Here is a 57,671-nt window from a genome sequence, read left to right as displayed (position 1 = left end):
ATGCCCTATTACTGTTACGAAATGTATCAGCGACTAAATTGCTAAATTCACGTAAATAATATAAATAATTATCACCGCCGTAGTTGTATCTTTTATTGTACATTTTCGCAACAACTACATTATATTCGGGTATGACTAAAAGAGTCGGTCCAGTAATTCCTAATATTTGATAAGATCCTTTTGGAACTCGTTCACCAAGTTCACTTAAAAGTGCAGGTTCATTTTGGACGAACCAAAACAACCCATTTTGTGGTAGTTCTTTGTTTACAAATATTGGACTTTGCAAATTCGTAGCAATTTTTATAACTTCTTTTGGAACAATTTGTTTTCCGTTTATCATACCTTGATTTAAATGCAAATTGCCCCACTGCGCAAATTCTCTAGCTGAGACAAAGAGATTTTTTTCAGTACCGTCATCTACTGTACCAATTTCACTAATCGCGTCTTCACTTGGATTATTAACAACTTTAACTAAATTTTCATCTTGCTGAATTCTCCAACCTGTTTCTTTGAAGTTAGCTAGATCAAATACACGCTTCTTTAACAATTCAGGGAAACTTTTGTTATATAGCTGATAAATAAGACGTGTCATCATTCTTACATTAATATCTCTATAAGCCCAAGCTTGTCCAGGTTCAAATTCACGAAAAATTGTCCCGTCATCAGTTTCTGTTAAACCATGCGAATGAGTTACTAAATGTCTTATCGTTGTTTTACCAAGTAATACAGGGTCAAAGTCTTTAAAATATTTTATCGCTTCATCATCAATAGAATTTATTTTCCCCTCGTAAAGCGCATATGCTACCATTAAACCTAAATAGCTTTTTCTCGCAGAAGCAACGTTGAATTGTGAGGATGCTGTTACTTTGTTACTTGTAGATGTATTTGAATGATAACCACTATAATGCTCTAGTACGATTTTGTTATCTTTCATTATGCACATTGCTGTTGCAGAACTATGATTTTCTTCCTTTATATTCTCTACCCAAGAAATCAGTTTATCGTATGTATACAAATAAATCCCCCTTAACACGAATAAAAAATTACAACATGAAAGAAAAGTATAAAATAATATCTACACCTTTCTTTCATGTAAAATATTATTGGTTTATTATACTTAAATGATCCACCAGTTCCAGCAGTTAAAACAACCGAAACATCCAGCGCAGCCTACACAACGTCCACCACAACCTCCACATCTTCCGCCGCCACATCCACCACAGCGTCCACCACAACCTCCGCACCCGCCACAACGACGCGCATCGTCTTGAATGTAATAGTATGGATATTGATTTTGTTGCAGTTGATCCCAATACACAACATTACCAGATTGATAATCATTAAGATTTAATGATTGTAGTTCATGTTGAAACTCATTCATTACGAAACCCTCCATTTATAAAAATAAATTCCGTCCAAATGTTACAGTTTATATATTTTTGCAAACAAAGTAGAAATAAGACTATAGACTAAATGCGTACATCAACAAAATATGAACTTACACTAGGTGATGTACCTTGTTTTTTAGCCTATTTTCTTCCTTTCCTTTCGGTGGACGTATTTACAATTGATAGAGGCGTTTAAAAATTGCTAATCCAACAGTTTACTAGTTCTTCACTTAATTTTCTTTCTAGTAATTCTTTAACTGAAGGCACTGGCATAATTTTATACGTATTTAAAACTTCTTGATTGTAATCTATCCAATGAAACGCTAAATGAGATTCTTTAGATTTTGGTATGAAATCAATATGTAACTCCTGCGAATCTACTTCAAAAATGTGATTGATTTCATAATGAAGAACTTCTCGGTCTTGCCACTGATTTTCTATAACTCCTAAAAATTGTTGTATACTACAATTTACTCCAAGTTCTTCTCTTAACTCTCTTATTAATGCATTCTCTGCTGATTCCCCAATTTCAACATGGCCACCAGGTAAAAAATAATGATGCCCAATGTACTCAGCAATTAATAATTTTTCATCTTTTATCACGACGGCTCGTACAATATGATGGAATTTACTTTTCAATTGATATTCCTCCCAGGTATTCAATTTATATTTGCTCAAAATAGCCATTTAATATCGGTATAATATAAATCATAGGTGTTTCATACGGGTGAATTTTATTAATAACTTCCAGAGCATTTTTTACAAGTACTCGTTCACACTTTATTTCTACTTTACATTCTTGACCTTTGCATATTTGACCAATTTTCCCGTTAAAAGGTGATGCACCGTTTAATGGTCTCCAGTATCCTTTCACAGAACTATAAGATAGACAATGATCATATTCTCCCGTTTTACAAGCGCCAATTTTATTTAGCGCATCCCTTAATATTTCAATGTATTCTTCAGGGATAAATACTTCAATTTTCACTTCAGTAAATTGCATAATTCATTTCACACCTTTACTACATGATAGTTAAACGAATAAACGATATACTTCCTCACTATCATAATCGTGTCCCAATGATTGAAAACCGTAACGTTCATATAGTTTCTTTGCAGAGATATTATCTTTATGTACGGTTAATCTAATTTCTTTACACTCCTTAAACGTATTTTTTATTAAATATATACTTTCTTGTAATGCTGCTTTTCCATAACCGTTTCCTTGCTGCTTTTGATCGATAATAAATCCATTTATCCAATACATATCACTTGTTTCTCTTACAACAGCATGCATAATAAAACCAACCATTAGATTGCCGTCGTATATCGCAAATGGTATGTACTCCACATTGTCACCATCTGGTTTTATATACACCTTAGCAAGTGAAATCGCGACAGCTGGAACAAATTTCCTTTGATTTTCTTTAACTTGTAACTTTAATGCATCTTCCCAATTCTCTCTCGAAACAACCTTTAACTGGACATTCAATATTGTAAGCTCCTTTATAAATAGGATATATTTTCATATTCAACGTAGTGAAATAATTCCCTGTTTCGACAGCAACTTATAGCATAGTTTTAATAAAATCTTGAGTAAATTTTTCTTCATCTATTTCTAAAGCAATACAAGCTCCTTCTGATATAGAACTAGGTCGAAAATCAGCAAATGTTTGTCCTTTCGTATCTCCGAATGTATCTACATTCACTGTACGATGCACAAATTTAAAAAAACTTGGATTTACTAATCCACTTATAGCAACCACATCATGAAGCAAAGGTCCTTCGATTGATGGATTAAGTTTTTGGTATGCAGAAAAATAGTAATCATACATTGGTTTCATTATCGTATGGAATGGATTCTTTGAATTAGTTTGGATATAGTTAAAGACATTTGGTGTTAACACTGCTTTGTTTGTTACATTTAAAGGAAATATCAATAAATTTTTTGCTTGCTGAAAAACAATTTTACTTGCTATAGGATCTCCATATACATTTGCCTCCGCTAATGGCGTAACGTTTCCTACTTCTAAAAAGACACCACCCATAAAATATATTCCTTTTACATTTAGCATTAAATCTTTCCATAAATTAAAAGCAATCGCTAACGAGGTCGATCTTCCTACATCGACAATTGTCAAATCCTTTCCGTACTTTACAAGAATCGAAGCAATACTACCAAAATTGTATATCGGGATAGACAATACACTTTCGGGCACATGAATAGGCCCTAATCCTTCTGGTCCATGAATTTCAGGATAGTATGTTGTAATTTTTTCTGTAAGTGGTTTTGTTGCACCGCTAATCACAGGAATATCTTGTCTATTTGCTAACTGTAAAATATACGCTGCATTATGCGCAGCATGTATATGTTCAACATTTCCATATCCAGTTACAATACCGACAATTTCAATTTCAGGATGTAGTAAACCATACATAATGGCAAACGAGTCATCAATACCTGGGTCTCCGAAAAATAGTACTTTTTCCAAAGAATTTCTCCTTCCATATAGAAAATAGCAGATGATAATTATGTATATGTAAAAAAATAATTAAACTATACAATTTTATATGAACATTACTAGTAAACATTGTATAAATAAAAAGAACTAACATTATGTGAGTTCTTCCTCTAATAAGCAATCTAATTAACAGTGCAATTAAATCTTTTGCAAATACTAACCAAACTACCTTGCTGTATTACAGTATTTTTCACTTTCAATTTCTTTTTTAAAAGTGAAATGCGCGATTAAAACACCAAGTATAGTAATTCCCCCTCCAATTATCGAAACAAAAGTTGGCACTTCACCTAACCATATCCAAGCAATAAAGCATGCAGTTACTGGTGTTAAATATAAGGAACTTGTCGCCTCCGCAGCACCAGCATGAGATATGATATAAGCTAATGCGATATATGGGAGTACTGTTGGAAATAAACCTAAATATATAACACTCATATTCACTTCAAGAGGGGCTGCAAGTATTTCTGTATACATTCCCGGTAAGAAAACAAGCATACATACAGTACTAGATAAAATTGTATATATGGTAAATGGCAAGAAGCCGTACTTTTTTAAGTAAGAAGTTTGAAAAACGAAAAATAGACTTTCTGAAACGGCTGCTACTAATATAAATAATCCTCCACTATTCAATTGAATAGCATCTCCTTGACTGAATGATATGAAAGAAATTCCTATAAAACTAATTACACCACCGATCCAACCATTTAATTTCATTTTTTCATTCAAAAAAACAGATGCAAAAATAGCCGTTACTATAGGTGTGACTGAAACAATTAAACTGGCAGATCCAGCATTGACTGTTTTTTCGCCATAGTTTAATGCAATATGATAAAAAGTAAATCCTAAAGCACCAAATATAAAAATTACTGGGATATCCTTTAAATCCGGTAGCCGTAACTTGTAAATAAAAGAAAACAACAGAAGTATAAATGAAGCAAGTAATAAACGTAGTAAAGTAAGATGCTCAGGTGTATACGATTCGAGCCCCATACGAATTGCCGGAAAAGCGGTTCCCCATATTAGAATCGTAAAAGCGTGAGCACATATGATGCGTAAATCCCATTTTTTATTATGCATGTTATCTCTCCCTCCCTAATAAACCAACCACTTTCAAATTACCAATTATTTCTTTTCATCATATTTAATAGTTGATACAATGTCTTCAACCAGTTATTTATCGTAAAAACCAACCACTTGGCATTTTTAAAGTGAACGAGGGAGTTTTTTTATGACAACGAATAAAAAACTGCCCAAATATCGGCAGATAGTAGACTATATGAAAGAAAAAATTGAAAATGGAGAATGGCCTATTGGAAGTAAGATTCCTAGTCAACGGCAGCTAGCCAAATTATTTCATGTAAATCGAAGTACTGTAATAACTGCGCTAGATGAACTTATGGCAGATGGATTGATTCAAGGGAAAATTGGAGCAGGAACAATTGTAACGAATAATACATGGTCATTATTAGCGACGAATCCCCCGCCTGATTGGAGTGAGTATGTAAAGGCTGGTATTCATAAACCAAGCAAATTAATGGTACGAGAAATCAATGAAGCAGAAGCAAATAAAAAACTTATCCATCTTAGTAAAGGTGAACTTGCGCCTCAACTTTTCCCACTAGAAACTATGCAGTCCATTATGAAAAACGTATGTGAGGATTTAGAGTATTTTGGATACGAAGAACAAAAAGGTTTTTTACCGTTACGTGAAGCAATAAGTAACTACGTAAAATCATTTGGAATACATACATCAGCCAGTTCTATATTAATCGTCTCTGGTGCATTACAAGCACTCCAATTAATATCAATTGGTCTATTGCATAGAGAATCAACCGTTTTACTTGAACAGCCTTCTTATTTATATTCACTTCATGTATTTCAATCAGCAAATATAAATCTATCTGGTATATCCATGGATCATCACGGGATTTTACCTAACGAATTATTAAAACGCATTAAATACAGTCAAAAGAAAAATATTTTATATTCTATCCCTTGTTTTCAAAATCCAACAGGGATATTACTGTCTCAAGAACGAAGAAAAGAAATATTAAAAATATGTGAAAAGGAACAGTTACCTATTATTGAAGATGATATTTACCGCGAGTTATGGATTGATAAACAACCTCCAGCTCCTTTAAAGTCGATAGATAAACATGGACATGTATTATATGTTGGTAGTCTCTCTAAAACACTTACTCCTGGACTTAGAATTGGATGGATTATTGGACCAGAACCTGTAATTGATAGATTGTCAGATATAAAAATGCAAACAGACTATGGATCGAGTTCGTTATCCCAGAGAGTTGCTGCTGAATGGATAAATAAAGGTTTTTATGAAGAGCATGTTGCAAACGTAAGAATTCAATTAAAAGAACGAAGACAAATCATGATACAAGCTTTAAATCAGTATTGCGCAGATATTGCCACTTGGGATATTCCTAACGGCGGATTCTTTATATGGCTAAAGCTTGTACCTAGCATTCCGATGAAGAAATTATTTTCAGAGGCACTTTCAAAAGGAATTCTTTTAAACCCAGGACGTATTTATGAAGAAGAATCAGATCGACACATTCGATTATCATATGGATATGCTTCTCCAGAACAAATCACTACTGGGGTTAAATTGTTGAGTGAATTAATCCGTAAGTTAATGACATAACAAAAACTCCTCATTTTTTATAGAGGAGTTTTTGTGTATCGCATTTACCACAATCTCATTTCCTGCCCTAACAAAATAAGTTCGTCATAAGGATCTCCGTCCATATTTAATACTTGAGCAAAAGCAGGTTCTGTTTTTAAACCGTTCTCTTTTAAGCGAAGAATTTCTTCCCTTATATGGGGGTGCTGCATTAATAACATGTGCTCTACGATCATATGTCTATATGCATTTTGGTTACGTACTGGCTTAGGCTGAGCAAATAATTCAAATTCAAAACCTTCAAATTCAAATTTTACTTTTATCGTTTCGGTATTTTTAATTTTTTTCTTTTTTATATTGAATCCTTCATAAGAGCCATATAAAGATCTCATTTCCTGTTCAAAAACATTAAAGTTATGTACTTCCATTACTATATCTAAGTCAGATTGAAGAGTATCAATTCTAATAGGAATTGTCCCGCAAAGAACCGGACTATACAAAGCTAAATCCTCCATAATGTTTAGTTTATTCAAAACATCATATACTTTTTGTTGCTTCTCATTCCCAGATTGTAAATATGTAATAGATGTAAACATGGTAGTCTCTCCTTCATTTCACGTAATACGTGACTCACAAAATTCAAGAAAAATTTGTCCGTTTAAATTTGTTCTAGAAATACCTTTAATTCAATATATTAAGGCGAATAAACAATATGTTTCAACTTTTCTCCTATACTGCAATACTATAAAAATAAAAAAGGAGGAATTATTATGAGCATTTTCAACGTTCTTTTAACCATCCACATATTATTTGGAACAATATGCTTAATCACCGGTATTGTAGCAATGATTGCTCAAAAAAAGAAAGGAAAACATACGGAATGGGGCGAAATATATCATGCATCCTATGTTGTGATCACCCTTACTGCAATTATATTATCCATTATTAACTGGGATAAAATCGCATATTTATTTTATGTAGCAATTTTATCTTATGCATTTGCGATTTATGGCTACCTGGCACGAAAAAAACGTTGGAAAAATTGGCTCCATCATCATATTAGAGGTATGTTAGGTTCTTATATAGGTGCGGTAACCGCACTTTTAGTAAACGTCGGTATTCATATCCCCTTAATTAATTTACTGCCACCTATATGGTTTTGGTTTTTGCCTACATTAATCGGTATTCCTCTCGTAGCCAGTGTATCAAAAAAATATAAAAAGCGTAGTTAAAATTCATTACAATTTGGTTACTTTCTGATGATTATTACGAAAAATCATACTCAATGTAATATTTTATTAATAAATTCAAAATCGAATTGCTTTAAGTTAGTCACTTAGAGCTAAATAAAAAGAATCCAATAAAAATATTGGATTCTTTTTCGGATTTCATTTCAATATCGGCTCTATGTATTCAATGATGTTACCATTTGGATCACGAACTATCTTTGTATTCTTATGGGTACTTGTTTTATTGGTTCAGTGATAATTATACCATTATAGTTTAAGATTGTAATAACGAATGTAAACGATCCGGATAATTCGTAAACATCCCGTCAACGCCCCATAAAAGTAACTTTTTCATATCTTTTTCATTATCTACAGTAAATGGATGAACTTCTAATCCGTGTTTCTTTATTCTCTTTACATAAGCTGAATCAATATATTTATAGTTCATCCCAAGACCGATGCAGTATGTTTTATACTTTTTTATCTCTAATTCAGTTAATTGAACTGCCTTTTTGTAAGGTAGTAATTGTACTAGAGGTATATTAACATCTAAACTATGAATTTTTTGCAGACTTTCTTCACTAAATGATTGAATAATAACGTTATCACTTATTTCGTAGTGCTTTATAATTTCTAATAGCTTTTCTTCCATACCGGGATATTCATCTGGCGATTTTGTTTCAATGTAATAATTAGCATTATGCCCGAACGTTTCAATAATTTCTTCTAGTGTTGGAACGTTAACATCTTCAAATTCTTTCTTTGCTAAATTTGGATGCTTTTCATTGAAAAAAGAACCTGCATTTAGTTGCTTTATTTCTTCTAATGTATGTTCCTTAACTAGCCCCGTACCATTTGTAGTGCGATTTACTGTTTCATCATGCATAGCTACTAAATGTCCGTCTTTTGTCATTTGAAGATCAATTTCTATATAATCTCCTTTTAATTGTTGTCCTAATGTATAAGCTGGTAATGTATGTTCTGGCGCATACGCAGAAGCGCCTCTATGTGCAATGTTTTTTATATGATTGGATTGATTAATAGCTTTCGTGTACTTAAGTTCATTTACTTTATGAAAAACGAAAGTACCTATTACGATAAAAGTGCAAATGATTGTAACGATATATATCTTTTTCATAATGATGTATTAACTCCTACATGAAAGTAGTTTAATTTGGATGATTCATTCAATTAAATGTCGATTTTCATAAACAGACATTTGTCCAACAGATTGGAAACCAGCCTTTTTATAAATATTAATCCCATCAGGTGAAGCCTGTAATACGCATTGAGCAACTTTCAATTCTTTTGCTTCTTGCAGCAAGTAATTAAACATAGTCGAGCCAAATCCTTTTCCTCTCATTTCTTCTTTAGTTGCTATATCATAAATACCAATACTTTCTTTTGTACATACTAGTGAACCAACCGATACAACTTCACCTTTATAAAGTCCTATGTACAATTTCATATTTTCACTATTCCATAAGTCGAAAGAAGCAGTTTGATAGTAGAATGCTTGTACATGTCTACCTTCCTCTGATGTACCAAATAGATTAGCTAATGTTTCCCCAAACTTTTTAATTTGTCCTGACGAAGATGCTTTTTGTATCGTAAAACCTTCTGGCATGTTTATTGTTGGATGAATTGTTTTTAAGTCTGCTACCATCGCGATATTTTGTTCTGCTTCTTTTAAGCCAAGTTTTATTAATTCGCTTTTTATAGTCTGCTCATGCCTATCATTCCAAAACCAAACACTCATTGGAAGTTTCTTTTGATTATAGTTGTTTACCACTTTATATAGTTTCTCAATGCCTTCCGTTAAATCATTGTTTAGTAAAGTAGTGATATTAAATGTATCTGCAGGTAAACCACAGTCGATAGCAATATAGTCCTTCGTTTCTTTTACATGCATTCCATGTAACTGCCGCGCAATATATGACGTTTTATATGTAAAATTATCTATTAGTAACTGTTTATAACTCATTCATTTTGCTCCTTTCATAAAAATTCGTATTCGATTCCTTCAATATTAAATATAACATATAAGAAATGTACCTATTTCTATAAAAATAGCTCTATACATCACTCTTTTTGCCCTAATAGAATTAAAAATGATATAACGTTGTCGGAATGAAAAAAGTGGTATATAATAAATATTAACATTACTAGTAATTATTTTAGGTATTCCTAGAATAAAGGAGCGATACATATGAAAATTACTATTTATTTCGGAAGTCATGAAGATCAAGATGTTCGTACTATGGACTGTCATTTAGATGTAGAAGATACAGAAGAGATTGTTTCTGTATCATAATATAAATTGTACGGATGAATCCTCTTCCCTACAGCGTTTAAGACACCTTTTACAGGTGTCTTTTTTGTTGTTTTTTCGTCAAAAACCCTTTACTTTAGAGCGTTTTAATAGTAAAATATAAATACACGAACAAACGTTCTTTTTTTATTTTAATTGTACATGAAGGGATGATTTTTACAATGGCTCAAGCAAAGCGCAGAGGAAGAAAAAAGCAAACACCTATCATTTCAAATACAGGCTTTATCGGCTCTGTCTTTATTGATACATTGGAGTTACAAAAGAAATCCTATTATTTCGCTCGTAAAAAACTTCAAATTGTTCATCATGTACTTGATGGCCTCTCTGGAGCAACAAGTTCTCTATTTAAAGAACATAACATTTCAGCATACATGTCATGTGTGTATTTACCTAAACAAAAGAAAATCGGCTTTGTTCTTTCAACGAAACCATTTGAACAAAGTGACGGTGTTGCTTACTTTATAAATTATTTAATCGAAAAGAATTTTTACGGTAACGAAGAAGTAGAATATCAAGAAGTATTTAATACAGGTTTTATCGGTGTAGTATTCGCTGATTTATGTAGCATAGATCGCTTTAATTTCGAGTTTGAAATGGGTATGTTAACGAAATTAATGAAAGATATGATTATTCCGGTTAAAGAACTCTTTTTACGCCACAATGTACCGGCCTACATCTCCACTTCTCATTTAGAGGAACAAAATAAATTAGGTTTCGTTCTATCTGTAAAACCATATGATGAACGTGCAGAAGCAGATTTATATTTTGAGGCGTATTTAAAAGAACGCGGTTTATTTATCGGTGATGAAGAAGATGATATTGATAAGATTGTTATTAGAAAAACAGCTGAAATACGATAAAAAAGCGCAGGATGTGGATCCTGCGCTTTTTATAATTTATGAAACTGATTTACCAAATAAACGGTATTAGTTTTTTTGTTTTCCGTTTATACAATGTAAATTGTTCTCCGTACTTGTTTTGTAAGTAATCATCAGATTTTGGAATATAATTAAAAACAAATACTAAAAATAGGCCTAGCGGGATAAATAAACTATACATATTACTAGAGATTAACGCTAAACCTAACACCCAAACACAATCCCCGAGGTAATTAATATGAATCGCATATTTAAATAACCCCCCTGTGTACAGCTTACCTTGATTTATAGGGTCGTCTTTAAAAGGTTTTCTAAGTAATTCCGAAACTGTGTTTAACATACTTCCTCCTAAAAACAATATCCAGCCTATGATAAGTAATGTTAAGTTTGGATCCTGATTACTAGTAATCATTAAGATTGGAAAACCTAAATAATATATTCCAAAAGCAATACTGTTCATAATGGCTTCTTGCCATGCAATACCTCTAGGCAACCATATAAACATCATAGCTGTTAATCGTAAAGCGGTAATAATTAAAGCGATAAAAAGCCCTATTGAAATACCTGGTTTGAAATAAATAATGAAAAGTAAATAATATGCAATGAATAAGTATATAATCTCAGCAACTACAATTAAAATCTTTTCTTTTATCGTTGGCCGGTTTATACCATACATTGTTATACGCCCCTTCCTTTACTCATTTTATAGGAAAATATACTTCTATGAGATTATTCTCCTCTGATGTGCTATAAGGATTCGTTTTATAAACTTCAAACGGAGCGCCATTCAGTTTATAGTTATTTTCTTTAACCCAAACATGTAGCTTTGTATGAATAGAAGGCAATTCATTGTAAGATCCATTAAGCATAGCCATTGCGCAAAGGCCGGGATGAAACACTTTTGTTTTATTTGTGGCCTCGGCAAGAGGAATCGCAATTTCTACATCATAATTTTCAGGTGTATATTCCGAACTATGGAATATAGCAAGTGGTTTTGCAATAGGCGATAAATTTTCAAATAAAATTTTACTAAACAACCCATTAAAGTGTGTTAGGAAATCCGCGATATTTATTCGTTTTCGCTGAGATACTATATGATAGGTTAAGTGATTTACAAGATTAATCTCAATATGATTTAAGTAATCCATAATACTTTCCTCTTCATCTAATTGTTGAATATCAAACTTTAAATTTTTTAATAAAGAAGAATAAAATGTAATCTGTTGTGTTAGTATTTCTTGTTTGGCTTTCATTTTAGAATTAAGCAACTCAGTATTCTCCCAATTTGCTAAAATATCCTTAATTTCTTCCAGCGAAAATAAATAAGTTTTCAAGCGTGTAATCAATAAAGCTTTTTCTAATTGGGAAATATTATAGTAGCGATAGCCATTCTTAGCATCTATGAAATCAGGTTTTAAAAGCTCAATTTCATCATAGTAGCGCAGCGTCTTCATTGTAAGATGCGATATTTTTGAGAACTCCCCAATTGAAAGCATACCACTCACCTCCTCTTATTAATTATTTTAAATATACTGCTTCCTGTAAGTGGAAGGTCAATCCATAAAGCTAAATTTTCTTATTATATTTAGCCCCCTAAAGCGAATATGTAATCTCTTCAACATTGTCCATAGGAAATCAGTCCATTTTTTCATTTTATAGTATTTGCTTTTCTTAGCTTGCAAGATGTAGCAGTATCTATTCTATAAATAATCTAAGAATCTACTAAGCACTATAATCTTTCGAATGGACTTCTAATATGAAACGATTTGATGAAACTTTAATTACTATTAAATATAAGATTCCACCTACAATTGGAATGATGTAAGCTGGGATATAATTTAATAATAGACCTGATATTGCGAGTGCTATTGGTTGCATCATTTTCCCTAAGCTTAATCCAATACTAAGCACTCTTCCCCTATATTCATCAGGAATCTCTTTTTGCATAAAATAAATTAAAGGAATATCAATCAGCGCTATAATAAGCCCTAAAAAGATCATAACAACACAATACGTAATAACGAATACAAAATCATTCACTTCAATACTTTTGAATAACACTGGAATCCCTGAAAGAATCATAATAACTGACAACATAGTACTTAGCTTTTTCAAAAGATAGGAGTAAGAAAAACAATCAGTTATCTTTTTTACTACAATTGCACCAAGTATCATCCCTACTGGAAAAGTCCCTTGAATGATACCAAATTGCTTAGAACTTAGATTGAGTACTGTGTTAATAATGTATGGCAATGGAACCGTTACAGCAAATCCTAAGAAGAAATTAAACGAAATTAAAATATGAAACGTATTCTTTAAGCTTTCCTTTTCAAGTAAGTAAGAAAACCCCTCTTTTATATCTTTAATAAAATTAACTCCTCTTTTTGAAATTTCCTCATTTATAGTGTATTCGAACAGTTTAAATTGAATAAATAGTAATGCTATCCCTGAAAGAATAAATGAAATACCGTTTATAATTATAAAAGTTTTAATATCAAATACTGAAAAAACGATACCACCTAACATGGGGCCAAGAATTAGAGATACAGAATCGATAATTTTACTTAAAGAATTAATACTCATAAGCCTCTCTTTAGAGACGATATTTGGTTTTGCGGCTTCTAATCCAATTCCAAAAAAGGTTGTAAATACCGTTATAAGAAATGTTGTAGTATAAATAATGAATAAGTTTAATCCATAATAGTTGCTTAATATATAAACAGTTATTAATAAGCATCCACTTAGTAAATCCATACAAACAACCAGTTTCTTTTTATCAACCTTATCAGCAATGACACCAGCAAATGGATTCATAACAATCATTGGAATCGTTCCTAATATGAGCGTAATCGCGAAATTCAACGCAGACCCAGTTATTTGTAAAACATATAATCCTAATGCGAAACTATACATAGAGCTACCGAATATTGATACTGTTTTTGCAATTGAATATAAACAAATATTTCTTAGTTCTTGGTTTCTTTTTTTATTTTCTATATGTAATCGTAAACTTTCCATCACTTTTCCCCCTGCCTAATTTTGTGTTACGTACATTGTAAGTTCTTGGGTCAACCCAATAGCAATATGTACTATTTGAAAAGTTTTAAGGGAAAATAAATAAAAGATGGGGTTAACCCCATCTTTTTCCGAAAAATGAATATGTATAAATTTCTTCTCCTTGAACAAAGAAATCCTCGTACTTTCCTCCTCGTTTCAAATAAATTGAAGTACTTTCATCAATGGATTGAAACTGTAGATTTTGGATTTCTTTCGTTACTTTTGAAAGTGTAAAATTTGCTCGAAAGTTATTTGTAATTTGGCTATTTGAGCTGAAATTTTTAAATAAAATAAATAAACTTAATAAATAACAATCCGTTTTAAAAAGCGGATTTAATTCTTGAAGTAAAAAATTCTCATGCTCAAAACTATAATTGCTCGTACCAGAATGATCAATTACAATATCAACTGATTGATTCTGAATAGGGATATTCAAAAAATCAGCACAGATAAAGAGAATGTTTCTTTTCGGATTTCTTCTCGCTAATACATCTTTTAAAAATAAAAGTTTATTTAAATCTCGATCCACTGCAATATATAGGCAATCTTCGGGTAGTTCTTCATAAATGTTTCTCAAAAAGAACCCAAGTCCCGATCCTATATCCAGTATTAATTTATTATTTAAATTTAAATGTATTAGTTTTTTTTTCGCCCATTGTCCTTCTCTATGCATATTTTCCAAATACGCATTATCAGTTTCATGAATATAATCCGAAATAGTATCTTCAAGTGACGTTCGCTCATTTGCTTTAAATGATTTACCCGCAGTTATAATTCCCGAAGTAATAATATATTCTTCACCGCAATTACAAATTAGCTTCCCTTCAGTAATTTGATTGTTAGTAATAATTCCATCTTGAAGTATTAGTTTTTTGCTACACTTAGAACATGTAAGTAACTGAAGTACGCTTAAATCTATCCCTATAATTGAATTTGAAGTTTCATTTGTTAATAATAAATCTTGTAACACTTCCTTTAATTTATCACGTCTCTTCTCCAAAAGCTCTATTTCCTGTTCCATCTTGTCATATTTCAATTTAAATAAAGATTGGTAAAAATTCTCATTTTCGTAATTCATAGATTTCGCTAAATTTTTATAAAAAAATAGTTCTTTAATTTCATTCAAGCTAAATCCTAGATCTTTGTAATGTAATATAAGTTCTAAATCTGTTTGACAATACTCATCAAAAAAATAATGCCCTCCCTTTCTTTCAGGAATAAGGAGGCCGAGATCCATATAATGTCTAATTGTATCAATACTTATGTTATTTACTTCTCCAAACTTACCAATTTTCATAATATCCCTACCATTTGTATATATTTTTATATAGATTTCTATTTTCATCTTAAAAAATCCTTTTATCTCTCTATACAACAGAATTTAAGGCATGTATAAGATATTTCAATGCCACATATTTTATAAGTGTATAATCTTTTATTTAATAAAATATACATGTAAACGGATATTATCACCTCTCCTCTATTTAACCAGTGGAGCAGGACTACTGTTCTGATGACGCTTTTATTTCTATTTCTGTATGTGATGAATTACACCAACTTGCTTGAGAAAGTTAAAGAGTCTCATTTCCAAATACCTTACGAGTTATTGCTAAAAATGTGGATTCTGTAGAACGAATCGGTAGAAACCAAGCAGGAAATTTAATTGATTTATATGTTTGGGTGAGTTAAAAAATTGCTAACAACTCTTTTAAATGCATGGAATATACAGGGATTTATAACTTAATATAGAACATAAAACAGGAGAAGTTCATCTTGTAAATAAGGGGACTTACTTATGGAATTAGAATCAAATGTTAAAGCAATCGTTTTATTAGAAAAGTTAATTGGCACTGGTAACAACAGTAAGGGGGTGGATTAGAAAATGAGAATTGCAATAGTCTGTTTTGATAACTTTACTGATATAGATGTTTTTCTACCATGGGATTTATTAAATCGTGTTCGTTTAGTTGGCGGTATTTCTGATTGGAATGTTCAACTATTAGGAACGAAAAAAACACATATATCCATGTCTGGCTTACGTATTCCCATGACGGGATGTATATCTGATATTCCGTCTGCTAACGCTGTAATATTTGCAAGTGGTAAGGGAGTCCAAGATTTATATAAAAATCAAGAGTATCTTAATAGCATTCATGTAGATCCTCAAAGACAATTAATAGGATCTATGTGTTCTGGTTCATTACTACTAGGAGCTAAAAAGTTGTTAACTGGTAAAAAAGCAACTACATATCCATCCGTTGTAGAACAGCTTAAAGAATTTGATGTAGACGTTATTGAACAAAGTTTCGTAAACGAAGGAAATATTTCGACTGCTGCGGGTTGTTTTGCTGCTCAAGATCTCTCAGCTTGGATTATAAGAACCCTAATTAATGAAGCAATGGTTGATACTGTGCTAGAAACTGTCCAGCCAGTAGGTAAAGGTTTATATTTTTAATTTTAAATCAAGTCGAGGGATTGATTGCTCCTCAAAACGATAAAATGAGCTTTTTGCTTGATGGCGACGTGATATGCCTCCAATTTCAATTTAATTACATAAAAAACCCGCGAATCATTCACGGGTTTTCCTCTTAATAACTAATTGCTATTGTACCTTCACCTGCATGAACCGCAAATGAAATTGGTAATGGATATAATTTGAAATCCATTTCAGGGAATGCTTGTCTAATATCTGAAATCCATTCTTCAGCTCCATCTTTATCGTTAGCATGGAACATATGAAGTACTTTTGGTAATTCTTTTTCAAGCTCATTTTTAATGTATTCTCGACATTTTTGGATTTTGCGAACTTTCTTTTCAAGTAAAAGCTCTCCAGCTTTTACTTCTAATATTAAGTTGACACTTAATAAACTTCCAAGTAAAAATTGAACTCCTTTTACACGCCCACTTGCATATAGACCTTTTAAACTTTTTGGGAATACATAATAAGGTCTTCTTTTTTCATCTACTAATGTTTTGTGTATATCTTGTAAAGTCATACCATCATTGTATAACGATTTCGCTTTTCTAATTAATTCATCCATTGGATAACTTGTTGTTTCACTATCCAATACCGTTAATGGGAAACCTGCCATTTCTGCAGCTAACTTCATGTTTTGATAAGTTCCACTTACTTTTCCGCTAATAGCAACTGCAAATCCCTCTTCATATTCTTCTTTGCATTTCGAAAATAACTCTACCATTTCCCCTATGTTAGGCTGTGATGTAGTGACAGTTTTACCTTCGTTCAACGCATTATAGACGCGCTCACGCACACCTTCTTCACAATCTTTGTACGACACACCATCAATAATAACTTCAATCGGGATAACAAAGTTATCTCCTTCTGTTGTAAAACTCGCAGTTGTACTATCAGTAATCCAAGCAACACGCTTCATGTTGTTCCTCCCTTAATTCAATTCCTCTTTTCTGACTTTTCTATATATTTATGTTACGAAAAGAGAATATCCCTGTAATAGTAACAGGACTTTATAGTTTTGGCTATAGTAGATAGATAATAAATGTGACTATTTCTTGTCTTTTTCACAAATTAAAAAGAAAATCAAGGAATTTGCTCGATTTTCTTTTATCATACAATTATTTAAAAGTTTCATTATCTAAAATTACAACATAATCATTCGTCAATCGCCCGGCTTCTTTCGTATAACTAACAAGTCTTTGTATGTTATCACAGCTAAGTTTTGCTCCCCATACGAGTAATGGTACACCGATAAAGTCGATGTGGAACCTTCTAGAAAACAGTCCACCAAAAGTCATAGGTAAAGGGACTGTTGGTGATGTATTAGAAAAAATAATCTTTTCATTACTGTGATAATGTTTTTGCAAAATCTCTCCTAAATGCTTCATCGCAGGTACAACGACTTTGGATGCCCCACATCCAATTGTGTATACAGGATTCTCATATTCATCTTGACCATGGAAAATAATCTTTCCCATATCCTCTGTTTTCAATTTATTAAAGTAATCTACATTTAATATTTCTTCTTTCGTTAACTTACGATCCGTTGGCAATTTATTTAAATGATAAGCTGCAGCGAGCGAAGTTGAATGTGTTCCGCCGAAATCTGTGTAAATGAATATCATATTATCATCCCTTGTTGTAAAAGTTCAATGTTATTTAGTATTACCGTTCACTGTATTGATAAACAAGGGATGTATATTTTATCCTTTTTGAGTTAATTCATTATATTTTTTCCAAATGTAATAACGTCTACTAATCACGGTACCTAATGTGATACATAAAAAGGCATTCGTTACAAACATTAATGTCTGGTGCGTACTACCTGAAAACATACTTTGCTTAATTACGATTTTCGCAACTAAAACAACAAGAAGAATCAATGTACTTAACCAGTTTCCTCTTCGTAATACATGACCTGTTTCACTATCTAATCGAAATTCCAGAGCTTTTCCCCGTATAATTCCAAGACATAAGCCGATTCCAAGCATTATAACTAACAATAGTCCTTGCAGCAAAGTTATTTGCCCCATATGAATAAGGGACTGACCTGTTACAAAACACAATAAAGCTGGAACAAGCCAAATGCGATTTACTTTTACTTTTCGTTCTTTACTTTGCATTAAAACAATAATAAGAATAACAAGTACAATGTCCATTTAAAGTCCTCCTATATAGTTGTTTACCTTTTAAAATTATATTTGCTTCTTTTCATTTCATAATTGAAATACGATAGCTACTTTCAATTGTATGATGTGGAATGTGATTTCCCATCAGTCTTAAGAATTATTTTTAAAAATAAAAAGACGTACTTTTTACTCGTACGTCTTTAGTACCTTTATTTTATAAATAAAGGTACTTTAGTTAGCTAAAATACTTTTCAAAACAAAAACAATCATGAACTCGTTTAAATTGATTTCTTATCTCTTCTTTATTTTCACCTGTATAATGAGCAAATGTTTGAACTGGAAATAGCTGATTTATATTACTTTTCATTACACCTTTGATCTCGTCTGTATGATCGGAGTATACGTGTAAATATGAATCTTCGTTTACAAATCCGTTCTTTTCATACCATCCATGTACCCATAGGTTGTCCCTAGTCCATGCTTCAAATCGATTTAGGTTAAGTTCTTTCGCTAACTGCTCTGCCTCATTTAATAGTTGATTAGCAATCTTCATTCTACGGAAATCCGGATGAACTGCAATATGCCAAATCATACCGCCAAGACCAGTTCCTCTTGAACAAACTGTACGTTCTTCTAATTCATATTCGATATCTATTAAACCCACAATTTGATTTTCATATACAGCTACTAATTCAATAGCAGGATGTTCATATTTTTCCTTTTCTCTAAATACGTTATCGTAATATGCTGTATCTAAAAAAGATAACACACGACAACGAAGCCATCCTGTTTCATCCGATTTTTTATACGCTCTAATTTCTATATCCATATAATTAAAAAGCTCCTTCTATTTCTGTCATTAATTTTTCAGGTCCTGCTCCTTTATTTGATGGAATAACTAATGTAATTCCTAAGTCTGGATATACGGCCGAACGAAAACTGACGCCAGGATCATATCCCATTACATGAAATTTAAATATCTTGTTTTCTCTTGTTTCAATCCATATTCCATAGCCGTAAGATTGATTATTATTTACTTGGATATGAGGAGTTAAAAGTATTTTTGTATATTCTCGGCTTATGATTTCATAGTTAAATAACGCTTCCCAAAACTTCAGCATGTCTGGCGCAGTAATAAAAGCTCCACCATCAGAACCACCTTTTATCGGAATAGAGTAAGCATTTGTTCTCCAAGTCTGGCTAATTTCATCTTGTATATATCCGAGAGCTGTGTGTCTTGGTAATCTATCTAAAGAGAAATAGCCAGAATCATTCATATCGATTGGTTTAAATATGTTTTTTTCTATATACTCCGTAAATTTAAGCCCTGTCTGTTCTTCGATTATTAATCCAATTATGATAAACCCTGCATTGTTGTAGTGAAACTTACTTCCTGGTGCAAACTTCATATCTCTGTCTTGAAATAGTGGTAAAAAGTCTTTTAAACTTTTTAAAAGATACATAGGAGTTTCTTTCCAAAGCTCCTCAAAGTTATCCATAATACTTTCATCAAAATAATCCGGAATACCCGAACTATGTGTCAGAAGATGATGTATTGTAATATCTTCATTAAAATTTGGAAATTTAATACTTAAACAATCTTTTAACTTTGTATGAAAAGTAATTACACCTTTTTCAACAAGTTGACAGATACCGATGGCAGTGAATATTTTACAACCGGAGGCAATTCCGAACTTTGTTTGTAGCATATTGTTTATACATTCATTTCGATTTGCGTAACCAAACGCCTCTTCATAGGCTATGCCTTTTTCTTCTTTCACTAAAATTACCCCAGAGAAATCTATATGCCGCTGCATTTCTTTTACAATACTGTCTATTCGATCTTTTGTTTTCATTACAAAAACCACCCTCGTTTATCAATATTGTTCACCCTTCGTATATTTCCATATATAGGAGGGTGAACCCTCCTATTGAATACCGTAAATCAAAACCAAGAGAACTATTTTGAATTAATTGACTCAGAGGAATGCACCTTAAAATATGAGGGCAATAAAGTAAATACACACAATATGATAGTTACAAGTAGCATTACCAATGACCCTACGATAACGACAAGTTGTATAGAAATAAATTGAGTGGCAACTCCGAATAGAATCGTAATTAAAATGGTGATGCCCGCAATCACAAGCCCATATATACTCCCAATCCGTCCCATGATATGGACAGGGACATTATTTTGATAAAAGGTGTTAAATCCTGTATTTGCATACGCCATAGAGAAAGATAAAATAAAGAATCCGATAGCAGCCATTAAAAACTCATTTGAAAAAGCATAAATTAAATAACCGATTGCAATAAATAATGATCCTATTCCAATTAAAAGTGAAGGTGCTAATTTTTTTGATAAAATTGTATTTGTTATGGCTCCTAAAATAAACCCAGCTCCAGCGATACTAACTAAAAAGCCATATTCACTATCTGTTAACAATAAAACTTCTTTCGCAAATGACAATTCAAGTGAATCATTTGCGGCAACTAACACCATCATCCCTTGGAATAAGAAGTACACAAAAACGATATACAAAGATTTTTTACTGAAATTTAAAACTATGGTCCAATCTTTTTTTAGTACAGCTAAAGATAACTTGTCATTGGCTGTATGAATATCGGATTTTTTATCAAGATTAGGTAACAATAATGTAATTACTCCTGATAAGAGAAATGCTATAGCGTTCATATATATAGCAAACTCTGGTGTACTTGCTATTAACAATACTCCCGCTATCGCTGGACCAATTAAAAATGCACCAGATCCTATTAAACTACGTAATGAGTTAAAACGTTGTCTTTGCTCTACTGGTACTAATTTCGTCATATACGTCATAGTAGTTGGCTCATAAATCGCACTGGCCATACTTATAAAGAATACGAATACATAAACAATCCAAAGTGATGGAAGTAAAGGTAAAATAGCGATAAATACCGCACGATATATATCAAGGTGAATCATTAACTTCCGTTTATTTAAACGATCAATCATACTTCCTGACCAAGCGTTTGTAAATAAGGTGGCTAATGGTTTAATTACATATAAAGTAGCAACAGCTAAGGCTGAGCCCCCCATATTATAGACGAGTACATTCAATGCTATTAAGTAAATCCACGCCCCTAAATTCGCAATACCAACGCCAGACAGTAGTAATAAAGGATATTTCCAATCTTTAAGTAAGTTTTTCATTTTAGGCCCCGCTTTCCAAATTGTTTTAAAACAATAAAAAAATCCCACCCCCAAGACTTTTAGTCTTAGGGACGAGATTTATCATCGCGGTGCCACCCTAGTTTGTTAATATGTCGCCATATTAACCTTATCAGGTACTGCATTCTAATTCATGCTTATACCATAGCTCTATAACGGGAGCTCCCGTCACACCATCCCCTAATAATAGGTTCCGATGCGCTGCTCAGAGGCTTGGTTCAATAAAGAATTTTTACTCCTTTTCAGCTAAATGGAGCTCTCTGTGAAAAATTCATTTTATTTACTCTTCTCTTCACTGCATTTGGTTTTTTCCATATTATCACAATTATTTTTAACTGTAAATAAAAAATAATCAGATATTTAATGGCCTGTTTCTGTTAATTCACTTATTTATTATTTTTTCTAAAAATTACGGTGCGTGAAATTACTTATAACTCTAAAAAGAACCTATTGGATCTAGGCTCTTCAAAGTGTTGAAATTAATTTGTATTCGCTTCTGCTAACGGTTGTAATGGTGGTTCTAAGTCTAGTTGTAATGCATCTCCTTCTTGTATAGCTTGTCCTTTTTCAATGCTTTGATTTGTTACATAGCCCGTACCTGTAGTTTTTAAATCTAATTTTAATAATTTAGAGAAATACATAACATCACGCATGGACCAACCTTGTAAATTTGGCATTTTTGCGTTACTTCCTAATAAAAATATACGATCTCCTTCACTCATTACTTCGCCAGACTGGGGATATTGTTTTATTATTTTTCCTTCTCCTAAAATTACCGGTTGGAGCTTCTCTTTTTTTACATTATTCTCTACGGTATCCATTGATTGATTGACATGATTTTGTACTTTTAATTGGGATTTTTTCGTTGCATCGGCCATTTGTTTTTCTGTATATGGTTTCACTTTTAAATATTCAAGGCTATTTTTCACAACAGGTTTAAATATTTCAGCAAGTGGCTTAGCTCCATACTCGTCTCCCTTTAACTTCGGCTGCTTAATAGCTAAGTATACAATTAACTCTGGGTCATCAATCGGAGCCATTCCTAAAAATGAAAAAATATAATTTTCTTTTCCCTCCATATAACGTCCATTTTCAGGGTTCGGAATTTGCGCTGTTCCTGTCTTACCTCCTATTGGATAACCATCCACTTTATACATTGTACCGGTACCTTTTGAAGATGTAATAACACGTTCCATTAAGTTCCTTACCTTGTCCGCTGTCTCTTTTTTTATCGGATTCCCAGTTTCTTTCGGTTGATTTTCCATAATAACTTGTTTGTTTGTTGGATTTACAACTTTGTCAACGATATATGGTTGCATCATTTTCCCGTCATTAGCTATAGCAGTAGCTGCTTGGATTAATTGAATCGGAGTTACTGTAGAACCTTGCCCGAAAGAAGTTGTAACTTGTTGAATTTGTGTATTTAATAATAAAGTATTTTTACTTTCACCAGGTAAATCTATTCCAGTTTTTTGGTTGAATCCGAATTTATTCATATATTGCTTAAATTTATCTGGTTTCAATAACTGATCTTCTAAAATAGAAAAAGCTACGTTTGATGATCTTTCAAAGCCTTCATCAAATGTAATAGATCCCCATCCAAATCCACCATTATGATCTTTAATATCAGATGAACCAACGGAATATTTTCCAGATTGGAAATATTCTTTCCCGTTATATACTCCTTCATTAATTGCAGCAGCTAGCGTAAATATTTTCATTGTTGAACCTGGTTCGTATGCATTTGCGATTGGATCATTTAAAAAATATTCGATATCGCCTTTATTAGGATTAAAACTAGGTTTACTAGACATTGCTAAAACTTTCCCTGTCTTTGGATCCGCTATGATTCCTATTAACATAGAAGGATCATAGTGCTCTTGTGCCTTATTCATCGCTTCTTCTAAAAAACTATTAATTTGTTTATCAAGAGTAAGGTACACGTTATTTCCATTTTTAGCGGGTTCTATTTTTCCTATATCATTTGTAAGGGGGATGCCTCTTCGTGCTCCCACATATTCTATTTTCCCATTTGTCGAGCGCAAATATTTATCCAGACTCTTTTCAAGTCCGAATTTCCCTTCTGTATTTCCTTTATCGTCAGGTCTAGCAAAACCAAGAATATAAGATGCAAAATCTTCATTTGGATACACTCTTGCTTTCTCTGGCATAAAAGAAACACCCGGAATTTTCATTTTTCCGATTTGTTCTTTCAATTCTCTAGATAAATTCCGACCAACTTTTCCGATTTCAACTTGCGTACGTCCATCATGAAAATTTTTTAATACATCCTCTTTATCAATTTCAAGCGCATCAGCTAATTGCCCTGCGGTTTCATTTTTATTTTTCACTTTATCTTCACCTTTTAAATTTACAACAACACGATATGTTGTGGAATCTTGTACTAACACCTTTCCAGTTTGATCATATATTGTGCCACGATTTGCTTCCAAAACACCCTTTTTATTATGTTGTTCAGTTGCAAGATCCTTGACGTTCACATTATGCACGACCCCTACTGCTTGAATATAAAATATACGCAAAATCATAGTAAGAAACAAAATAATAAAAGCAACCATAAAATACCGCGCGCCTTTATTCGTTTGAAGTTTATGCATATTTATCTCCTTTCTTTCACAATTAATTACGGCAAAAGTGTGCTAGAAATTATGTAGTTTTTGCTTTCAATACTATATGTTTCGAACTTTTCCTTTTAATTCCTTTAAATCGTTCTGAAAGTAGTTATTGTTATTGTTTCTGTTTTTATTTTTTATTTACAGTACGGTGCGTGAAATTTACGAATATTCCGTCATATGATGATTAACTTATAATAAACTTACAAATTTAATAGGTGCTAACTCAGTTGTTCTTTCACCACTCATTTAATGCATATGCCCTCTTCTTGTACACAATTAAAAAGTTCCTCTCTGAATTTCCAAAGAGGAACTTTTTAACAAACCTATAAATAGTTATTTATAAAAATTAGGCTATATGATTATATTTCGCTAAAAAAGGAATTCGTTTCGCTACCAATGCGTACATTTTAAATACAAGTTTCGCTATCGGTTCAAATATACGTGTACTTTGCACTACTAAACCGCTCGTAATAAATGTTAAGAAAGCTGCACCAAGTATATCTAGAGGATAATGAACTCCTACGTACATACGTGATACACCAACTAATACTGCCCAAATAAGAGCGACATATTTAAGTTTTTCTCCTCTAAGTAAAAATACAAATGCAATGGAAAATACAAGTACAGAATGATCACTAACAAATGATGAGTCTGCTGCATGTGGCACTAATTGATGTACATCATGTGATACAAACGGACGTGGATGGTAATATACTGCATGTATCACAACATTTACTAGTAATGCGATAATGACTGAAAGTGTCGTATATAACACTGTGTATTGTTTTTTAATGGCATTGACTTTCTTTCCATTATTAAACCATAAGATAAACATAAACAAAATTGCTACATAGACAGCACTATTTGTAATTGCAATCATTAGCGTATCTAATAGTTTGGACGATCCAGCAAAATTATTAAACCATTGAAATACTGTGTAATTCATAATACTCTCTCCTTAAATAAAAGCGTTCTTGATTTACACAGTATACAACATCAATATGAAAATGGGCTTAAACTTTTCTCATCAAATTCTCATTTTACTAGTACTCATTTGACAATAGTAAGACTAATTATATCGGCTAATTATGTATAAAGCTGAAAAACCTTTAAAACAATACGAATCATACGCTTTTTATGTGTAGAATACATAACATAGCTATTTAAATATACTAGTTGCGAAATCATATTTTTATTACATACGAAGTGCGATATTACCAAATTGTTCTCCTTGTTCCATACGGTTTAACGCCTGAATGGCTTCTTCTAACGAATATACTTTATCAATAATTGGTTTAATTTTATGTTTCTCTATAAACTTAACCATTTCATGAAATTCCTCACGGCTACCCATAGATGTTCCCATTATATCGATTTGATTATAAAATAATGCTCGTAATGGTAATTCAATTTTATCTCCTGAGCTTGCACCAAAATTAACAATTCTCCCATTTGGTTTTAATACATCAAAGTATTTTAAGAATGTTGCTGGACCTATACTATCGATTATTAAATCTACTTTCTCTCCGCGTAAACTCTCTTCCCAATTTCCAGAACTATTAAAAGAAAAGTCTGCGCCATATGTTTCGGCTAACCTTCTTTTGCTCTCGACCCTTGAAGTAACACTTACTTTTGCGCCAATTGCTTTTGCAAATAACATGGCAAATGTCGCTACACCGCCGCCTATTCCCGGAATTAAAACATGTTCTCCACACTTTAATCTACCCTTTGTAAAAAGCGCTCTATATGCAGTTAGTGCCGATAAAGATAAAACCCCAGATTCTTCCCAAGTAAGATATGACGGTTTTGCCACTACATTTTCAGCTGGCACAATAACATATTCAGCAAACGTTCCATCTTTCGGTCCACCTAACACCTCTGGTAACTCAGGTATTTCAGCAATATTATCCCATCCAATACTAGGATTAATAATAACTTCGGTTTGTAATAAAGTACCTGGAACATGTTCTCCAATTTCTGTAACAATACCTGCACCATCTGATCCTAGAACTAATGGTAATTGCATTTCTGTTCTATTATTCATTATAAATAAATCGCGATGATTTAAGCCGGCTGATTTTAATTTCACTTTCACTTCTCCAGCTTTAGTTGTTATCTCTGGTAATACTTTATATTCTACCCCTTCAAATCCAGTTTTATATTGTTGTACGATAGCTTTCATTTTTATTCCCCCTTTATAATTCTAATGTACTAGAAAGTTCGAAATAAACAAAATAATTTGTTCGCAAAAAAGAAGGAATGTACAAAACATCCCTTCTTTTTTATGTATTACAGTGAAACGATAGGCAGTGTAATCGTAACAATCGTTCCTTCATTTTCTTTACTCTCTATTTGAATCGTTCCATTGTATTTCTCTACAAGTCGTTTTGCAATAGACAATCCTAGACCGTTTCCACCCTGTTTTCGACTTCTTGCTTTGTCCACACGATAAAAACGGTTAAGAACAAAAGGTAAATCAGCATCGGGTATTCCCGCTCCACGATCTATGATACGAATTTTAACTTTCCCTGATTGTACACTAGATTCAATACAAATATATTTATTAACTTCTTTTGTATATTTCACTGCGTTATCCATTACGATAATAATAATTTGTTCTAAGTAAGATGACGGTATTGAGACATATGCCGCATCTCCATCCAGTTTCATATCAAATTGAAATTCAGTTTGAAGTACAGCAAAATTTTGTGTAACTTGTTTTAATATGTTATTTACATGGACTGGCTCAGCTGCGATTGGATGCATCTGTTCTGATTCAGCTCTTGACAGTTCTAGTAATTCTAAAACTAACTTATTTAAACGATTAACTTCCTTTAAACTGGATTGAAGCGATTTATCTAAAACTGCTGGATCATTTTTCCCCCACCGATTTAACATCGATAAGTGTCCTTGAATAATTGTTAATGGAGTTCTCAGTTCATGGGATGCATCTTCTACAAACTGTTTCTGTTGTGTAAAAGAAGTTTCTACCTCATCCATCAGTTCATTAAAAAGAAACGATAATTTTGCAAGTTCATCATTATTTTCACGTACTGGAACCCGTTCATTTAGTCCATTTTTCTTAATACGTTTCATCGTATCCGTTATATTTTGAACACTTGATAATAGTTTTTTTGTGATTAATAGTCCACCTAAAAAACTAAAGATTAATCCACATATTCCGGCACTAACCATTACCACTAGAATAATTTTTAATAAATGATCGAAAGCCTCTAAGTTTTTCGTAAGTTCAATAGTACCCGTGAAGTCTTTTGTTTGAATTGGTATACGCTTAACTAATATGCGATCTTCTAGATGCCTTTTTATAAATAATTCCTCTTGTGTAACTTGTTTCGGTTTTATCCATGTTTCATTAAAATCTCGTGAAACAGTAACAATCGTTTTCCCGTCCATACCGATAATACGAATCATTTGATGTTTATCAATCATATTGTTTAAGAAACCTTTACTGTTTTCAAACGTTTTACTCGACAAGGTATCATTTTTATCTTGGAAATAGGCCGCTATTTCTGTCACTTGTCTATTTATTTGTTTCTGTTCATAGTCTATAGTCCACTTATTAATTACTATAAACTGCAGAGCGCTATATAAAATGAATAAAATAAATACTAGAGTAGTGGACCAAAGTGTTAATTTCCATTTTATAGGTAGATTTCGAATTCGATGCACAATATTTTTAATCATTTCATTATATATCCAGCACCGCGGACCGTTTGGATATATTCCTCCTTATCCACACTATGTAACTTGTTACGTAAATAACGAACATATACATCTACAATATTTGTCTCAACCAATGCATCATATCCCCATACTTGATCCAATAAAACATCACGGGTAAGTACTCTATTAATATTTTTCATAAACATAAGCAAGAGTTCAAATTCTTTATTTGTAAGCTCGATTTCTTCATTTCCTTTTGTAATCGTTCGCGATTCAATCTGGAGCTGTAAATCTTTGAACGTAAGAGATGAAACATGTTTGTTTTCTATATGTTCTTCTCGTCTAAATATAACTCTCATACGTGCTAACAACTCTTCAATTGCAAATGGTTTCGGAAGATAATCATCAGCTCCGCTATCTAATCCTGTCACGCGGTCCATAATACTATCGCGTGCAGTCAGCATAATAATAGGTGTATTTTTAGTTGCCCTTAATCTACGACACACTTCTAGTCCATTTAATCCAGGTAGCATTAAATCAAGTAAAATAAGATCATAATTTGTTTCAAGTGCGGCCTCTAATCCCTTTCTTCCATCAAACTGTATGTCTACTTTATATCCTTCATACTTTAATTCTAATTCTAAAAAATCAGCTAAACTTTCCTCATCCTCAATAATTAATATGTGTTGCAACAGTAATTCCTCCTATACAGTTAAATGAATGAGTAATCCTATCCCAAATATAATTGCAATGATTTGATGTGCTTTTCTATACAATATCAAGTTTGTTTTTTTATTATGTTTCTGTAAGAAAAACCCGACCACTCCTAGTATGATTAAAATGAAAAGAGAGAATACGCCACTATAAAATATAAGTATATGCCGACTTCCTTTTAATAAAAAATAAATGCCGTGAGTAATTGATACAGCTAATACAGTATATCCAATTAATACGTGAAACTTTTTAATGAAAAGATATACATCCTTTATCAATTTAAACCCAATTATATTTTTCTTTTTTAAAAATAGCCATACATGACGTAAAATCCATAACGATGCAGCTAACATTGCCCCGTATTCACCTAAAGAACCTAATTTCTTATTTAACCATTTTACATTTAATGCGTTGCCGTATATTACATTAATAAATAACAATACTATACTACAAAAAATAATAGTAACGCCTATAATTTTAACATGCAAATGAAAATATTTATTTCTTAGTAGCTTCTCCAATTCATTTAAGCTCCTTCCTTATAAACCTTCTGTAACAAGCAGAATATCAAATTAAAAAGAAAGGAACATGAGAGAAAGATTAAAATAAAATGAGAATTTCGAGGTCACTTAAATTTTCTAGTAATCATTTCTAGCTAATTTTATTATATTTTGAATAAACGGCGCTTTTGCATTTGTATATGAAACTCGATCAAAAGGATATGTAGCTGCGAGTTTCTCTTTTAATTCTCTATATTCATTACGTGCCCATTCATGTTTTGTTAGAAAGTCTCGAAATAAAAGATTGTTTTTCCATTCGGAACTATTATAAATATAAACATGCAAATGATGGGTACCCGCTCTCCATTTTCCCTTTCTAAAAAAACGCCAATTAGGTGTTTCTTTTGGAACATATTCATATCCTATTTTTATTAGCGCTTCAATCCACTTTTCGATAATTTGCAAATCCGTTACGCCAATCATCATATCAATTAAAGGTTTCGCTCCTAATCCCTCTACAGATGTACTTCCTATATGTTCAATGGCAATACAATCTCCTCCGAATAAAGAAATAAATTTCTCTTTTTCTATTACATACTCTTCGTGCCAATTATTTTGATATGGTTTAATTACGATTTGTTGTTCCACTTTTTCCACCTTCTTATAATTATTTATTATTATATTTATAAAATTTCATGTGATTAACATAGGATTTTTACAAAATATGTCGAATACTGAAATATACAATATAATTATAATAAATGTGAGGTATATTATGAAAGCTAATCCAGTTGAAATTCAGTTGAATCAAATAACATTCCAATTAAAAGAACATCATAATTTTGATTGGCTTACGAAATTAGGAACCGTATTTGCGGTTTTTGACCAGCAAGATTCAGGTAATCTATCTTTCGGTGTAGAAAATAATGGACATAAGAAATTTATTAAATATGCAGGAGCAAATACAATTGCATATAACGGCAAGATCAGTGATGCAATTGATAGTTTAAAAAATTCAGTTTCCCTATACGAGGCATTAAAGCATGATGTGCTTATAAAACTAATTGAACATTTTCCAGTTCAATCTGGATATGTATTAATTTTCGATTGGTTTGATGGTGAATGTCTTCATTCGCATTGGAGTTTCCCGACTCCTGAAAAATATACTAATCCAAGCTCTCCATTTTATAAATTTAAGCATTTATCAGTTATGGAACGAATTCAATCATTACATTCTATTTTTTCTTTCCATACATTTGTCGAAAAGAAAAACTATGTAGCAATAGATTTTTATGACGGTAGTATTTTATATAATTTTCATACAAATGAGATGAAGATTTGTGATATTGATTTATATTCCCAAAAACCATACGTAAATAAAATGGGAAGATTATGGGGTTCCTCGCGTTTTATGTCTCCTGAAGAATTCGAGCTAAATGCTATAATTGATGCAAGAACAAATGTATTTAATATGGGGGCAATGGCATTTACTCTCTTGGGTGGTGGAAAAGATCGCGCCTTTACAAAATGGGAAGCAAGTAAAGATTTATATGAAATAGCGTATCGTGCTGTAAATGAAAACCGAATTGAACGATATGCATCAATTGAAGAATTTTATGAAGAGTGGCTAAACGTGGCAAATGCTGAAAAGATATAAACCTATATTATTTAAACAAATATATAGTTTATACTAATATCATGTATAATATATATGAAAAGGAAATTCAAAATAATGGGGCAAATATTATGGACTTTGTTTATATTAATCAAAACGTATTAAATAATCTTCTTTACATTTTAAGTAGTATATTTATTTTTTATTTTATATATGATAGCGGTCGTTATTTGAAGAAATATAAAAAACTACTTATTATACTTTGTACGAGTGTCCCTCTTATTTTATGTATGCGCTATCCTATTTATATGGATGAAAGTTGTATTCATGATTTAAGACAAATACCGGTTATAATAGGTACACTTTATGGTGGCTTCCCTGTCGGTATAACATTGTTTGCTATTTTATTAATTACAAGGTTTTCATTTTATGGATTTAGTATGTTAACAATACTAGTTTATGGCACAATGTTTATCATTACAGCGGTCGCATCCACAAAATTTAATAAGTATAATAGAAAAATTAAAGTAGCTTATGGAATGTTTTTAACATTTTTTCTAGCGATATTTACAACTGTAATTGTATTAACTTTATCAGATTTTGAAGTGAATAATTTATACATTATTTATTTCATCATACTACCAACTTTTTTGATGTTATTTGTCATTTATTTTAATGAAGTTTTAAAAGACGCCGTATGTATGCGATCGAAGTTAATAAAAATGGAAAAAATGGAGATAGTTAGCCAACTCGCTGCTAGTATATCGCACGAGGTAAGAAATCCCTTAACTGTCGTAAAAGGATTTACTCAACTTTTAAAAACACCAAATTTAACTCCAGAATCAAGAGACGAGTATATTGAACATATACTTGAAGAGTTACATCGCGCCCAAGGAATTATTGATGATTATTTAACGTTTGCCAAACCTGCTTCAGAAAAATTAGATCATATTTCAGTAGAACAAGAGTTAAATCGAGTTTTAAATATGATCTTACCATTATGTAATATGAATACAATACATATTACAAAAGATTTCTCTAAGGCAACAATAGTTGGTAATAAACAGCACTTTCAACAATGTTTTTTAAACTTAATAAAAAATGGTATTGAAGCAATGCCTAATGGTGGTACTTTAAATATCTCCTCCTCTATTAGTAATAATAAAGTTATTATACGAATTGAGGATAGCGGAATTGGTATGTCACAAGAGCAAATAAATCGATTTGGCGAACCATATTTTAGTACAAAAACGAAGGGTACAGGTTTAGGTACAATGGTTGCTGTTAAGATCATCGAAACGATGCAAGGTAGTTTAAAAATCCGAAGCGTTATTAATAAAGGTACAACTTTGGCAATTACATTCCCAAAATGGAATACGAACCCATCTGAAAACAAATAAAAAAGGAGCATAAATGCTCCTTTTTTATTTGTTTCGATACATAAGTATCTTCTATGTTTTTTAAGTTTACATGTGTGGAGACTAATTAGAAATTAGTACCCTCCGCCCCAGCAGCTGCATCCAACGATAATTAATAAAATAAATAACACAACTAATAAAGCGAAACCTCCACCAAAACCACAAGAACCACCGTAACTCATACTTTCTCCTCCTTTTGGTTTGAAAACTAATAGGTCGTTGATCATTTTAACTGGTTCGTATTATACATTATGTAAATACCCTTTTTTTGAGCATGTCTACATAAAAATAAGTAAAAGCACTCATTTGAGAGTGCTTTAAAATGGATACCAAAAGTTTTGAAATACATGTAACTTTAAATATACTGCGGCGATTAAAATAAAAACACCTACAAATAAAGCAATGAAATCCCCACTTTTTGCTTTATTTGTATAAAACCACGTACGTTTATCCTTCTTTCCAAACCCTCTTAAATCCATTGCATTTGAAACTGTATCAATTCTCTCTAAAGAATGAATAATTAAAGGCCAGAAAATTAAGACACGGTTTTTCATACGAATCCATAAACTTGCTTCTCCTTTTTCAAAAGCTACTCCTCTCGCCTCTTGGGCATGTTTAATAACTTTATATTCGGACTGAATATCAGGTATATAACGTAACGCAATATTTATTGCATAGGTTATCTTATAATGAATTCGAAATTTACTTAAGCTACTCACAAATTCACTTGGATCAGTCGTATAAATAAAAATAAGTGTAAATGGTAATAACGTAAAATATTTTAATGAAAGTGTAGCTGCATAAAATAATGTTTCATAAGTAATTGTCGCATATCCGATATGTAAAAAAGAAGTATATGATTCAGTTAATTCAGATCCATGGGTTGGTGTAATAAATAAAATCATGAGAGAATTTAATAAACTAAATGTAAATATAACACTAAAAACAATGAAAATTTTACGAAATGGAATTTTTGCAATTAAAATTCCGATACAGCCAATCATAAATACAATAAACAATATGCGAAAATCAAAAAACAAAAAAGTAAACGTCATACAAAAAATAAATAATAACAATTTCACTGCTCCATCCATACGATGAAAGTATGTACTATACATGTTCCTCCCTCCTAGTAACCTCAAAATAAAGTTCTATAAACCTTTCAGGGTATGCAATCCCACTAAATTTAACTAGCTTGAATAAAGAACTTTCCCTAAGTTTCGCTCTTTGTAACGTTTCTGAATGTCCTAATACGATAGACGAGGTATTATTCGCAATAATTTCCCCTTCATGTAAAACAATTGCTCTGTCTGCATATTCTAATGCAAGATTCATATCGTGTGTGATAAAAATAAAAGATATTCCGTTTGCAGCTAGTTTTTTAATAAACGACATAAACTGTTTATAATGATAATAATCTTGTCCCGCTGTCGGTTCATCTAAAATGATCAGTTTCGGATTTGTTGTTAGTACAGATGCAATCGTTACTCTCTTTTTTTGTCCATAACTTAATGCCTGGATTGGCCAGTTTCGAAATGGATACAAACCACAAATTTTTAACGTTTCTTCCGCTCTAAGCTTAATTTCTTCCTTTGAAACCTTTTTTAATTTTAATGTGAATGAAACCTCTTCTATAACAGTAGGTTGCGTAATCATATGATTTGGATTTTGCATCACATAAGATATGACTTCACCACGTTTACGAATAGACCAAGAATTAATATTTACCCCGTCAAATATAATCCTATCATTTTTTGTTTTGTTTATACCTATAAGACTATGAGCTAATGTTGATTTTCCAGCTCCATTATGACCTAAAAGTGCTACAATTTCCCCTTCTTTTATCGAGAAATTTACATTGTCTAATACTTTTTGTTTATTAGGATAGGAGAACGACAAATTGTCTACTTTCAATAATTCTTTGTTTGTAGGAGTGCTTTTACAAAAAATTTGCTTCTCCATCCACTCATTTATTGCGCTACTTACACTTTCTCTTTGAAGATTCTCAAGTGGATATATTACGGCATTATTACTATCAAAAGGTAATCTCTTTAATCCTTCTATGTACATAGGTTCTCTTAAGCCGATAGATGGTAATATATTAGACGTTAAAATCTCTTCTGGAGTGCCTATCGCAACAATTTCCCCTTCATCCATTAAAATGATTTTATCTAAATCCAGATTTAACATTTCTTCTATTCGGTGTTCAATAATTACAATTGTTTTATTATATTGTTTGTGTATATCTTTAATAAGTTCTACTGTATGTAAGCTACTTACAGGATCTAAATTCGCTAAAGGTTCATCAAATAATAATATATCGGCATTCGTTGTTAACACCCCTGCTAAAGAAACAGTTTGTTTTTGTCCCCCTGATAATACATGTGGACTTTGTTTATGAAAAGAATGCATCTTTACCTTTTTTAATGAGTCTGAAACAATTTTTTTCATAGTGTTTTGATTTACACATTCATTTTCTAAATAAAAAGCTACATCTTCTTCTACTGTAAGACCAATAAATTGAGCATCTTGATCTTGCAAAATTGTTCCTATCTGTTTGCTCTGTTCGAAAATACTCCCTTTCCTCGGGTCTTTTCCGGCAATTAAAATATTACCAGTACTAATCCCCCCATAAGAAAACGGGATTAGCCCATTGATACAATGAGCTAACGTTGACTTCCCTGAACCACTACGTCCAGCAAGTAATACTTTTTCCCCAGGATATATATGAAAAGTAATGTCTTTTACAGTAGGCTGCGCCGCATGCTCATATTGAAAGCTGAATTGTTCAAAAGAAATAATTGGTTGCATGTTAACATCCCTACTTTTCAATTTTTAAATTTGTATGTTTCTTATTAGACTTAGCTAGACCTATTGTAATCGGCAATCCAAGAACTAAAAATACAATAACATCCGCAATTGTTGCTCCTAATACTTGTATAACAATTTTGTCAAACGGTTCTCCCATCACAATAATATCGAATGCGCCAGCAAATATAATAGCAAAGACAATACCAAGTAACCCAGCGATAGCTAAATAAGAAATATCTCCCTTATTATACGTCCCGTTTTTTACACTAAAGCCAACTCTTTTTTGTATGAGTCCCATTGCAAATCCGATAATGCCTGAACTAATAACCCACCCCCACCAAATACCCCAACCAGCGATTGTATCCGTTACGGTATGACCGATAAGTCCTATTAACAATCCTGCTACCGGACCAAATAACGCTCCAAAAACAGTTAAAATAGCTAATGCAGGTTTAATAAATGTATTTGGTGCAATAGAAAATCCCCAAAGACCTAATATGCCGTATAATGCTGCTCCAATTCCGATTGCTACTACTAACTTTGTTGATAATTTGTTCATTACAATTCCCCTCTCGTATTAGTCAACTTTTATTACTCTATATTTATTTTGAAAATGAATTATGCATTGACACTCCCTTTCTATACAACAAAAAATGACCTCTTATATAAGAGGTCATTTTCTTTCACGTTCAAGAATCCTCTTATCTTCCAAAAAACACATTGTGTCCTTTGCGGAATTAGCACCTTCCTATAAATTTACATAGGGGTTGCTGAGGTTTCGTAGGGCCGTACCCTCCACCTCTCTGGATAAGTATTAATTTGTAATTCGTATTATGGCACTTATAAGTGTAAATTTCAACACTTTTCTAATTATTTTTATTTTTCGTTTAACGGTACATTTAAATCATTGTATTCTTATCGGAATTATGAAATAATAAATTCAAAATAGTTACGGGAGGAATGTACGATGAAAGTAATCGGTTTAATTGGTGGACTAAGTTGGGAATCTACATCGTTATACTATAAACATATTAATACACTTACACTCTCTCAATACGATCAAAATGCGAAGCTTGTTTTATATAGTATGGACTTTGGTGAAGTAACTACTTTATTACAAAACCATCAATATGAAGAAGTGAAAAACGAGTTAGTCACAGTTGCCAAAAAGGTTGAAAAATCGGGAGCTGAATGTTTATTAATGTGTTCCAATACGGTCCATTTATTTGCTGAAGACGTAGAACAGGCAATATCAATACCGCTCCTTCACATCGGTGATGTAAGTGCAAAGAAAATGGTAGAACAGAATATAAAACGTATTGGACTATTAGGAACGAAACAAACGATGGAACAAGACTTCTATAAATCACGTCTAGCGAATTATAACATTGAGACAATCATTCCAAATAAAGAGGAAAGAAATTTTATTCATCATGTTATTTTAAATGAATTAAGTAAAGGAATTATTTCAGAAACATCTAAAGAAAAGCTATTACAAATTACAAAATCATTAATTCAAAATGGTGCAGAAGGCATATTACTAGGATGTACTGAAATTCCTTTGCTTATTTCTCAAAACGACCTTACTGTACCTGTTTTTGATACTGCTTTTTTACATGCAAATACTGCTGTGCAATTTGCAGGATAATAATATAAAAGCATAAAGGTAGAGCCTCTATGCTTTTATATTATCCACACTATTTATTTAAAAGAGATTTAATAACTGCGATCGCTTCTTTTGAACCACCACATTCTGAAAAACTATCTTTCAGTTTTCGTATACCATGCTTATACTTTTCATTTGAAAGAACGTCTGTTACTGCTTCTTTTAAAGTTTGCACATTAACATACTCTTTCAATAACCTATGTGCTGCTTCTAGTTCGGTTAATCTTTGTGCTATCATTGGCTGGTCTTTATCATGTGGAATTATAACAAATGGGACATTAAAATAAATAGCATCGTGTACGCTATTCATGCCGCCATGTGTAATAAAAACATCTGCTTCACTTAATACTTCTGATTGAGGTACGTATGAAGCAATTATAAAATTGTCTGGCGCTTTCTTAATTTTAGAACGATCATTTCTATCACCAATTGCGATTACAACTATCCCATCAAAATCCGAGAAAGTATCAATGCAAGTATTAAAGAATGGTTCGATTCCTTCAAGCAGTGTTCCCATTGAAATATAAATAACTTTCTTATCTTTAAGCGATTTAAGTGGAAATTCAACATTTGTTTTACGCGTTGAAATACTCGGCCCAATAAAAATGTTATTTTCTCCGAACAAATCGCTATTAGGTTGGAAATAACGACTTGTGTACACGAGAGTAACATCTCCCTTGTTATGCATAAATTGAAGATTATTTTTAGGCTTTACTCCAAACTCACTTTCCATTTGATATAGTAACTTTTTAGAAAGTTCATCAGGTCGGAATTGTTTTTTTGCATTAGGATGAAAAGGTAAAGTCTCCAAAAATTCAGTAGGAATTAAAAATATAGGAGAAGAAACTATGCCTGGAATTTGTAAATACTCCTTTACTAACTCTCCAGCACCAAATATATCATAAATTACGAAATCAAAATTTATACTTTCACATAATTGTTTCGTAATTTCTAATATAAATAAAGAAGTTTGAACGTGTACATGAAAGAAAGAGTTCAGTCCATCTGAAGTTTCAGTATCAATAGAAATATCCTTTAATAAATCTGAATGGGTATATACAGTAGCTCCCAAATCTTCAATTCTGCCTTTAAAGTGTTCTGTTGTAACATAATGTACGTGATCCCCCCGTTCAGTAAAGGCTTTGACTAAACTTAATGTAGGATTTACATGTCCCTCTGCCGGAAAATTAACCACTAAAATATTTAGCACTTATTTCTCACTCCTTACAATTCAATGCTCTTATTAATCATACTGTAATTATTACAGTCAATCTTGCTCTAATAGTCCTAATGTACGTACTACATTAGGTTGATAAATAATTATCAGTTATTAACATAAAAAAGGCATCTACATAAGTAGATGCCTAACCGTGATAAGGAGTGTTCTGTGAGGTTAGAATAAGCTTTTCAGCTTGTCCTATGCTATCAATATATGATTTATTTTATAAAACGTGAATAATTAATAGATTAATTTTACACCTAATTTTCAGTCTATTTCTATATTAAAACGTCTCTAGTTTATATACACACTAGAGACGCTTCACAGTATTTAATTTTCTACTTTTGACACTTCCCCAGATAATCGATTGGTTTTCAATTCAAAATAAGCATCTAAAACTTCTTTTCCGATATCAGAGTTAATGCCAGATTTATCATTAATAACCCATGGCACAACTACAGAAAATGCTACTTCCGGATTATCATATGGCGCATATCCTGCTAACGTTAAATTATAACATTCTCTTCTCTCTCCCTTTTCATTCCTTCCAATATCACTTTCTCCACCGTATACTGTCTGTGCTGTCCCTGTTTTACCTGCTGGTTTATACGATGCTTTTTGGAACGCCCTTACTCCTGTTCCATCACCCTCTTGGAATACCTTTCTAAATCCTTCTTTTACTTGATTTATATATTCCTCTTTCATATCAATTTTATTTAAAACGATTGGTTCTACTGCATGCACAACTTTACCAATCTGATCTTTTTGCGACGTTTGCTCTCTTACTTCTTGAACAATTTGTGGCTTCATACGATATCCACCGTTTGCGATTGTTGAAATATACTGTACAAGCTGAAGTGGTGTATATGTATCATATTGTCCAATAGAATAATCTAATAAGAAACCAGGCTGATTATCTTTTTTACCAATTTGTCCAGCTGTTTCATTCGGTAAATCGATACCGGTTGGAACACCTAATCCAAATTGCCTGAAATAATACCTCATTTTATCAAAGTACTCCTGTTTAATATTTAATGAACTATTTTTCACATAATCCACACCTGCAATTTTTAATGCTATATTAAACATATACACGTTTGAAGAAACTTGTAGCGCTCTTAGGTCGTCTGTATCCCCAAAATTTTTCCAAGACTTCTTCTCCTTAGTACCTTTAAACTTCATAGGTGCATCATAAAAATTAGTACCTGGTGATATCGCTTTCGTTTCAAATCCAGTTAAAACTGTCGCACCTTTCACTGTTGATCCCAGCTCATATGAACTAGTCATTGTACCTAATGCATAGTCTTCAACTTCTGTTTTCCCGTCTTTTTCTACAAGTCTTTTCCCGGCCATTGATAATACTTGTCCGTTTTTCGGATTCATCATTACAACGAAAGCACGGTCCAACATGGATTCTGATCCTTTATATGCCTTTAATATTTTTTCTATACTTTCTTCTACTTTTTTCTGCAGCTCCATATCTATTGTTAAAGTTAAGTTCTTACCGCTCTTTCCCTCAGAGATTGTTTCCGTTCTAATTGTAGTACCTTGTTTATCTGCAACGCTTCTTACTTCTTTTTTTGTACCATGAAGTACATCTTCGTATTGCTGCTCGATGTAACTTTTTCCAATCCTATCATTTCGGCTATAATCACGTACCAAGTAATAATCTAATCGTTCACTTGGTAATCCTTCATCGGAATTAGAAACATTTCCAAGAACGGATCGGAATAATCCATCATTTACATACACTCTCTCCCAATCAACCGATACATCTACACCTGGGAAATTCGCTAAACCTTCACTAATTATAGTAAATTCCTTTTCACTAACATCTTTTTTAATAATTTGAGGAGCCATTTGATAACCAGAAGTCATCTTACTTTTAATAGCTAACACTTTTATATCTTTATCTGTTAATTCCTGAAGATTCTTATCTGTAACTCGTTTTCTTTTTAACTCTTCTATTTTTTTATCTAAATTTTTCCCGGTAATATCTTTATCTTTGAACTTATTTATTTCTTTTTTAGATACTAATTCTTCGGTTAGTGTCGGATTTAATTGCATCCAAAAATCTTTCTTATCCGTCTCAGTTAGTTTATCTATATCTTCTTGTGGCATTTCAATTATGTCTGCAAGTTGTCTTGCAGTTTGTAATATATCTTCTGATTTTACGCCTTTCATCTTCGTGTACGTGATTGTGCGTAAAGATTTATTGTCAACAACTGGATTCCCTTCGCGATCAAATATTTTCCCGCGCGGGACGGAAAGACTCACAGTTGCATTTTCTCTCTTTTTTACTTCATTTTTATAGGTCTCACTATCGATAATTTGTACTTTCCCTAACTTTATAATCATTGTAGAAAACAATAAAAATACACAAAGAAATAAAATATTTAACCGCGTCGGTATTGCTCTACCTGTTTTCGCTTCTTGCTTTTTCACCTTGTCATAATCTCCTCCTTACAGTATTTCTAATAATAATTGAATCTATATATTAAAAATAATGCACATTTTCTATGCATTACTTTGCACAAATATTAATATACCAATAAAAACTTAATAGAAATTAAAACAAAGGTTAAGAAAAGGTAAAGTTTACTAAATTAAATATAAAAATACCCAATGAAAAAAGTTTAGTTTTTTTCATTGGGTATTTAATCGTTTATTTAAGAGTTAATACTAGAACGTATCGATATACATCTATCATCACAATTTGATAGAGATTCTTTACTCTGAACTTTCGGCAAGTAAATCGTTACTGTTGTACCGACACCAACCTCACTCATAATACTTATATTCCCTTGGTGACTTTCAATAATTTTATAACTTAACATTAATCCAATACCAGTACCTTTTTCTTTCGTACTATAAAAAGGCTCACCTAATCTCTTAATTCTTTCTTCAGGTATTCCTATTCCTTCATCAATTACATGAATAATGACACCATCATCGTTTATTTCTTTTATGTGAATTGTAATCTTCCCACCATTTGGCATAGCTTCGATAGAATTTTGCAAAATATTAATAAATACTTGTTTCAATTGATTTTCTGAGCATTCAATACTTATATCGTTGGATTCTGCATATAATTCGACTTGAATATTTGTCATAATTGCTTTTGTATTCATTAACGATACGACATTTTTATAAATTTGATAAATATTTTTTTGTTCTGTATTCATTTCATCTGTTTTAGCAATTGATAAAAACTCTTGGAGAATCGCTTCTATTCTTTCAATTTCAGAAAGCATAAGATCAAAATATTTTTCTTGATCCTCTTTGTTAATTTGGAATAACTGTATAAACCCTTTAATGACTGTTAATGGGTTCCTCACTTCATGAGCAACACCAGCTGCTAATTGACCGATTGCTGCAAGTGTATCTGATTTATTTAGCAATTCTTCTGTCTTTTTCCGTTCTGTAATATCACGTACAATGATCATAATTTTATCTTGTAATAATGGTAAGCATCTAGCTTCAAAGAAATCAACGCTCCCAGTAATTGTAAGTGGATATTCAACAATTACATTCGTTCCTTTTTCCTTCACTTGATGAATTGCTTCCTGAAACTGCTGTGCAACTGGAGATGGTAATACTTCGAAAAACTTTTTCCCCATAAAAGCTTCTGCCGGAACGTAAAACTTTGAAGGGGATCCTGCTTTATAATCTATAATTGTGCCATCATCTTCTGTTAAGAAACATAAATCTGGTAACGCTTTAAAAATCAATTCCAATTCAGACGTTTGTTGTTTTAACTGCTCTTCTATCGCTTTTAAATGTGTAATATCTACACCGACAGCCCAGTAGCTATATCCCGTTACAGGAAACTGTTCTGATATATTGGACCACATGATTGTTTTGGTTTCACCATTTTTACATGTTAAGTGCATTTCCCAATCTCTGAAATTTTTTCCACAAGTTAAAAATTTCGTTTGTATTTGCTGACGATAATTATGATCAGGATACAATAACTGAAGTGCATTTGGATTCCCTATTATTTCTTCGGCCGTATAACCTGTTACAATTTCACACTCCCGATTCCACAAAACAAAATCTCCATTATAATCAAGCGCATCAACCATAACAGGCATGTTTTGTAAAATCGTATGTAGTTCCTCCTCTTTTCTAGAAAGTAACGTGGTATTTTGACTTTGGAATACCTTTGTTGATCCATCAATAATTAGATTTGAAAGCATTTCAAAGTATTTTTGACAATTGAAAATTTCGCTTTTGTTTGACCATACTACAAAAGATCCTAGATGTTGATTGTATAAAAAAATGGGGATTTCAATTTTGGGAAGTTTACATATTTTCGTCTCATTTATTCCAAAAGAAAATATACATTCTTTTTCAGCATCAAGAAGTTGATGTGATATGTTGGTTAATTTATAAAACTGTTCTGCCATGGTTTCTATTGTACTCACATCAATAAGTTCCATTAGCCGCGCATTCATTCCTTTTTCACCTCAATATGTAAAATTAATACAAATTCAAAATTTATACTTCTCCATTATACGAAGAATGTGCGTATAGGTATATAGCTGTAGAATAATTATTCGAACAAATTTTATTTTTCAATTAAAAACCAAAAAAATTTGTATAAAAAATAAACCTTCAATTCATTTGTATTTTGCTCAGCTACACATGGTTTTGATATAAGAGTCATATACACCACTTTTAGTAGTATAAAAATACAAAAAATATAAAGTTCATAAAATTTTCACAATTATTATGAAAAATATAAACATTTATTCCAATATATTCTATATAATAAAATGTAATAAGGCTTCTATGAATCTCATAGAATACCTTACCCCTAATAAAAAGAAAAAAGAATCTATGTAGATTCTTTTTTCTTTTTTTATTACATTACATATTTATATAAAGCATGTGCAACACCATGTTCTTCATTTGATAAGGTTTCGTATTGACACATCGCTTTTATTTCTTCGACTGCGTTCCCCATTGCAATTGATATGTTTGCTTTTTCCATCATCGATACATCGTTTAGCCCATCACCTATCGCTACAGTATTTTCAACTGGAATATTCAGATGTTCTGCTAAAGTATATAATCCATTTCCTTTTTGAGCGTCTCGGTGATTAATCTCTAAATTATGCCAATACGAAGATGTAATTGCTAAATCAGTATTATGCAGAAACGCTGCTTTTAACTTTTTTAATTTTTCTATGTCATAAGAAAATGGTAAAAGCTTATGCACATGTATATCAGTTTCTACAATTGGTTTACAACTTTCTGCACTATGAAATGCTGTATGTTCAAGATATAATGCTGCAATCGTTTCTAACTCTTTCAAATCAAAATTTTCTTTTGAATTCTTCACATATTCGATCTCATTACGCACACTCTCTACTCCATAATCTGGTACATATACACCTTTATTAGTATAAAGCTGATAATATAAGCCATTCTCTTCAAGATAGTCTACAATCTCAAGTGCCTGCATATTTTGAATTGGATATCTCTTCATCATTTTTTTATCTTTATATATAAGTGCACCATTTTCCGCGATAATTGGACAATCTAAATTAACTTCTAACAACAATCGTTCAATGTCGACGATAGAACGTCCTGTACAAATTGCAACAACATGACCAGCTTCCTGACATTTTCGAATTGCTTCTGCATTTTCTTTACTAATCATTTTATTCCCCGAAAGAAGAGTTCCATCTAAATCAATTGCGATTAATTTCATTATTTCTTCACCACTTTCTATAAATACACGAGTTCTTACTAAACAAAAGGTATCGTTTTCATACTGATCTCGTGAAGTACTCCTTATTTATAATTTATGAAAAGCGTTTCAGGTCAAGAAATAATTAAAAATAAAATCAAAAGCTTTTCTATAAAAAGAAAAGCTTTTGATTTTAAACTATGAACTATAGCTAATATATTTTGTCTCACACATGTACACATTCTTTTCTTCAGTTGGGACATATATTTTAAACTTTTCTAAACGTTTTCCATAAACATGAATTGTGATAACGCTTTCATTTTCGGATATTTCAAGAATATGACAATCAGCTGGTGGAATGACTTTATCTGTTTCGCCTTCTCCCAAATAAAGATTTCCTGTATGTGTTAAATAAACAAGTGAATTTTCAAGCTGCTTAGTTTGTATAAAATTCTGCACCATTATCCTTCCTGTAAAAACTCCTTCTACTCCCCATGTACCATCATGATCATGTAAAGGTGTAGATTGTCCATCTTTCCATACAAGAGCTAATACTTCAAAACGATTTAAAGGATCTTCATATAACAAGTGTCGTGCATACTGAGCCGAATTCGCCTTCTGTTTTTCTAACGGAAGCCATGTTTTCTTTTCTAAAAGTTCTTCTAGTAATTTTTCAATCGCACAAACAATTTGATCTTCTAATAAATTACTATCAATTAAATCCGTTACAGCTTTAATAAATGTTTGAAACGTTTTACTTCCATTACACGTTAACATAAACGTCCTCCTCTATTCTTTTTCACACACCTCCATACTAAACAATCTACCAAAAGTTTACAATTGAGAAATAAAAAAGCAAGGTACAATAATTTTGTACCTTGCTGCACAGTTTTATTGAAGTTTTAAGCTAATAGGTAAGAATTTTAAAGTTTGTTCATTTTCCAATATACATTTTTCTAAATTGAAAGATGAAGATAACTCTATTTTTTCAAAAGCATTTATAAAAGTTTTTAATGCAATCTCAGCTTCCAAGCGTGCAAGTGGTGCCCCTAAGCAAAAGTGAGGACCTTTACCAAAGGTTAAATGCTTTTCATTTCCTATTCTGTGTAAATTAAACTCAGAAGCTTGTAAGAATTTTTTCTCATCTACATTTGCTGCACTTACCCATGCAACAATCATTTGATCCTTTTTCATTAAAGGTCCAAATATAGTGGTGTCCTCTGTAATCCTCCTAGCTAATGTAACGGGAAAGCGATAGCGTAATACTTCCTCAATCGCTTTTGAAATTAATGTAGGTTCTTTTCTTAACTCTTCATATATTCCAGGTGAATCCACTAAAAAGCAATAAAAGCTATTAATAATTAAATTTGTAGTTGTTTCATTACCTGCCGCTAATAAGCCTAAAGAAAAAGTAACTATTTCTTCATCGGTTAATCTTTCGCCTTCATATTCAGCTCGTATTAAATCTGAAATAATATCGTCGGTTAAATGATATCTTTTCTCTTGAACAATTGGAAGCAGATACGTTTTAAATTCATTTAACGCAATTCCTTTTTCTACATCCAAATCGTTAAATTTTTCTTTACTATATGGCATAAATAAAATATCAGACCATTCTTTAATTTTTTTACGGTCAGTTGTTGGCACTCCTAATAAATCGGATATGACGGTAACAGGTAAAGGTGCAGCAAACTCTTCAACGATATTAACCTCACTATATTTTCCTATATGTTGTACAAGTTCATTTGCGATAGACTGTATTCGAGGTTTCCATTGTTCTATACTTCTTGGAGTAAATGCTTTAGAAACTATTGAACGTACATTGCGATGTTCTGGTGGATCAGTAGAGTTTATATTTATTCTCGTTTCTAAAGGTGGGATTGCGAATTGTCTTCGTTCCCTTCTACTTGAAAATAAGCGATAATCCGATAAAACTCGATTTACATCATCGTATAAAAAAACATTCCATACATCCTGCTCCTCATCATAATGAACCGGATGATTGTCCCTCATAAATTGATACCACTCATACGGATTCCACAATTCTTCTTTTGTTTTCAGCTTTGAAATTTCATGAACTAAAATCACATTTTCAGGCGAAGCCATAGTTCTTTCCTCCCTTTTCTTTTACAATAAAAGTGATAGGTCGGTAGTTCAAAGTTGTATAATCTAACATATGTTATTTTAACATATGCTAAAGGGGATTTTTCATTGGAGAACTTGAGAAATATATAAGGGGGATTTTTATGTACGTTGACATTTTATTACTAGCAGAATTAACGACTGGACCAAAACACGGATATGAAATAAAGAAAAATGTTCAAAATCGGTTAGGTGAGAATTTCGAATTAAATCATAATACACTGTATCCCGCACTTCGGCGTTTCGAAAATATGGGTGCTATAACGAAAAAAATACATAAACAAGTCGGAAAGCCAAACCGAAATATGTATGACATAACTGAAACAGGAGAAGAAATTTTTTCTGAAATGTTAAGAGAGTTTCCCGAAAAGATTGCGACAAATAACGCTGAATTCCTTGTGCGTATCGCGCTATTTGAAAAACTTAATTACGAAGCTAGAAAAGAAATTTTAACAATACGCCAAGACGTACTACATAAACAGCTTACTGCTATTCAATCTTTAAATATTAGCTCCTCTTTTATTACAGAAGTCATTGAATTTAGTAAATCGCGTATTGAACATGAATTACATTGGATTGCATCACTTATGAAGAAAATATAAAAATTAACAAGAAAAGTTAAAAACAATGAATGAAAATGAGATTTATTATCAATACTAGTATTAATAAAAGGGCAACCGCGATTTGGCTACCCTTTAAAATTTTATATTTCTGGATCGAAAGTTTTGCAATCTGTTTCTTCCGTAGTTGATGCTTGTTTCCCTTTATTACTTACTACATAAATTGCATCTGCACTACATTTATTGCCGTTCGCCCAAAATTTACAGTTGTTTACTTCACATAAAACGTCTTGTGCCATAGTATCACACCTCCTTGTTCTATTATCATTAACAAAATTCGGAGGTATGATACTCTTTAGAATGCATTTTTTATTCCCTTTTTAGTATTCTTAATGGTTCAATATCTCCTCGTACAATAGCATCTATATTTTCAGTTATTTTTTCAATGTCAAAATGCCACCATTGAATTTGCAATAATTCTTCTATTATTGTATTTGTAAATCGTTCCTTTATTTTATTTGCAGGGTTTCCACCAACAATTGTATATGGTGCAACGTCTCTAGTCACAACAGATTTAGCTGCTATTATTGCACCATCGCCTATTCTTATCCCGGGCAAAATCGTTGTATCCATACCAATCCAAACGTCATTTCCTATAACTGTATCACCTTTATATGGCAAATCAGACAAACCAGGTGTATACTTCTCCCACCCATTTCCAAAGATATTAAATGGGTATGCCGAAAATCCATCCATCCGATGATTTGCTCCATTCATAATAAAAGTAACTCCATTTGCAATACAACAAAACTTTCCAATAGTAAGATGATCTCCAAGAAATTCATAATGATGTAATACTCGATCTTCAAATGTCTCTCCATCTTTCGCATCATAATAAGAATAGTCACCAACGAGTATATTAGCTTTCGTTATTGTATTTTTTATAAAATGAACATTTTGATTTCCTTCAATTGGGTATTTTACATTTGGATTAGGATTCATGTTGCACAGCACTTCCTTTACCATTCATTTCACTTTCTACCGCTATTACTGGCTTTAAATTGTATATAGGTAAAATAAATAATAATCCAATTATAAATAGTAAAGCTGTGCCCTCATACATCGTACTTAATGAGAACACCTCTTTTAATGAACCAGCTACACTCATTGTTACTACCATTGAACCGGTGAATAGTGGACTTAAAATGCCATTTACACGACCAATAAAATCAGTATCGCTATTTTGAATAATGAGCGTATTAATACCTATTTGGATACACGGAAGAGCTAACCCACTAAAAAGTTGTGCTGTAAGTGTCACCCATAAATTCGTCGAATAACCTATTATACCAATGCCAATCGCCTGACCGAGCATCCCTACAATTAACATCTTTTGCGGTGCAACATTTTTCGCAAATACCATCGCTAAAGCGCCGCCAACAATCATTCCTGCACCATTTACTGTTAGTAACCATTGTAAACTCTCTTTAGATAACCCTAACTGCTCAGTTACAATAAATATACCAAGTGGTTGAATTAAACCGATACCGAGTCCTGCTGCCATAAAACAAAGCCCTAGCAAAGTTAATGCTTTTTTCTTTTTGACATACTTAATACCATCCTTCATCTCCTGCCACAGAGTGATATCTTTCTTTTCTACGTCGTTTTCAAGATCTTTCGGAAGAAATAACAATACAACTGCCGCAAGTAAAAACGAGATACCTGTTATGATAATTGAAATGTAAATTCCAAAACTATGAAAGATAAATGTTCCAAGAATCGGTCCTAATACCATAAAAATCGCAAATATTGTTTGATATATTGACATCGCTAATTGGATTTGTTCCGTTGATAAATGCTGTTTAAATAATTTCATACCTGATGGTTGAGAAAACTGCGAAAGGATTGCAGAAATAAGCGTAACAAAAAACACGATTTTCCATGTTCCAAACATAAGTGTAATTAATACAGCGAATACGGAGATAGAACTTAACGTCTCACACCATATCATTGTCTTCTTTGGCTTCCACCTATCAGCAAAGGTTCCACCAATGAATGAGAAAATAAAAATGGGAGCAAACTCAGCAACCGAAATCATTGAAATAGCAAAAGCATCACCTTTCGTCATTTCCATTACATACAGTAATACCGCAAAGTTCCGAACCCATATACCAATTTGTAAAAATAATGCTGATGCTAAAATTCCCTGTACAAATCTATTTTTCAATACTTGTGATACCCCATGATTTTGTTTCGTTTCTACATTTGTCGACATAAAAAGCCTCCTATTTCATGTTCTGAACAGGAGGCAGCACAAATCATATAAAAAGACTATATATTCGCAGAGCGAAATACATCCCTTTTCTATACATGTACAGACTAATCCTATTCAGAAGAATATTTCGTTTTTTAACGAAGATCTCTTACAAATAGAATTAGTTGATCATTGGGATGTTTTCACCCTTCCGTTTCGAATTTAAATAACACATACATACTCTATGTAAATCATTTTCGATGTATGCATGTCTTAAAATAAATATTCTAGAATGTCAAAGGCAATTCCTCTAAAGAACGCATTAAATAGTTTCCTTGCCATTTAATATCTTCACGATCGCCTTTTATTTGTAGTTCAGGCATCCGTTTAAACAAAGTTGTAATAGCAATCTTTGCTTCCAACCTAGCAAGTGGAGCGCCTAAGCAGAAATGGCTACCGTGTCCAAAGGCAATATGACGATTATTCTCCCGAGTAATATCGAAGACTTCTGGGTTTTCAAATACTGTTTCATCGCGGTTTGCCGAAGCTAATGCAATGACAACCATATCTCCTTTTTGGATTGTTTGTTCGTGAATTTGAAAAGGCTCAGCCGCCCATCTTCCAGTTGTAATCTCAACTGGAGAATAAAAACGTAATCCTTCCTCAATAGCTGAATCAATTAATTTCGGATTATCTTTCAATAACTGTAATTGATTTGGATTTTCAAGAAAAGCTAATACTGTATTTGTAATTAAATTCACTGTTGTCTCGTGTCCTGCAACGATTAACAGCATTATCATTGAATATAGCTCTGGAGCACTAAGTTTATGCCCTTCATTTTCTGCAAGTATTAGCGCACTAACCAAATCTTCTTTTGGATCTTTTCGTTTTACATCAACTATATATTGAAGATATGTAATAAACTCAGATAGTTGTTTTTCGGTTTCTTTTATTTCTTCAGGTGTTTCTGGCGATGCAATGACAGCATGAGACCAAATTCTAAATTTCGCTTGATCCTCTTTTGGAATGCCAAGCATGTCGCTTATTACAATTATCGGTAATGGGAACGAATAATCATCCACAAGATTTAATGTTCCTTTTCGCTCTATTTCATTTATTAAATCGTCCGCTATTCTTTGAATTCTTCCGTCTAATTGTGTAATCATCTTCGGTGTAAAAGCTTTTTGAACTAAAGATCGTAACCGGCTATGATTAGGTGGATCTGAATTTAACATGTGTGTTGTTAAATGATCACTATTATCAACGGAAAGATACATGTTCGTTGTATCTTTGGGAAACACATTTGCCAAATCTTTTTTCAAACGATTATCTTTTAAAAGTGGCAGAGCATCTTCATATCTTGTAATCAGCCATTCTTTACCGAGTTCGACTTCATTTACAAACAATAAAGGTTGCATTTTTCGCGATTCTTTATAAATTTCATATGCATCTTCTTTAAACTGAGCTGAAGCTAAATTAATGCCATCTTCTATTCTTCGGCCAACTTTATTTTTCATTGACATTGTATTCCCTCACTCTCATTTGTTTTTTGAAAACCAACCAACATATGCATTATACTCTAATAAAAACGTGAAAATTGTAAATTTTCACCCAAAATCTTACTTCGTATATTGAAAAATAAAAAAGTGAGAGAGTAGAATAATTTTACTCTCTCACTTCTTTTTATGCGAAGCACATAAAATTACTAATTTGTTGATAGCGGTAGCTTACTTTACGGCGACGACCACCTTGCCAAGTATAACCTGATACCCCGTTTCTTCTTACTTCAGTCGGGAAGAACCATAAGTCCCTTCCGAAAGGGCCAGGACGATGTAAACGTAAATATCCCCATCTTCCTAGACAGTTACACATCCATGATTTCATATTGCCTGCTTGTGCTGGAGAAGCAAATGTAGATGGTAACGATGGGACTTGTGACGGTGGTGGTGACGTTGGAGCATCTTCTGCATCATCGGGTCTATAATCTTCTTGTTCCATATCTCTCACTTCATTTAAAGATTCATAACTGTATTGTTGTGGATTATAATACATTGCTTGATCATATGGATAATTTTGCTGGTTATACATATTAACAAATCACCTTCTTTTCATTCATTACCTTTAACATTTATATGTGATATGCCCTCTATAGGAAGCTTATGTATAGCCTAAATTCAATAAAAAATAAAACTCGTATTTTTAAAATACGAGTTTTTTCATAAAATGAATAGATATATTATTTTCTCAACTTCACACTATAAAAGCGCATTTCATTTAACGAACCTTCAAATTCAAAAACTTCTTTTTTTATTAATTCCTTTAAGCGATATTCTAAAAATGTATCGCCAACTGATTGCTTTACAAGACCAAGTGCCTCACCAATTACTCTAGGAGCTTTTAGGAAGTCACAATCAGCACCTACACTTTTCGCACATTCAATCATAAATTGATCAAAATAATCTTCTTGTACAGAATGCACTTCATTTTCTATCCAAACTCTTAAAAACTCCGTGCTATTCGATAATTGATCCCATTCATATTCATACTGCATTCGTTTTTCTTCCGTTACATAAGAAAATTCTGCAAAACTTTTTTGGAATAGAGATAAACTGTCAGGTGATAATTCCCCTGTTCCACGAATAGCATACTCTTTTTTTAATATTTCTTTACTTGCTTCAGACGTATTAATAACGCGAATGTTTTGCTTATCTTTTAATTGCGCCATTACAAAACATAGGCCTACATGTTCATGTGCATTATTAGCTTTCCAAATTGTAATAGGCGTTTCACTAGGAATAGCGTGTAGTTCTTCCATAGTTTCTAGAAACCGCGGTAAGTATTCCTCTTCAAAATAACTATCATAAGCGGTTAAGTTGTTCACTAACCATTTCTGTCTTGCAAGTTGTCCCTCATTCATATGTAACTTGTTTATCGGTCCAATTGAAAAGAATTCAGAAAATGCGACAACCCTCTCTTCCAATCGTTCTTCTTGCCCCAGCATATGTTTTAAACATCCAGCTGTTGAATCATCAAAAGCAATATGTATATGTGAGCTTTCTTTAACATTTCTTTTATAAGATGTATTACTCGTTAGTTGTTTAGGAATATCCATCAAATTTTTAATGGTATCTTCACTATAGTTTTCTTCTAACAAATTTAACTGAATTAGAATACTTTGAAGTAAATGTTTTGCTTCATCTTCGTACATATCTTCTACAACATTTTTGATTTTATCTATCACATAAATCCCTCTATTCATTTCATAAATAACGTAGATTATAGTGTATCATTTTAGTATCGTCCTTTAAAAGTTTTTTTAAGTAAAGGCAGTTATTAATCAAATTGCTACAGCTATCTACTTTTCCGCCAAAATCTCTCCCTACAATTCTTAATTACTAAATACCCCTTTGTAAATCCTTTTATTTAAATGTATAATTATATAGAAAATAAAAATATAGGAGCTATATGTATGGGGAAAGTATTTACTACTTATAAACATTATTTAAAAAATTGGAGATTTATATTTATTTGTATATTACCTGTTATCGCCTTATTATATGTTTTCGATGTCATCTTCGAATTACTATTTCATCAAGATTTCTATTTATCTAACTTACTTTTTGCTATTATATTATTTTTAATATTTATTAACATCAAAGATATGTTTAAAATTGAAAGTTCAAAAGCAGGATAAAAAAAGAGCACCCTGTAATTAGATGCTCTCATGTGATAGAGGTTTTTTCTGAGTATTAAGTAGGACACGAAGGTCTTGTCCTACTAGATAATATATGCTTGTACTTATTTTATTGTGCATCTATTACACATCAAATACATACGTATTGCTAAAAATTTTTCTCATATATTCATTGTACAATTATCATATTTATAAATAAAAAACATCCCTATGGATGTTTTTTATTTACCGATTTTTAAGCTTCCATAAACTTAGCCGGTACACCAATTTTTTCAACTACAGAAGATATATTAGTAGGATTAATCATTACATTTTCAATACTAACTAATTTATTTTCTAATAGTCCATTCTCTGTAGTAATAAGTTCTTCAAATCGATCTAGAGTCATCGAAAATTTGTGTTCACTTCCGCCATTCATACAGACTTTTACATACTTCATAGTGTCACCGCCTTTCATAATAATCTATATTTCGCTAAGAAGACGCTTACATCCTTTTTATTTCCTACTAGATTTATCACTTTTACTCCTTGCTAATTCACGTTTATTTATTTTAAAGAAAGCAAGTACTATTTTATGTTCACGTTATTATTGCTAGTAAGAATGATAAAGATAAAAATGCACAAAGTGGTATATATAAAACAGTATCCATTCTAGCAAATTGCGTATCTTTTTTTCGCTTAAAGATACCAAAATAATGAAACTCACCAATTACTCTTATGAAAAAAACAATCATACAAATCCAGGCTCCAAATTGAACAAATATATTAGGAACTGCGAAATGAACAACGTTTGTTTGTTGTAATAAAATTATAGCTGCCATACTTAATAATAATGCAATGAACAATGTCATTCCTGTACCTGGTATAAATGCCTTTTCTCCAGATTTTGTTGGAATGACACTATTTGTTGCCCACTTACCTCCGAAAGCCCAGTAAACATGTAAAAAGCTAACTAAAAATAATATACAGACAGAAATATATGTAATAATAAGCATTTTGTCCTCCCATTATTTTATTTAAGTCCTCAACTTTAGAGTATGCTATGAATTCCGCATTGGCAATATATATTTAATTACATAAAAAACCCTTTAATGATAAATCATTAAAGGGTTTACTGAAATTTCTTATATATTGTACCTATTTCTACGACGTTCCATCCTTGTTTGCCCTTGAGCTGTACCTTCTTTATATTGTTGTATTTGCTCTATCATTTCATATGTTGCAGCTGAAGCTGGTTCTTCGTAATTATGCTCACGTATTTTTTCTGGCGTTTTTCGTTTTGATGCTTTTCCACCAAACTTAAATAATTTTATCTTAAATTTCGGTAATCTTGGAAGCGGAATCTTAAATGATAATTTTTTACGTTTCTTTTTTTGTTGAAATAGATTTATATTTTCTTTATTATCATCCTGCTCTTTACGATGTAATAACATCGCAAGTAATCCACCTAATATAAGTCCGCCAACTAAAAGCATGAGGTATTTGAAATTGCTTGTCATTAAACTCGACATACGTTCAAGTATGACTAACGACTGTACTTCTTTAATATCCCAAAGTAAAGCGGCCCATAATGACAATAAACCGAAAGTAAGTCCATATGTACGAAAACGGAATAAACATGGAATTAAAGCGATACAAGCGGCAATTTTTGCATTCGCTATGATTGAACTTGTCGAAATATCTTGATGCCAAATGACTAACAGTAGTGTTATAAATGGAGCATACGCTATCCAGCTACATATGCGTGAATATATTTTTTTCGCAAAATAACTACCGAAACTAGTAAAAAATAATAGGCCTCCAATATATAAAGATTGTTCAAGTGGGATTTGCTTCATAATTCCTGCAACTGGAAAGAGGCCGCTTAATAGCATTAATAACACATCTAATTTCTTCACAATTCCTCATTCCTTTCAAATTTCTTTTGAATCAATTCATATTGCTTTTCCATATGATGTAGATTTTGTATTTCTAAAAAATATCTTAATCCTGTATGTAAATAAAGTAAATACATAAAAGACAAGATACATGACAAAGGATATCCTTATTTACATGAAAAAATGACAAATCCTGATCGATATTACGAGCAAGATTTGTCTACAATTATTTAAAGCAGAATAATTGAATCTTTCTTTTCTATTTTCATTGTATCTACATCCAATTCATCATCAAACTCTTTAAACTCTCTTGCATCTATATCAGTCATATAGCTCTTTATTACTTTCGCCATATGCATAGAATACGGCATATGTATATTCTTTTCCAAAAGCATACTTGAATTACAGCACATATAGTGTATCATTTTAGCGATGTAATTCCTTTCTACAGGTTTTACACCTAGCGTTAATATTTCAAGTATGTATCGCTGCAATGTTTCACTACCATTTAGCAAATATTCGCCAGTGCTATAATACATCCCTTTTTGATCTACATATAAACTTGTGCCCTCAGGAACATCCTCATGTTCTATCACACCGTATTTTGGTGTATCAAAAGCTATATTTATTCTTATAACGTTTAAATTAGGAACCTTTAGCACATCAGGAACAATCTCCGGCAAAATATCTACATCAATTTGTTTATTTTGCAACTCTTTTATCCAATATTTTCTTAAATTTGCATCTACAATGAAATACACTTGCTCATTTTTCTCTTTTGCACGTTGTAAAATTTCCTTTAATGTTTCAAAAACAAATTGTTTAAATTGAATTCCCATATCATTTCTTTTTGAAGGCTGCGGCAAAAAGGTATTATGTTTATTTATATTTAATAATAAGCGATCTAGCGTTTGCCACTCTGTATTCCCATATAATTTATATGAAATTTCTTTTCCTTTTATTTGTGAAATAATAGGTAAGAAATCAAATTTCGTGATTCGTTCAATTGATAAATTAACATATGTACAAGGTAAATTTATTTTATTCCAACTACGTTTCAAAAATCCTTTTTGTTCTAATAAACTAAGAATACAATTTATTATTGTTTTACGGGTTACACTTTGGCCTATAAATAAATTAATAAATGCTGAAATACGGTTTGTTCGTGCAAACCCTTCTCTAACGATTTGCTTTGGATCAATTTTTTCACGCCCATCACAATTTTTCATTGCGATTAACGCCAATGTCGCATCATTGCGCTCACCTGCAGTAGCACAAACCGCTTTCATAACATCCTCTACTAAATTTGTTTTGTATTTCTGGCAATATTGCATTTTATATGGATTTTGCAATACTTTTTCAATATTATATCTTACTATTTTTAACAATACTGGAGTATCTGCATTTAATACATATAATGACTCACCGATTTGAGTTAACACAATTTCACTTTCAAATAACGCTTGTTCAACTTCCAACGATATTTTTTCAGACCATATTTCTAACGTTATAGTCTCTAATCCTTTTGGTACAATTAAAGGAAATAATTTATTTTCATTATTTGTTGCTACCTTTTTACATTCTGGTAGTAATGTGAAATAAGAGAATTTTTGTTGAAACCATTTAAATAGATACTCTCTTTCTTTTACTTTTATACCAGGTTTTATTTTAGTACCTTGAACTTTATATATTCTCTCATTGTATGGAAGCAACACCCTAATATTTGTTCCTATCATATAGTCTTTCGGATATTGAAGAATATGCTCTAATTCAACTTCTCCACCTATACGAAAATCATCTTTTAAATTTCTAAATATCTTAATCCATTTTATGCCGTTTGTAGCCTGTTGAACTTTTAGTTTTACAAACCGTAATTTCTTATTATTCGATGCAAATTCTGGAGTAGAAACCAATATCATGCCCCGTTTTCGTCTTAATAGCAAAGGAATATCTGGATGATTATATTCTTGATAAAACCTCCGAATTCCTATTGAAACATTTAATAACGGAATATTTTCGCCTCCGCGCGTGATACATTCGAACCGATATACATAGGCGAAATAATCTTGAGTTTTTTCATCTTTAATAGGCTCTGACATTGCCTCACAAATATTTTGTGATCTAAGAGGAGAAAAATATATATCTTCTTCGTTGATATTCTCTAATCGTACAGGTTGTTCACAAAAAATATGTGAAATTAAAGCGGGCACCCACTTAGAATATATTTCATTATCATGTAATACTGTTAAATTAGAAATTAAATCGTAATGCCATTCATATTTTGGCGACTCTATTAATTTATTAGGTTTCCAATCATGAATAATCTCATACCAACTTTGAAAAATATAATCAAGTTGTTCTTTTCTAATAGGTTCTTTAGATACAATCCATGGTGTATTTTCATTTAATACATATGGATTATGCTGAATAAATAATATATCAGAAAACATATCATATAATCTTTCATTCAATCGTTTCAACTTACTCGTTAATAAAAATGTCTTATAATGAATCTCTACAATATCGAGCCAATCAATAGGGAAATATATAAATGATACACTTTCGTTTAAAAGAGGTTCTGTTATATTTTCAAATGTTAACAACTTTAATTTTTCCATAAAATGATTACTTCCTTTCTTCATTTTTCTTGATTATCAAAAAACTAGAAAAATAATTACTTAATCTAATCAATTTAAATCAAGTATTTTAAAAGAAAAGTAAAAACTATTATTCAAATAAAAAATTATCAAAACGACTCTTTTAAAAATTAAAAGTAGTTATCATATACAGCACCTCCAAAATCGTTAACTTAATACATTTGAATTATACAATATATATGATGTATTGTATTTATCATTTACAATAACTTTACAATAAAACTAAAACGATGAAGTTTTCCTTCATAAAAATTAAAGTTTTCTTCTGGGAAACGTTCAATTTTTATAATTTTTGTGTCAGTTAAACTATACTGATGACCTGGTCCAAGCTTCTTTCTGATAACTTGACTTGCATATGGTGCTAATACAGTATTATAAGAATCATAAAACTCTTGATCATCAATACTTACTGCTTTGGTATCTAACGGATTTAAAAATGCAACTGCCATTACAATTCCAAAAAGCAAACTAATCACTTTACTTTTTAACATATACTCACCCTTAATTAATTTATATACCCGTTAACCTCTCCAGCATAAGAAATGACTATTCTTCATCCTTATCTAACTTCTTTTTATTCGTTGCGATAGGTAAGACTTTGAAGTTATCTCCATCTTTTCCCCCGCTTAGCACTGTACGTGCGACTTTCATCGCATA

Annotated in this window: 57 protein-coding genes, 1 riboswitch and 1 other annotated feature (1 of these 59 running past the window's edge); of the genes, 9 read left to right on the top strand and 48 right to left on the bottom strand. The window is 31.8% G+C overall.

Annotated elements, in window-relative coordinates; translation table 11 throughout:
- The 7 genes from KVT31_RS18530 to KVT31_RS18500 form a co-directional block, all read right to left on the bottom strand.
- Positions 1 to 1,015, bottom strand: the 5' portion of a protein-coding gene (locus KVT31_RS18530; RefSeq protein WP_088096528.1) for a serine hydrolase domain-containing protein. 2 nt of this gene lie to the left of the window's left edge; 1,015 of the gene's 1,017 nt are visible here — the first part of the coding sequence; its start codon is at positions 1,013 to 1,015; the stop codon is cut by the window's left edge — 1 of its three bases falls inside, at position 1.
- A 102-nt stretch (positions 1,016 to 1,117) separates the two neighbouring features.
- Positions 1,118 to 1,381, bottom strand: coding sequence for a heterocycloanthracin/sonorensin family bacteriocin (locus tag KVT31_RS18525; protein WP_098342109.1), 264 nt, complete (start codon positions 1,379 to 1,381; stop codon positions 1,118 to 1,120).
- Between the two features lie 199 nt (positions 1,382 to 1,580).
- Positions 1,581 to 2,027: an NUDIX domain-containing protein gene (locus KVT31_RS18520; protein ID WP_088096527.1), complete on the bottom strand. Its 447-nt coding sequence runs from the start codon at positions 2,025 to 2,027 to the stop codon at positions 1,581 to 1,583.
- A 25-nt stretch (positions 2,028 to 2,052) separates the two neighbouring features.
- The gene (gene cutA, locus KVT31_RS18515; protein ID WP_088096526.1) at positions 2,053 to 2,391 is read right to left on the bottom strand and encodes a divalent cation tolerance protein CutA; all 339 of its coding nucleotides are present in this window, start codon (positions 2,389 to 2,391) and stop codon (positions 2,053 to 2,055) included.
- Positions 2,392 to 2,421: 30 nt separating this feature from the next.
- A complete protein-coding gene (locus KVT31_RS18510; RefSeq protein WP_088096525.1) occupies positions 2,422 to 2,880 on the bottom strand; it encodes a GNAT family N-acetyltransferase in 459 nt (152 codons plus the stop codon).
- A 76-nt stretch (positions 2,881 to 2,956) separates the two neighbouring features.
- A complete protein-coding gene (locus KVT31_RS18505) occupies positions 2,957 to 3,880 on the bottom strand; it encodes a nucleoside hydrolase (RefSeq protein WP_088096524.1) in 924 nt (307 codons plus the stop codon).
- A 195-nt stretch (positions 3,881 to 4,075) separates the two neighbouring features.
- A complete protein-coding gene (locus tag KVT31_RS18500) occupies positions 4,076 to 4,987 on the bottom strand; it encodes a DMT family transporter (protein WP_088096523.1) in 912 nt (303 codons plus the stop codon).
- 151 nt (positions 4,988 to 5,138) lie between these two features.
- On the opposite strand from KVT31_RS18500, the gene norG reads away from it, so the two are divergent.
- Positions 5,139 to 6,572 (top strand): efflux pump transcription regulator NorG, encoded by a 1,434-nt coding sequence (norG, locus tag KVT31_RS18495; RefSeq protein WP_088096522.1) that lies wholly within the window; start codon positions 5,139 to 5,141, stop codon positions 6,570 to 6,572.
- Between the two features lie 44 nt (positions 6,573 to 6,616).
- On the opposite strand, the gene KVT31_RS18490 is transcribed toward norG, so the two are convergent.
- Positions 6,617 to 7,147 (bottom strand): DUF4269 domain-containing protein, encoded by a 531-nt coding sequence (locus tag KVT31_RS18490; protein WP_088096521.1) that lies wholly within the window; start codon positions 7,145 to 7,147, stop codon positions 6,617 to 6,619.
- Positions 7,148 to 7,321: 174 nt separating this feature from the next.
- Between KVT31_RS18490 and KVT31_RS18485 the strand changes: the two genes are divergently transcribed.
- A complete protein-coding gene (locus KVT31_RS18485; RefSeq protein WP_088096520.1) occupies positions 7,322 to 7,783 on the top strand; it encodes a DUF2306 domain-containing protein in 462 nt (153 codons plus the stop codon).
- Positions 7,784 to 8,054: 271 nt separating this feature from the next.
- Here the strand turns inward: KVT31_RS18485 and KVT31_RS18480 are convergent, their stop codons facing one another.
- Together KVT31_RS18480 and KVT31_RS18475 are read right to left on the bottom strand one after the other, a co-directional pair.
- Complete coding sequence (locus KVT31_RS18480) at positions 8,055 to 8,918, bottom strand: glycerophosphodiester phosphodiesterase (protein ID WP_088096519.1); 864 nt, start codon at positions 8,916 to 8,918, stop codon at positions 8,055 to 8,057.
- A gap of 45 nt (positions 8,919 to 8,963) precedes the next feature.
- A complete protein-coding gene (locus KVT31_RS18475; protein ID WP_088096518.1) occupies positions 8,964 to 9,764 on the bottom strand; it encodes a GNAT family N-acetyltransferase in 801 nt (266 codons plus the stop codon).
- 509 nt (positions 9,765 to 10,273) lie between these two features.
- Between KVT31_RS18475 and KVT31_RS18470 the strand changes: the two genes are divergently transcribed.
- On the top strand, positions 10,274 to 10,972 hold the full coding sequence (locus KVT31_RS18470; RefSeq protein ID WP_088096517.1) for a hypothetical protein: 699 nt from the start codon (positions 10,274 to 10,276) through the stop codon (positions 10,970 to 10,972).
- A gap of 49 nt (positions 10,973 to 11,021) precedes the next feature.
- Here KVT31_RS18470 and KVT31_RS18465 read toward each other — a convergent pair whose 3' ends face one another.
- The 4 genes from KVT31_RS18465 to KVT31_RS18450 all read right to left on the bottom strand — a co-directional run bounded on the left by KVT31_RS18465 (position 11,022) and on the right by KVT31_RS18450 (position 15,344).
- Positions 11,022 to 11,666, bottom strand: coding sequence for a methyltransferase family protein (locus tag KVT31_RS18465; protein WP_088096516.1), 645 nt, complete (start codon positions 11,664 to 11,666; stop codon positions 11,022 to 11,024).
- 22 nt (positions 11,667 to 11,688) lie between these two features.
- Entirely contained in the window at positions 11,689 to 12,486 is a 798-nt protein-coding gene (locus tag KVT31_RS18460; RefSeq protein ID WP_088096515.1) for a MerR family transcriptional regulator, read from the bottom strand.
- Between the two features lie 226 nt (positions 12,487 to 12,712).
- Positions 12,713 to 14,008: an MFS transporter gene (locus tag KVT31_RS18455; RefSeq protein ID WP_088096514.1), complete on the bottom strand. Its 1,296-nt coding sequence runs from the start codon at positions 14,006 to 14,008 to the stop codon at positions 12,713 to 12,715.
- A 112-nt stretch (positions 14,009 to 14,120) separates the two neighbouring features.
- Positions 14,121 to 15,344, bottom strand: coding sequence for a methyltransferase domain-containing protein (locus KVT31_RS18450; protein ID WP_088096570.1), 1,224 nt, complete (start codon positions 15,342 to 15,344; stop codon positions 14,121 to 14,123).
- Positions 15,345 to 15,929: 585 nt separating this feature from the next.
- Between KVT31_RS18450 and KVT31_RS18445 the strand changes: the two genes are divergently transcribed.
- Complete coding sequence (locus KVT31_RS18445) at positions 15,930 to 16,502, top strand: DJ-1/PfpI family protein (RefSeq protein ID WP_088096513.1); 573 nt, start codon at positions 15,930 to 15,932, stop codon at positions 16,500 to 16,502.
- Positions 16,503 to 16,635: 133 nt separating this feature from the next.
- On the opposite strand, the gene KVT31_RS18440 is transcribed toward KVT31_RS18445, so the two are convergent.
- From KVT31_RS18440 to KVT31_RS18380, 13 genes are all read right to left on the bottom strand, one after another.
- A complete protein-coding gene (locus KVT31_RS18440) occupies positions 16,636 to 17,442 on the bottom strand; it encodes a DegV family protein (protein ID WP_088096512.1) in 807 nt (268 codons plus the stop codon).
- 199 nt (positions 17,443 to 17,641) lie between these two features.
- Entirely contained in the window at positions 17,642 to 18,148 is a 507-nt protein-coding gene (locus KVT31_RS18435; protein WP_088096511.1) for a DUF3189 family protein, read from the bottom strand.
- A gap of 78 nt (positions 18,149 to 18,226) precedes the next feature.
- Positions 18,227 to 18,682, bottom strand: a complete 456-nt coding sequence (locus tag KVT31_RS18430; protein WP_088096510.1) for a CcdC protein domain-containing protein — start codon at positions 18,680 to 18,682, stop codon at positions 18,227 to 18,229.
- 205 nt (positions 18,683 to 18,887) lie between these two features.
- Positions 18,888 to 19,481 carry a GNAT family N-acetyltransferase gene (locus KVT31_RS18425; protein WP_088096509.1) on the bottom strand — a complete coding sequence of 198 codons (594 nt, stop codon included), beginning with the start codon at positions 19,479 to 19,481 and terminating at the stop codon, positions 18,888 to 18,890.
- Positions 19,482 to 19,485: 4 nt separating this feature from the next.
- Complete coding sequence (locus tag KVT31_RS18420) at positions 19,486 to 20,508, bottom strand: serine hydrolase domain-containing protein (RefSeq protein WP_088096508.1); 1,023 nt, start codon at positions 20,506 to 20,508, stop codon at positions 19,486 to 19,488.
- 104 nt (positions 20,509 to 20,612) lie between these two features.
- Entirely contained in the window at positions 20,613 to 21,851 is a 1,239-nt protein-coding gene (locus KVT31_RS18415) for an MFS transporter (protein WP_088096507.1), read from the bottom strand.
- A gap of 64 nt (positions 21,852 to 21,915) precedes the next feature.
- Positions 21,916 to 22,174 (bottom strand) — a binding site (T-box leader).
- Positions 22,175 to 22,348: 174 nt separating this feature from the next.
- The gene (locus KVT31_RS18410) at positions 22,349 to 24,487 is read right to left on the bottom strand and encodes a penicillin-binding protein (RefSeq protein WP_088096506.1); all 2,139 of its coding nucleotides are present in this window, start codon (positions 24,485 to 24,487) and stop codon (positions 22,349 to 22,351) included.
- Positions 24,488 to 24,851: 364 nt separating this feature from the next.
- Positions 24,852 to 25,451, bottom strand: a complete 600-nt coding sequence (locus KVT31_RS18405) for an undecaprenyl-diphosphatase (protein ID WP_088096505.1) — start codon at positions 25,449 to 25,451, stop codon at positions 24,852 to 24,854.
- Between the two features lie 249 nt (positions 25,452 to 25,700).
- Entirely contained in the window at positions 25,701 to 26,687 is a 987-nt protein-coding gene (locus KVT31_RS18400) for a zinc-binding dehydrogenase (protein WP_088096504.1), read from the bottom strand.
- Positions 26,688 to 26,794: 107 nt separating this feature from the next.
- The gene (locus KVT31_RS18395) at positions 26,795 to 28,210 is read right to left on the bottom strand and encodes a HAMP domain-containing sensor histidine kinase (protein ID WP_088096503.1); all 1,416 of its coding nucleotides are present in this window, start codon (positions 28,208 to 28,210) and stop codon (positions 26,795 to 26,797) included.
- Positions 28,207 to 28,881: a response regulator transcription factor gene (locus KVT31_RS18390; protein WP_088096502.1), complete on the bottom strand. Its 675-nt coding sequence runs from the start codon at positions 28,879 to 28,881 to the stop codon at positions 28,207 to 28,209. The genes KVT31_RS18395 and KVT31_RS18390 overlap by 4 nt, the downstream gene beginning before the upstream one ends.
- 12 nt (positions 28,882 to 28,893) lie before the next feature.
- Entirely contained in the window at positions 28,894 to 29,424 is a 531-nt protein-coding gene (locus KVT31_RS18385; protein WP_088096501.1) for a hypothetical protein, read from the bottom strand.
- Between the two features lie 117 nt (positions 29,425 to 29,541).
- Positions 29,542 to 30,051 carry a GrpB family protein gene (locus KVT31_RS18380; RefSeq protein ID WP_088096500.1) on the bottom strand — a complete coding sequence of 170 codons (510 nt, stop codon included), beginning with the start codon at positions 30,049 to 30,051 and terminating at the stop codon, positions 29,542 to 29,544.
- A 127-nt stretch (positions 30,052 to 30,178) separates the two neighbouring features.
- Between KVT31_RS18380 and KVT31_RS18375 the strand changes: the two genes are divergently transcribed.
- Positions 30,179 to 31,060 (top strand): protein kinase family protein, encoded by an 882-nt coding sequence (locus tag KVT31_RS18375; protein WP_088096499.1) that lies wholly within the window; start codon positions 30,179 to 30,181, stop codon positions 31,058 to 31,060.
- An 89-nt stretch (positions 31,061 to 31,149) separates the two neighbouring features.
- Positions 31,150 to 32,418 (top strand): sensor histidine kinase, encoded by a 1,269-nt coding sequence (locus KVT31_RS18370; RefSeq protein ID WP_088096498.1) that lies wholly within the window; start codon positions 31,150 to 31,152, stop codon positions 32,416 to 32,418.
- A gap of 92 nt (positions 32,419 to 32,510) precedes the next feature.
- Here the strand turns inward: KVT31_RS18370 and KVT31_RS18365 are convergent, their stop codons facing one another.
- From KVT31_RS18365 to KVT31_RS18350, 4 genes are all read right to left on the bottom strand, one after another.
- Positions 32,511 to 32,618: a YjcZ family sporulation protein gene (locus tag KVT31_RS18365; protein ID WP_000120182.1), complete on the bottom strand. Its 108-nt coding sequence runs from the start codon at positions 32,616 to 32,618 to the stop codon at positions 32,511 to 32,513.
- Positions 32,619 to 32,753: 135 nt separating this feature from the next.
- Positions 32,754 to 33,554, bottom strand: a complete 801-nt coding sequence (locus tag KVT31_RS18360; RefSeq protein WP_088096497.1) for an energy-coupling factor transporter transmembrane component T family protein — start codon at positions 33,552 to 33,554, stop codon at positions 32,754 to 32,756.
- On the bottom strand, positions 33,547 to 35,247 hold the full coding sequence (locus tag KVT31_RS18355) for an ABC transporter ATP-binding protein (RefSeq protein WP_088096496.1): 1,701 nt from the start codon (positions 35,245 to 35,247) through the stop codon (positions 33,547 to 33,549). The genes KVT31_RS18360 and KVT31_RS18355 overlap by 8 nt, the downstream gene beginning before the upstream one ends.
- A gap of 10 nt (positions 35,248 to 35,257) precedes the next feature.
- A complete protein-coding gene (locus tag KVT31_RS18350; protein WP_088096495.1) occupies positions 35,258 to 35,806 on the bottom strand; it encodes an ECF-type riboflavin transporter substrate-binding protein in 549 nt (182 codons plus the stop codon).
- 139 nt (positions 35,807 to 35,945) lie between these two features.
- Positions 35,946 to 36,061, bottom strand: a riboswitch (SAM riboswitch).
- Positions 36,062 to 36,214: 153 nt separating this feature from the next.
- On the opposite strand from KVT31_RS18350, the gene KVT31_RS18345 reads away from it, so the two are divergent.
- Positions 36,215 to 36,895 (top strand): aspartate/glutamate racemase family protein, encoded by a 681-nt coding sequence (locus KVT31_RS18345; RefSeq protein WP_088096494.1) that lies wholly within the window; start codon positions 36,215 to 36,217, stop codon positions 36,893 to 36,895.
- Between the two features lie 49 nt (positions 36,896 to 36,944).
- Here the strand turns inward: KVT31_RS18345 and KVT31_RS18340 are convergent, their stop codons facing one another.
- From KVT31_RS18340 to KVT31_RS18315, 6 genes are all read right to left on the bottom strand, one after another.
- Entirely contained in the window at positions 36,945 to 38,123 is a 1,179-nt protein-coding gene (locus KVT31_RS18340; RefSeq protein ID WP_088096493.1) for a macrolide family glycosyltransferase, read from the bottom strand.
- Positions 38,124 to 38,462: 339 nt separating this feature from the next.
- The gene (locus tag KVT31_RS18335; RefSeq protein ID WP_088096492.1) at positions 38,463 to 40,577 is read right to left on the bottom strand and encodes a peptidoglycan D,D-transpeptidase FtsI family protein; all 2,115 of its coding nucleotides are present in this window, start codon (positions 40,575 to 40,577) and stop codon (positions 38,463 to 38,465) included.
- A 224-nt stretch (positions 40,578 to 40,801) separates the two neighbouring features.
- Complete coding sequence (locus KVT31_RS18330; RefSeq protein ID WP_098342125.1) at positions 40,802 to 42,589, bottom strand: PAS domain-containing sensor histidine kinase; 1,788 nt, start codon at positions 42,587 to 42,589, stop codon at positions 40,802 to 40,804.
- A 410-nt stretch (positions 42,590 to 42,999) separates the two neighbouring features.
- Positions 43,000 to 43,851, bottom strand: a complete 852-nt coding sequence (locus KVT31_RS18325) for a Cof-type HAD-IIB family hydrolase (RefSeq protein ID WP_088096491.1) — start codon at positions 43,849 to 43,851, stop codon at positions 43,000 to 43,002.
- 177 nt (positions 43,852 to 44,028) lie between these two features.
- Positions 44,029 to 44,607, bottom strand: a complete 579-nt coding sequence (locus tag KVT31_RS18320) for a cysteine dioxygenase family protein (RefSeq protein ID WP_088096490.1) — start codon at positions 44,605 to 44,607, stop codon at positions 44,029 to 44,031.
- A gap of 114 nt (positions 44,608 to 44,721) precedes the next feature.
- Positions 44,722 to 45,936 carry a cytochrome P450 gene (locus tag KVT31_RS18315; RefSeq protein WP_088096489.1) on the bottom strand — a complete coding sequence of 405 codons (1,215 nt, stop codon included), beginning with the start codon at positions 45,934 to 45,936 and terminating at the stop codon, positions 44,722 to 44,724.
- 140 nt (positions 45,937 to 46,076) lie between these two features.
- On the opposite strand from KVT31_RS18315, the gene KVT31_RS18310 reads away from it, so the two are divergent.
- On the top strand, positions 46,077 to 46,574 hold the full coding sequence (locus tag KVT31_RS18310; protein ID WP_088096488.1) for a PadR family transcriptional regulator: 498 nt from the start codon (positions 46,077 to 46,079) through the stop codon (positions 46,572 to 46,574).
- A gap of 101 nt (positions 46,575 to 46,675) precedes the next feature.
- Here the strand turns inward: KVT31_RS18310 and KVT31_RS18305 are convergent, their stop codons facing one another.
- The 6 genes from KVT31_RS18305 to KVT31_RS18280 all read right to left on the bottom strand — a co-directional run bounded on the left by KVT31_RS18305 (position 46,676) and on the right by KVT31_RS18280 (position 52,027).
- Entirely contained in the window at positions 46,676 to 46,831 is a 156-nt protein-coding gene (locus KVT31_RS18305) for a DUF1540 domain-containing protein (RefSeq protein ID WP_000046093.1), read from the bottom strand.
- Between the two features lie 70 nt (positions 46,832 to 46,901).
- The gene (locus tag KVT31_RS18300; protein ID WP_088096487.1) at positions 46,902 to 47,534 is read right to left on the bottom strand and encodes a Vat family streptogramin A O-acetyltransferase; all 633 of its coding nucleotides are present in this window, start codon (positions 47,532 to 47,534) and stop codon (positions 46,902 to 46,904) included.
- Positions 47,524 to 48,807: an MFS transporter gene (locus KVT31_RS18295; RefSeq protein WP_088096486.1), complete on the bottom strand. Its 1,284-nt coding sequence runs from the start codon at positions 48,805 to 48,807 to the stop codon at positions 47,524 to 47,526. Before KVT31_RS18295 ends, KVT31_RS18300 begins: the two co-directional genes overlap by 11 nt.
- Before the next feature lie 266 nt (positions 48,808 to 49,073).
- The gene (locus KVT31_RS18290) at positions 49,074 to 50,309 is read right to left on the bottom strand and encodes a cytochrome P450 family protein (RefSeq protein WP_088096485.1); all 1,236 of its coding nucleotides are present in this window, start codon (positions 50,307 to 50,309) and stop codon (positions 49,074 to 49,076) included.
- A gap of 160 nt (positions 50,310 to 50,469) precedes the next feature.
- Entirely contained in the window at positions 50,470 to 50,874 is a 405-nt protein-coding gene (locus KVT31_RS18285) for a hypothetical protein (protein ID WP_088096484.1), read from the bottom strand.
- A 148-nt stretch (positions 50,875 to 51,022) separates the two neighbouring features.
- Entirely contained in the window at positions 51,023 to 52,027 is a 1,005-nt protein-coding gene (locus KVT31_RS18280) for a DUF1835 domain-containing protein (RefSeq protein WP_088096483.1), read from the bottom strand.
- A 228-nt stretch (positions 52,028 to 52,255) separates the two neighbouring features.
- Between KVT31_RS18280 and KVT31_RS18275 the strand changes: the two genes are divergently transcribed.
- On the top strand, positions 52,256 to 52,480 hold the full coding sequence (locus KVT31_RS18275) for a hypothetical protein (protein ID WP_088096482.1): 225 nt from the start codon (positions 52,256 to 52,258) through the stop codon (positions 52,478 to 52,480).
- Between the two features lie 235 nt (positions 52,481 to 52,715).
- Here the strand turns inward: KVT31_RS18275 and KVT31_RS18270 are convergent, their stop codons facing one another.
- The 5 genes from KVT31_RS18270 to KVT31_RS18250 all read right to left on the bottom strand — a co-directional run bounded on the left by KVT31_RS18270 (position 52,716) and on the right by KVT31_RS18250 (position 57,505).
- The gene (locus KVT31_RS18270; protein WP_000878362.1) at positions 52,716 to 52,919 is read right to left on the bottom strand and encodes a hypothetical protein; all 204 of its coding nucleotides are present in this window, start codon (positions 52,917 to 52,919) and stop codon (positions 52,716 to 52,718) included.
- A 139-nt stretch (positions 52,920 to 53,058) separates the two neighbouring features.
- Positions 53,059 to 53,475: a DUF3995 domain-containing protein gene (locus tag KVT31_RS18265; RefSeq protein ID WP_088096481.1), complete on the bottom strand. Its 417-nt coding sequence runs from the start codon at positions 53,473 to 53,475 to the stop codon at positions 53,059 to 53,061.
- A 129-nt stretch (positions 53,476 to 53,604) separates the two neighbouring features.
- Complete coding sequence (locus tag KVT31_RS18260) at positions 53,605 to 54,378, bottom strand: DUF3959 family protein (RefSeq protein ID WP_098344244.1); 774 nt, start codon at positions 54,376 to 54,378, stop codon at positions 53,605 to 53,607.
- Positions 54,379 to 54,587: 209 nt separating this feature from the next.
- Entirely contained in the window at positions 54,588 to 56,975 is a 2,388-nt protein-coding gene (locus KVT31_RS18255; protein ID WP_140392466.1) for an RNaseH domain-containing protein, read from the bottom strand.
- 239 nt (positions 56,976 to 57,214) lie between these two features.
- Positions 57,215 to 57,505 (bottom strand): hypothetical protein, encoded by a 291-nt coding sequence (locus tag KVT31_RS18250; RefSeq protein ID WP_226545312.1) that lies wholly within the window; start codon positions 57,503 to 57,505, stop codon positions 57,215 to 57,217.
- Positions 57,506 to 57,671 lie beyond the last annotated feature (166 nt).

The organism is Bacillus sp. GbtcB14, from assembly GCF_019091205.1.
Classification (GTDB): Bacteria; Bacillota; Bacilli; order Bacillales; family Bacillaceae_G; genus Bacillus_A; species Bacillus_A cereus_AG.
Note: the sequence above shows the minus strand (reverse complement) of the source record. Positions and strands in the feature narration are given on the sequence as shown.

What these genes read in the sequence shown, in the direction of transcription:
- KVT31_RS18525 (WP_098342109.1), bottom strand. Translation starts at nt 1,381, where the DNA reads ATGAATGAGTTTCAACATGAACTACAATCATTAAATCTTAATGATTAT.
- cutA (WP_088096526.1), bottom strand. Translation starts at nt 2,391, where the DNA reads ATGCAATTTACTGAAGTGAAAATTGAAGTATTTATCCCTGAAGAATAC.
- KVT31_RS18500 (WP_088096523.1), bottom strand. Translation starts at nt 4,987, where the DNA reads ATGCATAATAAAAAATGGGATTTACGCATCATATGTGCTCACGCTTTT.
- norG (WP_088096522.1), top strand. Translation starts at nt 5,139, where the DNA reads ATGACAACGAATAAAAAACTGCCCAAATATCGGCAGATAGTAGACTAT.
- KVT31_RS18490 (WP_088096521.1), bottom strand. Translation starts at nt 7,147, where the DNA reads ATGTTTACATCTATTACATATTTACAATCTGGGAATGAGAAGCAACAA.
- KVT31_RS18485 (WP_088096520.1), top strand. Translation starts at nt 7,322, where the DNA reads ATGAGCATTTTCAACGTTCTTTTAACCATCCACATATTATTTGGAACA.
- KVT31_RS18480 (WP_088096519.1), bottom strand. Translation starts at nt 8,918, where the DNA reads ATGAAAAAGATATATATCGTTACAATCATTTGCACTTTTATCGTAATA.
- KVT31_RS18475 (WP_088096518.1), bottom strand. Translation starts at nt 9,764, where the DNA reads ATGAGTTATAAACAGTTACTAATAGATAATTTTACATATAAAACGTCA.
- KVT31_RS18470 (WP_088096517.1), top strand. Translation starts at nt 10,274, where the DNA reads ATGGCTCAAGCAAAGCGCAGAGGAAGAAAAAAGCAAACACCTATCATT.
- KVT31_RS18465 (WP_088096516.1), bottom strand. Translation starts at nt 11,666, where the DNA reads ATGTATGGTATAAACCGGCCAACGATAAAAGAAAAGATTTTAATTGTA.
- KVT31_RS18460 (WP_088096515.1), bottom strand. Translation starts at nt 12,486, where the DNA reads ATGCTTTCAATTGGGGAGTTCTCAAAAATATCGCATCTTACAATGAAG.
- KVT31_RS18455 (WP_088096514.1), bottom strand. Translation starts at nt 14,008, where the DNA reads ATGGAAAGTTTACGATTACATATAGAAAATAAAAAAAGAAACCAAGAA.
- KVT31_RS18450 (WP_088096570.1), bottom strand. Translation starts at nt 15,344, where the DNA reads ATGAAAATTGGTAAGTTTGGAGAAGTAAATAACATAAGTATTGATACA.
- KVT31_RS18445 (WP_088096513.1), top strand. Translation starts at nt 15,930, where the DNA reads ATGAGAATTGCAATAGTCTGTTTTGATAACTTTACTGATATAGATGTT.
- KVT31_RS18440 (WP_088096512.1), bottom strand. Translation starts at nt 17,442, where the DNA reads ATGAAGCGTGTTGCTTGGATTACTGATAGTACAACTGCGAGTTTTACA.
- KVT31_RS18435 (WP_088096511.1), bottom strand. Translation starts at nt 18,148, where the DNA reads ATGATATTCATTTACACAGATTTCGGCGGAACACATTCAACTTCGCTC.
- KVT31_RS18430 (WP_088096510.1), bottom strand. Translation starts at nt 18,682, where the DNA reads ATGGACATTGTACTTGTTATTCTTATTATTGTTTTAATGCAAAGTAAA.
- KVT31_RS18425 (WP_088096509.1), bottom strand. Translation starts at nt 19,481, where the DNA reads ATGGATATAGAAATTAGAGCGTATAAAAAATCGGATGAAACAGGATGG.
- KVT31_RS18420 (WP_088096508.1), bottom strand. Translation starts at nt 20,508, where the DNA reads ATGAAAACAAAAGATCGAATAGACAGTATTGTAAAAGAAATGCAGCGG.
- KVT31_RS18415 (WP_088096507.1), bottom strand. Translation starts at nt 21,851, where the DNA reads ATGAAAAACTTACTTAAAGATTGGAAATATCCTTTATTACTACTGTCT.
- KVT31_RS18410 (WP_088096506.1), bottom strand. Translation starts at nt 24,487, where the DNA reads ATGCATAAACTTCAAACGAATAAAGGCGCGCGGTATTTTATGGTTGCT.
- KVT31_RS18405 (WP_088096505.1), bottom strand. Translation starts at nt 25,451, where the DNA reads ATGAATTACACAGTATTTCAATGGTTTAATAATTTTGCTGGATCGTCC.
- KVT31_RS18400 (WP_088096504.1), bottom strand. Translation starts at nt 26,687, where the DNA reads ATGAAAGCTATCGTACAACAATATAAAACTGGATTTGAAGGGGTAGAA.
- KVT31_RS18395 (WP_088096503.1), bottom strand. Translation starts at nt 28,210, where the DNA reads ATGATTAAAAATATTGTGCATCGAATTCGAAATCTACCTATAAAATGG.
- KVT31_RS18375 (WP_088096499.1), top strand. Translation starts at nt 30,179, where the DNA reads ATGAAAGCTAATCCAGTTGAAATTCAGTTGAATCAAATAACATTCCAA.
- KVT31_RS18370 (WP_088096498.1), top strand. Translation starts at nt 31,150, where the DNA reads ATGGACTTTGTTTATATTAATCAAAACGTATTAAATAATCTTCTTTAC.
- KVT31_RS18365 (WP_000120182.1), bottom strand. Translation starts at nt 32,618, where the DNA reads ATGAGTTACGGTGGTTCTTGTGGTTTTGGTGGAGGTTTCGCTTTATTA.
- KVT31_RS18360 (WP_088096497.1), bottom strand. Translation starts at nt 33,554, where the DNA reads ATGTATAGTACATACTTTCATCGTATGGATGGAGCAGTGAAATTGTTA.
- KVT31_RS18355 (WP_088096496.1), bottom strand. Translation starts at nt 35,247, where the DNA reads ATGCAACCAATTATTTCTTTTGAACAATTCAGCTTTCAATATGAGCAT.
- KVT31_RS18350 (WP_088096495.1), bottom strand. Translation starts at nt 35,806, where the DNA reads ATGAACAAATTATCAACAAAGTTAGTAGTAGCAATCGGAATTGGAGCA.
- KVT31_RS18345 (WP_088096494.1), top strand. Translation starts at nt 36,215, where the DNA reads ATGAAAGTAATCGGTTTAATTGGTGGACTAAGTTGGGAATCTACATCG.
- KVT31_RS18330 (WP_098342125.1), bottom strand. Translation starts at nt 42,589, where the DNA reads ATGAATGCGCGGCTAATGGAACTTATTGATGTGAGTACAATAGAAACC.
- KVT31_RS18325 (WP_088096491.1), bottom strand. Translation starts at nt 43,851, where the DNA reads ATGAAATTAATCGCAATTGATTTAGATGGAACTCTTCTTTCGGGGAAT.
- KVT31_RS18320 (WP_088096490.1), bottom strand. Translation starts at nt 44,607, where the DNA reads ATGTTAACGTGTAATGGAAGTAAAACGTTTCAAACATTTATTAAAGCT.
- KVT31_RS18315 (WP_088096489.1), bottom strand. Translation starts at nt 45,936, where the DNA reads ATGGCTTCGCCTGAAAATGTGATTTTAGTTCATGAAATTTCAAAGCTG.
- KVT31_RS18310 (WP_088096488.1), top strand. Translation starts at nt 46,077, where the DNA reads ATGTACGTTGACATTTTATTACTAGCAGAATTAACGACTGGACCAAAA.
- KVT31_RS18305 (WP_000046093.1), bottom strand. Translation starts at nt 46,831, where the DNA reads ATGGCACAAGACGTTTTATGTGAAGTAAACAACTGTAAATTTTGGGCG.
- KVT31_RS18300 (WP_088096487.1), bottom strand. Translation starts at nt 47,534, where the DNA reads ATGAATCCTAATCCAAATGTAAAATACCCAATTGAAGGAAATCAAAAT.
- KVT31_RS18295 (WP_088096486.1), bottom strand. Translation starts at nt 48,807, where the DNA reads ATGTCGACAAATGTAGAAACGAAACAAAATCATGGGGTATCACAAGTA.
- KVT31_RS18290 (WP_088096485.1), bottom strand. Translation starts at nt 50,309, where the DNA reads ATGTCAATGAAAAATAAAGTTGGCCGAAGAATAGAAGATGGCATTAAT.
- KVT31_RS18285 (WP_088096484.1), bottom strand. Translation starts at nt 50,874, where the DNA reads ATGTATAACCAGCAAAATTATCCATATGATCAAGCAATGTATTATAAT.
- KVT31_RS18275 (WP_088096482.1), top strand. Translation starts at nt 52,256, where the DNA reads ATGGGGAAAGTATTTACTACTTATAAACATTATTTAAAAAATTGGAGA.
- KVT31_RS18270 (WP_000878362.1), bottom strand. Translation starts at nt 52,919, where the DNA reads ATGAAGTATGTAAAAGTCTGTATGAATGGCGGAAGTGAACACAAATTT.
- KVT31_RS18265 (WP_088096481.1), bottom strand. Translation starts at nt 53,475, where the DNA reads ATGCTTATTATTACATATATTTCTGTCTGTATATTATTTTTAGTTAGC.
- KVT31_RS18255 (WP_140392466.1), bottom strand. Translation starts at nt 56,975, where the DNA reads ATGGAAAAATTAAAGTTGTTAACATTTGAAAATATAACAGAACCTCTT.
- KVT31_RS18250 (WP_226545312.1), bottom strand. Translation starts at nt 57,505, where the DNA reads ATGTTAAAAAGTAAAGTGATTAGTTTGCTTTTTGGAATTGTAATGGCA.